Source organism: Actinomycetes bacterium (assembly GCA_036510875.1).
GTDB lineage: Bacteria > Actinomycetota > Actinomycetes > Prado026 > Prado026 > DATCDE01.
Map to the genome: position 1 here is coordinate 1 of DATCDE010000110.1, position 48802 is coordinate 48802.

The window sequence follows — 48802 nt, forward strand, 5'->3', positions numbered from 1 at the left end:
CGAGCGGGCCGCCAAGGCGATGCTGGAGACCGGTATCCGCGACGTGCGTAACCAGGGCGTGCTCATGCGGGGGGTCAACGACACGCCCGCGCAGCTGCTGGACCTGTGCTTCAGCCTGCTCGACGGCGCCGCGATCATGCCCTACTACTTCTACATGTGCGACATGATCCCGTTCAGCGAGCACTGGCGGGTGTCGGTCAAGGAGGCGCAGCGGCTGCAGCACGCGATCATGGGCTACCTGCCCGGGTTCGCCACGCCGCGGATCGTCTGCGACGTCCCCTATGTCGGCAAGCGCTGGGTGCACCAGCTGGAGTCGTACGACGAGACGCTGGGCATCTCGTACTGGACCAAGAACTACCGCAACGGCATCGAGCTCACCGACCCGGACGCGCTGTCTCGGCGGTACGAGTACTACGACCCGATCCACACCCTGCCGGCCGGTGGCCAGGAGTGGTGGGGCGAGCACGGCGGCAGCATGCAGGACGTGCACGACGCGGCCACCGCGGCGGCCCAGGCCTCCCGCGAGGCCTCCCTCTCCAGCTGAGCCCGACTTGTCAGGGTGAGGACGACGTATGGGCCGTCCTCACCCTGACACCTCAGAGGGCGAGGGGGCGCGACTCGTACGGCGTGGAGAGCACCACGGTGGTGTGCGTGCTCACGTTGGCCACGGCGCGGATCTCGGCGAGGAGCGTCTCCAGTTCCAGCGGCGAGGGCACCCGCACCTTGAGGATGTAGGACTCCTGCCCAGCGACGGAGTGGCAGGCCTCGATCTGCTTGAGACCGGCGAGCCGCTGCGGAGCGTCGTCCGGCTGGGACGGATCCAGCGGCGTGATCGCGACGAACGCCGTCATCGGCAGGCCGACTGCGCTCGGGTCGATCACCGCGGCGTAGCCGCGGATCACGCCGCGCTCCTCCAGCCGGCGCACCCGCTGGTGCACCGCTGAGGTGGACAGCCCGGTGGCCCGGCCCAGGTCGGTGTAGCTCATCCGTCCGTCCGCGGCCAGCTGCCGGACGATTTCACGGTCCAGGTCCTCCACACCGCAGAACCTACCGGTGGCCGGCCGCTGGCGCGTTCGAGTTGGGCCGTGTGTGCGTCACAGTCGTGCCCTGGGTGGCCGGCGCGATCCCGGTGCGCTGGGCTACGCCAGCGCCCGGGCCACCGAGCGGTGCGGCTCACCGAAGCGCAGCTGCATCGCGATCAACCCGGCGGTGACCGCCGCCGACGCGCACCGCAGAGAGGCGAACCCGCTGACCTCCAGCTGGGCGAGGACGGCGACCGCCACCAGGGTTGACGACTCCGAACCGGGCGAGATGGCGGTAGCCCGAGAACACCAGGGACCCGCAGGTGACGACCACGTAGGCGGCGATGACCAGTGGTCCTGCGCGCAGCCCGGTGCCGTAGCTGACGTGGTATTGACCGAGCTCCGCCATGACCGGGCCGCGCAGCATCGCGGCCAGCAGCACGACGGACACCACGAACGCCCGGATCGCCGCACGGCGACGCCCGGTTGGCTCGAGCGCCAGGACAGCCATCGGGACGTAGACAGGAAGCACGACGAACGCGAACAGCGGGTACACCCAGGTGGCGACGCGTCCGACCTCGGCGCTCAGCTGGCCCTGCAGCCCCCACCACACGAAGGCCTCGTCCACCTGGTGGGCCGTCAGCAGCAGCGGGAGGACGGCCAGGGCGAGATGGTCGTAGCGAGGGTGGACAGGTCGGGCGGCGCCGAACCCGATCATTGCCAGCACGGCTCCGCCTACCCTGTCGGCTTCGGCGGAGAAGCACACCTTGCGACCCTAGCCCCCCAGATCTGGTCCCCCGGGCACCCGGGGAACGGTGGGTCAGCGTCCGGACAGGCTCCGGCCGATCACCAGCCGCTGCACCTGGTTGGTCCCCTCGACGATCTGCAGCACCTTCGCCTCGCGCATGTACCGCTCGACCGGGTAGTCCTCCACGTAGCCGTAGCCGCCGAGCACCTGGACGGCATCCGTGGTGACCTTCATGGCCACGTCGGTGGCGAACAGCTTGGCCATGGCCGCCCGGACGCCGAACGGCCGCCCGGCGTCGCGCAGCCGCGCGGCGTCCAGGTACAGCGCCCGGGCCGCGGAGATCCCGGTGGCCATGTCCGCGAGCATGAACGACAGGCCCTGGAAGTCGATGATCGACCGGCCGAACTGCTTGCGGTCCTTGGCGTAGTCGACGGCGGCGTCCAACGCGGCCTGGGCCAGCCCGACGGCGCAGGCGGCGATGCCGAGCCGGCCGCTGTCCAGGGCCGCCATGGCGATCTCGAAGCCCTGCCCCTCGGCGCCGATTCGGCGCTCGGCGGGCACCCGGGCGCCGTCCAGCAGGATCTGCGCGGTCGTCGAGGCGTTTGCGCCCATCTTGCGCTCCGGCGGCGCGGCCGACAGCCCCGGCGTGTCCGACGGCGCCAGCAGGCAGGTCACCCCGCGGGCCTCGGTGTCCGCCGTGCGCACCATCAGGTTGTAGAAGTCGGCCTCGCCACCGTGGGTGATCCAGGCCTTGGTGCCGGTGACCACGTAGTCGTGGCCCTGGAGCACCGCCTTGGTCTGCAGCGCCGCGGCGTCCGAGCCGGACTGCGGCTCGGACAGGCAGTAGGCGCCCAGCAGGTCCCCGCCGAGCATCTCCGGCAGCCAGCGCTGCTGCTGCTCCGGCGTCCCGTACCGGGCCAGCGGGTAGCAGGCCAGGGTGTGCACGCTCATCCCGATGCCCACGGACAGCCAGGCCGTCGCGACCTCCTCGAGGACCTGCAGGTACACCTCGTAGGGCTGGCCGCCGCCGCCCTGCTCCTCGGGGTAGGCCAGCCCGAGCAGGCCGGCCCGGCCGAGCGTGCGGTAGACGTCGCGGGGGAACCGCTGGTCGTGCTCGTCCTGCCCGGCTCGCGGCGCCAGCTCGGCCGCGCTGATCTCGCGGGTGAGGCCGAGCAGCGCCTCGGCCTCCTCGGTCGGCAGCGTCCGCTGGACAGCGGTGGCCATCGCTCAGCCCTCCAAGATGACGAGGTCGCGGGGCCGCAGGTTGAGCCGCTCGACGCCGTCGTCGGTGACCACGACGATGTCCTCGATGCGGGCGCCGTGCCGGCCCGGTTGGTAGATCCCCGGTTCGATGGAGAACGCCATGCCGGACTCGAGCAGCTGGGTGTTGCCGGACACGATGTACGGGTCCTCGTGGGTCTCCAGGCCGATGCCGTGCCCCGTGCGGTGGATGAACAGCTCGCCGTAGCCGGCGTCGGCGATCACCTCGCGGGCCGCGTTGTCCACGCTCTCGGCGCTGACCCCGGGCTGGACGTGGTCGCAGGCGGCGGCCTGGGCCCGCTGCAGCACCTCGTAGTAGGCGAGGAAGCCGCCGTCCGGTTCCCCCATGGCGTACGTGCGGGTCTCGTCCGAGCAGAAGCCGCTGGGCATGGTGCCGCCGATGTCAACGACGACCGGCTCGCCCGGCTGGATCACCCGGTCGGACACCTCGTGGTGCGGGCTGGCGCCGTTCGGGCCGCTGCCGACGATGACGAAGTCGACGGTGACGTGGCCGACCAGCCGGATCGCCGCGGCGATGTCCTCACCCACCTCCCGCTCGGTGCGGCCCGGCTTGAGCCACTCCCCCACGAGCGAGTGGACGGCGTCGATGGCGGCGGCGGCCTCGCGCAGCGCCTGGACCTCGGCGGGGGTCTTGCGCATCCGCAGCTCGCGGATCACCGGACCGGCGAGCACCTGCTCGGCGTCCGGGAGCGCGGCCCGCAGGCCGAGCACCTTGGCCGCGGCCATGTGGTCGTCGAGGGCGACCCGGTCGGTGCTGCGGGGCAGCAGCGAGGCGACCAGCGCGTACGGGTCGTCGGTCTCCGCCCAGGTGACGATCTCGATGTCCTGGCCACCGATCGGGCTGGCCTGGGCGGCGGCCCGCTCCAGCAGCGGGACGACGATGCGCGGCTGGCCGTCGGCGGGCAGCACCAGGCAGGTCAGCCGCTCCAGCGGGAGGGCGTCGTAGCCGGTGAGGTAGCGCAGGTCCGGGCCGGGCGTGACCAGCAGCGCATCCATGCCGGCGGCGGCGGCGCGGTTTTGGGCATCGGCCAGCCGTCCGGGCGGGACAAGGTCGGGTTTCACGGTCCCACGCTAGCCGCAGTGACCGCCGCTGCTCTCGTGACCGCCCCGGATCGCGGGCGGGCATGCCCGCCGTAGCCTTCCGCTGTGACCGACGAACGCGAGAAGCTGCTCTTGGTCGACTCCGCCTCGCTGTACTTCCGCGCGTTCCACGGGGTGCCCGACTCGGTCAGGGCGCCGGACGGGACCCCCGTGAACGCCGTGCGCGGATTCCTCGACATGGTCGCCCAGCTGGTGACCAGGTTCCGGCCCACCCGGCTGGTGGCCTGCTGGGATGACGACTGGCGCCCCGACTTCCGGGTCGCGCTGATCCCGTCGTACAAGGCGCACCGGGTCGCCGACACGCAGACCGACGCCGAGACGGTGCCCGAGGCGCTGCAGGTGCAGGTCCCGGTGATCGTGGCCGTGCTGGCCGCGCTGGGGATCGCCCGGGTCGGCTCCCCCGGCTTCGAGGCGGACGACGTCATCGGCACCCTGGCACACGTGGCCGACGTCTCGGTCGACGTCGTCAGCGGGGACCGCGACCTGCTCCAGCTGGTCGACGACGCGCGCGGCGTCCGGGTGCTCTACACCGGCCGCGGCGTGGCCAAGCTCGAGGTCATGGACGAGGCTGCGGTCAGCGCCCGCTACGGCATCCCGGGACGCTCCTACGCCGACTTCGCGGCGCTGCGCGGGGACCCCTCGGACGGACTGCCCGGCGTGCCCGGGGTGGGCGAGAAGACGGCGGCCGGCCTGGTGGCGCGCTGGGGCACCGTCGGTGCGATGCTCGCCGCCCTGGACGCCGACGACCCGGCGCTGGCCCAGCGGGCCAAGCTGGCGGCCGCCCGGGAGTACCTGGCGGTCGCCCCGGAGGTCACCCGGGTGCGCACCGACTGCCCGCTGCCGGCGTACGACGACCGGCTGCCGACCGTGCCGGCTGACCCGGAGCGGCTGGTCGCGGTGAGCGCCCGCTGGGGCCTGGACGGCAGCGTCAACCGGGTGCTGGCCGCCGTCGGCGCCGCATCCATGCCCACGGATGCCTAGCGGGACGTCCTCTCAGCGAGCGGCGCGGGCGGCCCGTGCGGCCCGCCGCTCCTCGAACCGGGAGGCCGCTTGCTCCAGCCCCTCGAGGAACACGTCGAGCTCGGCGCGGGCCTGCTCGCCGTCGGCGTCCAGGCCCTCGACGTCCCACACCTTCCACTGACGCAGCACCGGGGTGACCACGGCGTCCCTGTGCTGGCGCAGGTCGTAGATGCCGGCGTTAGCGATCTGCACCGACTTGCGGGTGAACCCCTCGATCGAGTGGCCGGGCATCTGGAATGCCTGGACGACGTCCGAGATGGCTCGCATGGTCGCGCTCGGGGCCACCTCCAGGGCCGCGCCCAAGAGGTTGCGGTAGAAGATCATGTGCAGGTTCTCGTCGGTCGCGATGCGCGCCAGCAGCTGCTCGCAGGCCGGGTCGCCGGACGCCGCGCCGGTGTTGCGGTGCGAGATGCGGGTGGCCAGCTCCTGGAAGGACACGTAGGCCAGCGCGTGCAGCATCGAGTCGCCGTAGTCACTGCCGAAGCCGGTGGACATGTGCACCATCCGGGCCCGCTCCAGGGCGACCGGGTCGACCGCCCTGGTCACCGCGAGGTAGTCGCGGATCGCGGTGCCGTGGCGGCCCTCCTCCGCGGTCCAGCGGTGCACCCAGGTGCCCCACGCGCCGTCCCGGCCGAACAGCCGGGCGATCTCCATGTGGTAGCTCGGCAGGTTGTCCTCGGTGAGCAGGTTGACGATCAGCGCGGTACGGGCGGCTTCGGGCATCGGTGACTGGTCCGCAGCCCACGCCTCGCCGCCCAGGACGCCGTCGTAGGTGCGGCCCTCGCTCCACGGCACGTACTGGTGCGGGAACCACTCCTTCGCCACGTCGAGGTGCCGGTTGAGCTCGGCCTCGGCGACCGGCTGCAGCTCCGTCAGCAGCGCGACGGTGCTGGTCTGGACGTCGGTCAGGCTCATCGTGGCTCCCAGATCCTCGAGGTTACGGTGGCGTAACCTACGCCGCCGTAGGGAGGGAGCCTACCCTGAGGCTCAGCCGACCGAGGAGTAGGAGACCACGCCGCGCCGCAGGGCGTCGACGGCAGCGTCGGCGGTGGCCCGCAGGGCCGGGTCCTGTCCGCCGGCTGCCTGCGCGATCTGCCCGAGCAGGTCGATGAGCTGCTTCGTCCAGCGCACGAAGTCACCCGCGGGCAGGTCCGCCTCCCCCAGCACCGCCTCCAGCCGGGCCCCGGAGGCCCACCGGTGCGCGGGCCACGCGAAGCCGAGGTCCGGCTCCCGCAGGAACGCGAGCCCGTGGTCCTTCTCGGCCAGGTCCAGGGCGGCCCACAGCCGCACCGTCTCGGCCAGCGCGTCGCGCACCCGCCCGGACGGCACCTGCGGCGCCACCGCGTCGTCCCGCTGCCGCGACTCGTAGGCCAGCGCGGAGACCGCGGCGGCCAGCTCGGCCGGCTCCAGCTCGGACCACACCCCGGTCCGCACGCACTCGGCGGCCAGCAGGTCCAGCTCGGTGTACAGCCGGCCCAGCTGGGCGCCGGCCGGCGTCACCTGGTCGCCGTCCAGGTAGCCGAGCGACTCCAGCAGCCCGCAGACCCGGTCGAAGGTGCGCGCGATGGTGTTGGTGCGCGCCTCCACCCGTCGCTCCAGCCCCTCGGTCTCGCGCAGCAGCCGGTAGTACCGCTCGGCCCAGCGGGCGTGGTCCTCCCGCTGGTCGCAGCCGTGGCAGGGGTGCCGACGGATGTCGGCGCGCAGCTGGGCTAGGGCCGCGTCGTCGGCGGCCTCCGAGCGGGACCGGGGTGGCCGCCGACCCCCGTCGTCCGGCACCTTCGCGCGCAGCGTCGAGGCCAGGTCGCGGCGGGACTGCGGCGAGCGGGGGTTGAACGTCTTCGGGATCCGCAGCCGGGCCAGCGGCTCCACCGCGCTGGTGAAGTCGACCAGCGAGAGCCGGGCCACCTGCCGGTCGGCCGTCAGCACGGTCGGCCGGGGGCCCTCGGCCCCCGACGTGAGCCCCGGGTCGAGGACGACGGCCAGCCCGGCCCGGCGCCCGGTCGGGACCCGGATCACGTCCCCGATCCGCAGCGCTTCGAGCGCCCCGGTCGCGGCCGCCCGGCGCTGCGCGGCACCCTGTCGGGACAGCTCGGCTTCGCGGTCCTTCAGCGACCGGCGCAGCCCCGCGTACTCCTCGAAGTCGCCCAGGTGACAGGTCATCGCCTCGCGGTAGCCGTCCAGGGTTTCCTCGTTGCGGCGCACCTGTCGGGCCAGCCCGACCACGGCCCGGTCGGCCTGGAACTGGGCGAACGACGACTCCAGGATCTCCCGCGCCACGTGCCGGCCGACCTGCCCCACCAGGTTGACGGCCATGTTGTACGAGGGCCGGAACGACGAGCGCAGCGGGTAGGTGCGGGTCGAGGCCAGCCCGGCCACCGATCCCGGGTCCAGCCCCTGCTGCCAGAGCACGACCGCATGGCCCTCGACGTCGATGCCGCGACGTCCGGCCCGTCCGGTCAGCTGGGTGTACTCCCCCGGCGTGACGTCCGCGTGGGTCTCCCCGTTCCACTTGGTCAGCTTCTCGAGCACCACCGAGCGGGCCGGCATGTTGATGCCGAGGGCCAGCGTCTCGGTGGCGAAGACGACCTTGACCAGGCCGCGCTGGAAGAGCTCCTCCACGACCTCCTTGAAGGTCGGCAGCATGCCGGCGTGGTGCGCCGCGATGCCGCGGCCCAGCCCGTCCGCCCACTCGTGGTAGCCGAGGATGCCGAGGTCCTCGTCCGGCAGGTCGATGCACCGCTCCTCGACGTAGGACCGGATCTCGTCCCGCTCCGAAGGCGTGGTCAGCCGCAGCCCGGAACGCAGGCACTGGGCGACCGCCGCCTCGCACCCGGCCCGGCTGAACACGAACACGATCGAGGGCAGCAGTCCCTCGCGGTCCAGCCGCTCCACGACGTCCACCCGGGACGGGGTGTCACGGCTGCGCGGGCGCTTGCCGCCCCGGCCCGGCCGCCGGTCCCCCATCCGGGTGAACCGCTGCTCGTCCCTGGCGATCCGCACCAGCTCGGGGTTCACCAGCCGCTGCTCGTCGTCCACGAACAGGTCGTACAGCCGGTTGCCGACCATCACGTGCTGCCACAGCGGCACCGGCCGGTGCTCCTCGACGACCACGCTGGTGTCCCCGCGGACGGTGACCAGCCAGTCGCCGAACTCCTCCGCGTTGCTCACGGTCGCGGACAGCGACACCAGGCTGACCGACTCGGGCAGGTGGATGATCACCTCTTCCCAGACCGCGCCACGGAACCGGTCGGACAGGTAGTGCACCTCGTCCATGACCACGTAGCCCAGCCCCACCAGGGTGTGCGACCCGGCGTAGAGCATGTTGCGCAGCACCTCGGTCGTCATGACGACGACGTCGGCCTCGCCGTTGATGGTGTTGTCGCCGGTGAGCAGGCCGACCCGGTCGGCACCGTAGCGGCGGACCAGGTCGGCGTACTTCTGGTTCGACAGCGCCTTGATCGGAGTCGTGTAGAAGCACTTGTGGCCCTCGGCCAGGGCCAGGTGGACGGCGAACTCCCCCACGACCGTCTTGCCGCTGCCGGTCGGGGCGGCCACCAGGACGCCGCGGCCGTCCTCCAGCGCCCGGCAGGCCTGCACCTGGAACGGGTCGAGCGGGAAGTCGTACTCGGCGCGGAACCGGGTCAGCTGGGTGACCGACTCCGTCTGCCGGTCCCGCGCAGCCCGGTACCGCTCAGCCGGCGAGGACATACCACCAATCTACGTGGTCGAGGGCGTCCGCTCAGGGCACCAGCACGTGCAACGCCCCCGGTACGCACTCGATCGTGACCGGCAGCGGCGTCACGTACTCGCCGTCGGCGTAGGCGACCACGCCGGGCGCCTCGAGCCGCACCACCTTGGCCGCGTGCACCGACACCGAGGGATGCTCGACGTGCCGGCCCGAGTACACCTTGGGGAACACCCGCAGGAACTCGGGCTTGGACAGCCGGCCGAGCACGGTGACGGACAGCAGGCCGTCGTCCACCTCGGCCCCGGGACAGACCCGCATCCCCCCGCCGTACGAGGTGCCGTTGCCGACGGCCACGAGCATGGCCTCGCGCTCCAGCAGATCGCCGTCCAGGGTGATCCGAAACGGCAGCGGCCGGAACACCCGCAGCTCGGCCAGGATCGCCAGGTTGTAGCGCATCGCGCCCTTGGGCCAGGTCATCCGGTTGGCCCGGTCGTTGACCATCGAGTCGAACCCGCTGGACAGCACCCCGGCGTAGTTGGTGCCGTTCGCCAGCGCGGCGTCGACGACGCGGACCCGGCCGGCGAGGACGGCGTCCACGGCCCCGTCCACGTCGTGCGGCTCGAGGCCGACCAGCCGGGCGAAGTCGTTCCCGCTGCCGGCCGGCACGATGCCGAGCGGTATGCCGGAGCCGACCAGGGCCTGCACCACCTGGTGCACGGTGCCGTCGCCGCCGACCGCCACGAGGGCGTCGTAGCCGTCCTGCGCGGCCTGCCCGGCCAGCGCGACGGTCTCCGCTCCGTCGGCACCGACGAAGACCCGCACGTCGAGCCCCGCGGCGCGCAGCCGCGCGGCGGCCCGGGCGCCGGCGCGACCGCCCCGGCCCTTGCCCGAGGCCGGGTTCACCAGGACGGCGATGCGGCGGCTCACGGGCGGGACGCTAGCGCCCCGCGGGCAGTTGGCGGGATCAGTCCGAGAACTCGCGCGTGTCGGACGGCAGGTCGTCGACTGGGTCCGGGGTCAGGTCGAGCGGGGATATCTCGTCGTCGCCGAGCGCCGCGAGCGCGCTGGCCTCGCTGCGGGCCCGCCGCCGGTCGTTGACCCAGCAGATCACGAAGGCGATCAGCATGAGGGCCGCGATCGGGGTGGCGAACAGCAGCATGTTGAACGGGTCGCCGGTCGGGGTCGCGATGGCGGCGAACACCAGGATGATGATGAGCACCCAGCGCCACCACGAGGCGAACCGGCGCGCGGACAGGATCCCGACCAGGTTGAGCACCACCACGACCACGGGCGCCACGCAGCCGATGCCGAAGACGACCATCAGCTGGAGCAGGAAGCCCATGTAGTGGTCGACGCTGATGATGTTGGTGACGCCGTGCGGGGTGAACCCCAGCAGCGCGCCCAGCACGTTCGGGAGCACGAAGTAGGCCGTCGCGGCGCCGGCCAGGAACAGCGGCAGCGCGAACGCCACGAAGGTGAGCGCCCAGCGCCGTTCGTGCCGGTGCAGCCCGGGGGTGACGAACCGGAACACCTGGTAGAGCCAGATCGGCGAGGCGAGCACCATGCCCACGGACAGCGCGACCTGCAGCTGGATGTTGAACGCGTCGGCCACCCCGGTCAACGCGAGCGTGGTCGGGGACCCGCTCTCGGTGAGCTTGCGCGCGGCCTCCTCGAACGGGCGGTCCAGCCAGGTGAAGATCTGGTCGTAGAAGAACCAGCCCACGACCGAGCCGGCGAGGATGGCCAGGATCGAGCGGAACAGCCGGGTGCGGAACTCACGCAGGTGCTCGACGAGGGTCATCCGACCGTCGGTGGGGTGCCTCGGCTCGCGTGCGGCGCGACGCCAACGGCTCGCGTCGGCCATACCAGCAGGTCTCCGACGCCGGTTCAGCTACCGGCGGGGCGGTCCTGCGGCTGCTGCGAAACGGCCTCGGCCGCCGGCGCCGGGGCCTGCACGGGGGCTGGCTGCGCGATTGGCTGGGCCACCGGCTGGGCCACCGGCTGGGCCACCGGCTGGGCCACCGGCTGGGCGACCGGCACCTGCTGGGGCACCGCGTCGACCACCTGCTGGGGGGCAGCGACGATCTGCTGCGGCTGCGCCGGGGGCACCGACTGCCCCTCGTTGTCGCTCATCAGGCCCTGGGTCTCGGCCTTGAAGATGCGCAGCGAGCGGCCAAGCCCACGGGCTGCGTCCGGCAGCTTGCGGGAACCGAAGAGCAACAGGACGGCGAGGATGAGCAGCAGCCCCGCCGGGCTGTCAAACAGTCGACCCATCGGGTTGGCCTCTCTGTGGGACGTTCTGAGCATCATACGCGGCGATTTGTCCCAATGGGTCAGCCGAACGCATGGCGGCGTCCCGTCGACTGGTCAGCCGCGGCGGACCCCGTTCAAGTCAGCGGTGACCTGGTCGTGCTCGTCCAGCCACAGCGCGAAGTCGAGCAGGTCGTCGTAGGACAGCTGGGGCCCGTCGTGCCGCTCGAGCGCCTCGGCCGGGATGTGCCACTGCTGGGCGCGGACGCCCCCGGACATCAGCAGCGCCACGACCTCCTCGTCGGCCGGCTTCTTGACCTCACCGTGGCAGCGCGGGCAGTCGAAGGCGTACGTGGACCACTCCGGCATCGAACAGACGGTCAGTCGCAGCTCGGCCGGCTTCAGCTCGACGTCCCCGCAGGTTGAGCAGGTCGCCCTGATGGTGGTCATCGTGTGGTCCTTTCGCCCCCTCGAGGTCCCCCCGAGGTCTGTCGTTGTGGGCATCGGCACCCTGACCACGCACCTTGAACCGGCCGAACGGCCATGTCAGCGCGACACACCGTACACCGCCAGCGCCGCTGCGGCGTCCGCAGCGACCTCGGCCGCGAGCTCGGCGGGCTGGACGACGGTCGCCGCCCCGCCCAGCCGCAGCACCAGCCGCCGCACCAGCCGGGGGTCGGCGGTGCGCAGGACCACCTGCGCGGCGCCGTCGGGCCGCTCCTGCACCGACTCGCACGGGTAGTACTCGCTGACCCAGCGGGCCCGCGGCGCGAGCTCGAGGGTGACCACGACGTCGTCCGGCGACGGGTGGAAGGTGCCCGAGTCGGCCGGCAGGGCGGCCTCGGGGGGCGGCGTGGACGGCGTGTCGAGGACCTCGGCGGCCAGCACTCGGTCCAGTCGGAAGGTCCGGACCGCCTCGCTGGAGTGGCACCAGCCCTCCAGGTAGCCCACGCCGTCCACGGTCACGGCCCGCATCGGGTCGACGTCCCGCTCGGTCACCTCGTCGCGAGCCGGTACCCAGTACTGCAGCCGCAGCCGGCGGCGCTCCGACAGAGCCCTGGCGACGACCCCGGCGACCACCTCTCCCGCGAAGCCGGCACCGGCCGCCGGCGGCTCGGCCGGCCCGCTCGGCAGCCGCAGGTCCCCGGCCAGGTCCTCGAGCTTGGCGAGCACGCTGTCGACGGCGTCCCGGTCGGTCAGCCCCGGCGTGGCCGCGAGGGTCCGCAGGCCCACCACCAGGGCGACGATCTCGTCCGGCCGCAGCCGCAGCGGGCGTCCGATCACCTGCGGGTCGAGCACCGTGATCCGGTCGGAGTCCAGGTAGTCGATGTCGATGAAGACCTCGGGCTGGCCGGGCAGCTCGCAGGTGAAGGCCAGCTGCAGGTCCTTGTCCAGCTGGTCCACCGTGATCCCGAACGCGGCCGCGGCCTCGGCCTTGGTGACCCCGGGCCGGGCCTGCAGCCAGGGGACCAGCGCCAGCAGCCGGGCCAGCTGGGCCGCCGCGGCCGCCATCAGGCCGCCCCGCCGGCCACGGCCCGCAGCCGCTCGATGACGGCGTCGCGCAGCTCGATCGGTTCCTCGACCACCACCGCGGAGCCGTACGAGGCGATGTCCTCGGCCAGCCGCTCGAGGTCGGTGAACCCGATCTGCAGCCGGTCGTACCCGGTTGCCGGGTCGGCGTCCGAGGCGGCCGACTCGGCCTGGCGGCGCAGCCCGTAGCCGGCGTCCGGGCGGACCAGCACCCGCGCCCGACCGCTGACCAGGACCGGGTCGGTGGCGGTGACCCGCTCGCGAGGGTCCACGTCCGCAGGCACCGGGTACGCGCCGTCCGGGCCGTCGCTCCCGACCGCCCCCACGATCCGCGACAGCCGGAACACCCGCTCGTCCTGCCGGTCCCGGTCGAACCCGACGACGTACCAGCGGCCCTGCTGCGACACCACGCCCCAGGGCTCGAGGTGCCGTTCGGCGGTCTCGGCGCTGCCGGGGTTCCGGTAGCCGAACCGGACCGGACGGCGGGCCGCCACGGCCGCGGTGAGGGGGCCGAAGGCGGCCTCTCCCCCGGACATCCGGGGCTGCACCGCTGGCAGGGCGTCCGGGTCCACGTCGACGCCGTCCGCCTCGAGTTTGCGCAGCGCTCGGGCCGCGGCCTCTGCCTGGCCCTCCTCCCGCCAGACCCGGGCGGCCACCGCCACAGCGGTCATCTCCGGTGCGGTCAGGTGCAGCTCGGGCAGCGCGTACGCGGCCGGCTCGATCCGGTAGCCCGGCTCGTCGTAGCCGGGACCGAGCTCGGCGGTCTCGAGCGGCACCCCCATCTCGCGCAGCTCGTTCTTGTCCCGCTCGAACATCCGTTCGAACGCCTCGACGGTCGGGCACGCCGCGTAGTCGGGGATCGCCGCGCGCAGCCGGTCCTTGACCACCGGGCGCTGCGCGCTGGCCAAGCACAGCACCAGCTGCAGCAGCCGTTCGGTCTTGGACTCGGACATCGTGGACTCGGCTGACTGCGGGGTGCTATCGCACGCCGAGCAGGTCGATCACGAACACCAGCGTCCGGCCGGACAGCCGGTGCCCGCCGCTGGCCGTGCCGTACGCCTGCTCCGGGGGGATCACCAGCTGACGGCGACCGCCGACCTTCATGCCTGGGATGCCGTCCTGCCAGCCCTTGATCAGCCCGCGCAGCGGGAACTCGATCGGCTCGCCCCGGTTCCACGACGAGTCGAACTCCTCGCCCGTGTCGAACTCGACGCCGACGTAGTGGACCAGCACGGTCGCCCCGGCCACGGCCTCGGCGCCATCCCCGACGGTCACGTCGGTGATCTGCAGCGTCGTCGGCGGCTCGCCCCCTGGGAAGTCGACCTCGGGCTTCTCGCTCACGCGTCCGGTCCTCTCGCTTTGGTGGGCTCACTACGGTGCGGCGAGCTGGTCGGCCCACCCTAAGGCAAGCGGCGGGCCGCCTCGTGGCGGCGCCGCCGGGTCACATCGACGCGATCAGCTTCTCCACCCGCTCGTCGACGGACCGGAACGGGTCCTTGCACAGCACGGTGCGCTGCGCCTGGTCGTTCAGCTTCAGGTGCACCCAGTCCACGGTGAAGTCGCGGCGCCGCTCCTGCGCCCGGCGGATGAACTCCCCGCGCAGCCGGGCCCGGGTGGTCTGCGGCGGGATGCTCTTGGCTTCGAACACGTCGAGGTCCCGGACCACCCGCTCCACCAGGCCGCGGCGCTCGAGCAGGTAGTACAGCCCCCGTCGGCGGCTGATGTCGTGGTAGGCGAGGTCCAGCTGCGCCACCCGGGGGTGCGCCAGCGAGATGTCGTGCTTGTCCTGGTAGCGCTCGATCAGCCGGCGCTTGATCACCCAGTCGATCTCGCGCTCCACGAGCGCCAGGTTGTCGCTCTCGACCGCCTCGAGGGTGCGGCCCCACAGGTCCAGCACCCGCTTCGCCACGACGTCCTCGGTGCCGCGACGCTCGACGAAGTCCCTGGCCTTGGTGAAGTACTCGGTCTGGATGTCCAGGGCGCTGACCTCGCGGCCGTTGGCCAGCCGCACCGTGCGGCGCCCGGTCATGTCGTGGCTGATCTCCCGGATCGCCCGGATCGGGTTCTCCAGGCTGAGGTCGCGGAGCACGACGCCGGCCTCGATCATGCGCAGCACCAGGTCGGCGGAGCCCACCTTGAGCAGGGTGGTCGGCTCGGCCATGTTCGAGTCGCCCACGATGACGTGCAGCCGGCGGTACTTCTCGGCGTCCGCGTGCGGCTCGTCCCGGGTGTTGATGATCGGGCGGCTGCGGGTGGTGGCGCTGGAGACGCCCTCCCAGATGTGCTCGGCCCGCTGGGACAGGCAGTACACGGCGCCGCGCGGGGTCTGCAGCACCTTCCCGGCCCCGGCGATGAGCTGCCGGCTGACCAGGAACGGGATGAGGACGTCGGACAGCCGGCCGAAGTCGCCGCCGCGTCCGACCAGGTAGTTCTCGTGGCAGCCGTAGGAGTTGCCGGCCGAGTCGGTGTTGTTCTTGAACAGGTAGACGTCCCCGGGGATGCCCTCCTCGTGCAGCCGCCGCTCGGCGTCCACGAGCAGCCCCTCGAGGATCCGCTCCCCCGCCTTGTCGTGCGCGACCAGCTCGGTCAGGTCGTCGCACTCCGGGCTCGCGTACTCCGGGTGGCTGCCGACGTCCAGGTACAGCCGGGCGCCGTTGCGCAGGAACACGTTGCTGCTGCGGCCCCACGAGACCACCCGGCGGAACAGGTACCGGGCGACCTCGTCCGGGGAGAGCCGACGCTGCCCGCGGAAGGTGCAGGTGACGCCGTACTCGGTCTCGATGCCGAAGATGCGGCGGTCCATCGAACCAGCCTAGGCCTGGCGCTCAGCCGCCGCTGAGCAGCGCGCCGAGCTGGTCGCCCGCGATGCGGCGGAACTTGCGGGCCAGCGGCCGGTTCCGGTCCAGCACGGCCACCTCCAGATGGTCGGGGCCGAGCTCCCGCGGCTCGCCGCCGCCGTGTTCCGCCAGGGTGCGCACCGCGAGCTGCAGGGCCGGGGCGAGCGGCTGGCCCTCCTCGTAGCTCTCGGCGAGCGCATCGGTGATCTGGGCGGCCTGCCCGCCCATGGCGACGAAGCCGTGCTCGTCGGCCACCGAGCCGTCGAAGGTCAGCCGGTACATCTGGTCCTCGGCCGCCGAGTCGCCCACCTCGGCCACCACGATCTCCACCTCGTACGGCTTGTTCGTCTCGGTGAAGATCGTGCCGAGGGTCTGCGCGTACGCGTTGGCCAGGCTGCGCCCGCTCACGTCCCGCCGGTCGTAGGAGTAGCCGCGCATGTCGGCGTGCCGCACACCGGCCACCCGCAGGTTCTCGAACTCGTTGTACTTGCCCACCGCCGCAAACGCGATCCGGTCGTAGATCTCGCTCACCTTGTGCAAGGCCCGCGAGGGGTTCTCGGCCGCGAACGCGATGCCATCGGCGTACTGGACGACGACCACGCTGCGCCCGCGGGCGATGCCCTTGCGGGCGTAGTCCGCCTTGTCCTTGATGATCTGCTCGGGCGAGACGTAGAAGGGCATGGACACCGGGAGACGTCCTTAGCGGGTCGGGTCGGGTGGGTTCGGGTCGGGTGGCCGGGCTAGGGCAGCGGGGCGTTGGGTCCGTCGGGGCGGGCCATCCGGGCCGCGACGACACGGTCGACGACCGCGCCGACCTCGTCGTCCGGCAGTCGCCGGAAGCCGGCCTCGGTGACGACCGTGACGACCGGGAAGATCCGTCGGGCGAGGTCCGGTCCGCCGGTGGCGGAGTCCTCGTCGGCGGCGTCGTACAGCGCCTCGACGCAGGCCGCGACCGCCTGGTCCTCGCGTAGCTCCGGGCCGTAGAGCTTCTTCAGCGCCCCGCGGGCGAACAGCGATCCGGAGCCGACCGAGTGGAACGAGTGCTCCTCGTACCGCCCGCCGGTCACGTCGTAGGAGAAGATCCGGCCGATTTGGCGCTCGAGGTCCCAGCCGGCGAACAGCGGGACGACGGCCAGCCCCTGCATGGCCATCCCGAGGTTGCCGCGCACCAGCGCGGACAGCCGGTTGGCCTTGCCGTCCAGCGACAGCGAGGTGCCCTCAATCTTCTCGTAGTGCTCGAGCTCGACCTGGAACAGCCGCACGACCTCGATCGCCAGGCCGGCCGCGCCGGCGATCCCCACGCAGGAGAACTCGTCGGCCGGGAACACCTTCTCGATGTCCCGCTGGGCGATGACGTTGCCCATTGTCGCCCGTCGGTCCCCGGCCATGACGACGCCGCCCGGGTAGGTGGCGGACACGATCGTGGTGCCGTGCGGGACGTCCACCGGCCCACCCGGCAGCGGACGGCGGCTGGGCAGCAGCTCCGGTGCCTGCTCGGACAGGAACTCGGTGAACGAGGCGCTGCCGGGGGCGAAGTAGGGCGGGGGCAGCCGGCCGTCGATGCGAGAGTCCCCCACCGTCACTGACCGCCCTTCTGCACGAAGCCGCGAACGAACTCCTCGGAGTTGGTCTCGAGCACCTCGTCGATCTCGTCCAGCAGCGAGTCCACGTCATCGTCCAGCGCGGCCTTACGTTCGGCCACCTCGGCGGCGGTCTGCTCGGCCTGGACCGTCTCCTCGGCCTCGTCGGCCCGGCGCTGAGCGCGGTCCTGCCCGCCCACGTCCTTGCTGCTCATGGCACCCTCCTTCGCTCGTTCGACTCTAGTCGTCGGCACGGCGGGTCTGCCCGATGAGCGGCTCAAGACGGGCGGCCGCGCGCGCCGATCTTCTTAGCCGGGGGTTATCCAGCGGCTCGCGGCCGCTTAGCACGCGAGAAGGGACCGTCGTTCCATGAAGTCCACCCCTCGCCGTCGCGACCATGCGGTTCACGTCGTCGACGCCCTGACTGCGAGCTTCGTCGCCGGATCCATCGTGGCCACCGGGGCGGTCGCCGCCGCCTTCGCCGGACCGACCTCTGCGGCGGCCCCCATAGCAGTCACCGCTGACCAGGCCGCCGCGGCCGCGCCAGCCGCCCAGGGTGGCGCGCCGGGCGCGCTCGCCCCCGCCGCTGTGCGCCCCACCGGCGCCACCACGGCCAAGGCCCCGGCTGCCGGGACGGCCGCGGCAGCCACCGCAGCGGCGCAGGCGGCCGCTCGGACGACCACCCAGACCACCAAGGTGACCGCGGGCTCGACGCCGGCGGCCAGGACGGCCAGCCAGCCGGCCGCGAAGGCGGGCACCCCGACAACCGCGCCGGCGCCTCCGACCAAATCCGCCGCAGCGCCGGGCACCCAGGCCCCGCAGCCGGTGACCCAGCCGGCCGCTCCGCCGCCGGCTCCCACCCCGAAGCCGGTGGCCACCACACCGCCGCCTGCCCCCGCCCCGAGCGCCTCGACGAAGCCATCGGGAGGGTGAATAGTGGCCACGGTGGTTGAGCTCACCACTGACTGGCCGTTGTGGAGCGGGACCGCACGGGTCGTCGTCCGTGCGGAGTCCGACGATTCCGACGTGCTGGCCGCGGCCCGCGCGATCACCGAGGCCGAGGTCGCCGCGATCGACGGGGCGGCCAGTCGGTTTCGTACCGACTCCGAGGTCGCCGCGCTGGCCGCGGCCGGAGGCCGGGCCGTCCCCGTCTCCCCCGTGCTCCTGCAGGCGCTGCAGGTGGCGCTGCGGGCCTCGGCGCTGACCGACGGCGCGGTCGACTCCACCCTGGGCGGGGCGCTCGTGGCGGTCGGCTTCGACCGGGACTTCGCCGCCGTACCGGCCGACCGTGCCGCCGCGATCGCGCCGGTGCGGCGCACCGTCTCCTGGCGCGACGTGGAGGTCGATGCCGCAGCTGGGACGGTGCGGGTGCCCCCGGGCGTGCTGCTCGACCTGGGTGCGACCGCGAAGGCGCTGGCCGCCGACCGGGCCGCCGACGCGGTGCAGCGCCGGTTCGGGGTCCCGGTGCTCGTGGAGCTGCTCGGCGACCTCGCCGTCCGGGGCACCGTCCCCGGTCAGCCGTGGGTGGTCGAGGTGAGCGAGGGGGGCGACTCGGCGGCTCAGCTGGTGCAGATCGAGGATGGCGGCCTGGCCACGTCGTCCACCCGGGTCCGGCACTGGCGGATGGCCGGCCAACCGGTCCACCACCTGCTCGACCCGGTCACCGGCCTGCCGGTCCGGGAGTCCTGGCGGACCGTGTCCGTGAGCGCCGCCACCTGCGTGGACGCCAACATCGCCTCGACCGCCACCATCGTCAAGGGCGCGGCCGGGCTGGCCTGGCTGCGGTCCACCGGGCTGCCGGCCCGGCTGGTCGCCGTCGACGGCTCGGTGCTGGAGATCGGCGGCTGGCCAGCCGAAGGAACAGGATGAGATCCGGCCTGGTCGGCGTCCAGACCGACCCGCAGCTGGCCTGGTTCGTGCTGCGCGCGAGCGGGCTGGTGCTGCTCGTCGTCTACACGATCTCGACCGCGCTGGGCATCGCCAGCCGGGCCGGGCAGGCCGGCCGCTGGGTGCCCCGGTTCGTCTCCAACGACCTGCACCGGCGGATCAGCCTGTTCTCGATGGCGCTGCTGTTCGCGCATGTCGCCACTGCGGTGCTCGACAACTACGTGGTGATCACCTGGACCGATGCGGTGGTCCCCTTCGTGGGCACCTACCGGCCGCGGTGGCTCGGGCTGGGCACCCTGGCGCTCGACATCCTGCTGGCGGTCGTCATCACCAGCCTGCTGCGGCACCGGATCGGCCACCGGACCTGGCTGGTCATCCACTACGGCGTCTACGCCGCGTGGCCGCTCATGGTCCTGCACGCGCTGGGCACCGGCACCGACGCCCGCCGGCCGAGTGTGCTCATCGTGACGCTCGGCTGCGTGGTCGCGGTCCTGCTGGCCGTCGTGGCGCGGCTGCTGGACGCCCCCGGCCGGCTCGGGGCGGCCCGGCTGGCCGCCATGGTCTCACTGCCCCTGCTGCTCATCGGGCTGGTGCTGTGGACCCGCCAGGGGCCACTCGCGGCGGGCTGGTCGCACCGGGCCGGCACCCCTCTCCCGTCGTCCAGCACGGGATCGGCTAAGTGACGGTGACGGCCACCTCCGCCGGGCCGGCGACGGGGACGTTCACCGCCCGGCTGCTGGCCGGCCTGCCGGCCGACGGTCGGGTCCTGGACATCGGCGGCCACCTGCGGGTGCACGGGCTGTTGCCCGAGCCCCGGGCGCACCGCCGCGGCGAGCCGTCCGTCATCGCCGAGCTGGAGGCGGCCGGGCTCACCGGGCGCGGTGGTGGCGGGTACCCCCTGGCTGCCAAGATTCGCGCCGTCCGCTCGGCATCCGGCCTGACCCGCCGTCCGGTGCTCGTGGTCAACGGTGCGGAGAGCGAGCCGGCGTCCCGCAAGGACTCGGTGCTGCTGGCCAAGGCGCCGCACCTGGTACTGGACGGCGCCCAGGTGGTGGCCGACGCCGTGCGGGCCCGCGAGATCATCGTGTGGCTGCACCGCGGGCACGGCGGCGGGCCCAGCGGGTCGCGGACCGCCGTCGAACGGGCCGTCGCGGAGCGGGACGACCGCGGGATGGTGCGGCAGCCCGTTCGAGTCGTCGTGGGCCCGGCACGCTACGTGGCCGGCGAGGCCTCGGCTCTGGCCCGACACCTTTCCGGTGGCGAGGCGCGGCCGCAGACGACGCCCCCGCGGGTGTCTGAGCGCGGCGTGAGCGGGCGCCCCACCCTGGTCTCCAACGCCGAGACGCTGGCCCATGCCGCGCTCATCGCCCGGCACGGCGCCGACTGGTTCCACCAGGTGGGCACCCCGGAGGAGCCGGGCACCCTGCTGATCACCGTGTTTGGGGCGGTCCGCTCTCCCGGCGTCCTCGAGGCCGCAGCCGGGACCACCCTCGGGGCCCTGGTGCACGCCGTCGGCGCGCTCACCGCGCCGCCCGCGGCCGTGCTGGTCGGCGGCTACGCCGGCGGCTGGCTGCGGCCGACCGAGGCCTGGCCGGTGCCCTACTCGCGGGCCGGGCTGCGCTCGGTGGGGCTGGCCCCCGGGGTGGGGCTGGTGGGCGTGCTGCCCGCGGACCGCTGCGTCGTCGTCGAGACGGCCCGGCTGGTCGGCTGGCTGGCCGGGGAGAGTGCGGGGCAGTGCGGGCCGTGCCTGAACGGGCTCCCGGCGCTGTCGGCCGGGCTGCGCCAGCTGGCCGGCGAGGTCGGCCGGGCGGTCCGGGCGACCGAGCTGCCGGCCCGGCTGGCCCGGTGGGCCGGCATGGTCGACGGCCGTGGCGCCTGCCACCACCCGGACGGGGTGGCCGCGCTGGTGCGCTCGCTGCTCACCCACTTCGCCGACGACGTGGCCGCGCACGCCGACGGCCGGCCCTGCGAGGCGGCGCGCACGGTGCCCTACCTGGGCTACCTGCCGCTGCCTGCTCCGGACTCGGTCGCGCGGCTGGACGGCGCGCTGTGGCGCTGAACGCCGACGCGAAGGGCCAGTGGTCCGGGCCGGCCGGGCCCCAGCTGGTCGTCGACTGGATCAAGTGCGAGGCGCACGGGCTGTGCGCCGAGCTGCTGCCGGAGGTGGTCAGCCTGGACGACTGGGGCTACCCGATCATCAGGGGCCCGGTCCCGCCGCACCTGGAGTTCCTGGCCAACCGGGCCAAGGCGGCCTGCCCGGTACTGGCTCTGCGCCTCACCCGGACCCGGTGAGCGTGCGCAGCAGGTCAGCGGCCGTCGGGCTGGCGTCGAGCAGCGCCCCCACGTGGGCACGAGTGCCGCGCAGCGGCTCCAGCGTGGGTACCCGCTGCAGCGAGTTGACGCCGGGCAGGTCGAAGATGACCGAGTCCCAGGACGCCGCCGCGACATCGCCCGCATAGCGGCGCAGGCACTCCCCGCGGAAGTAGGCCCGGGTGTCCTCAGGGGCCCGGTCCACGGCTGCCACCACCAATTCCTCGGGGTGCAGCCGCTGCATGCGCCCGCGGGCGAGCAGCCGGTGGTACAGCCCCTTGTCCGGACGCACGTCGCTGTACTGCAGGTCCACGGCCTGCAGCCGGGCGCTGTCCCACCCCAGCCCGTCCCGGTCGCGGTAGGCCTCGAGCAGCTGCAGCTTGGCCACCCAGTCCAGCTCGGTGGCCAGTGTGGACGGGTCGGTGGCCAGCCGGGTGAGCACCGACTCCCACCGCTCCAGGACGTCGACGGTGTCGTCGTCGGCGTCGGCGCCGTACCGGTCCTCGACGTACTTGCGGGCCTGGTCCAGGTACTCCAGCTGCAGCTGGAGACCGGTGAGCTTGCGGCCGTCGCGCAGGGTCACCAGGTGGCGCAGGGTCGGGTCGTGGGAGACGGCGTGCAGCTCCGCCACCGGACGGGCCGGGGTGAGGTCCGCGCCGTCCAGCCAGCGGTCCTCGATCATGGACAGCACCAGCGCGGTGGTGCCCAACTTGAGGTAGGTGGACAGCTCGGACAGGTTCGCGTCGCCGATGATCACGTGCAGTCGGCGGTACTTGTCGGCGTCGGCGTGCGGCTCGTCGCGGGTGTTGATGATCGGCCGCTTGAGCGTGGTCTCCAGGCCGACCTCCACCTCGAAGTAGTCGGCCCGCTGGCTGAGCTGGAACCCGTGCTCGGCGCCGTCCTGGCCGATCCCGACCCGGCCGGAGCCGCAGACCACCTGGCGGGACACGAAGAACGGGGTCAGGTGCCGGACGATCTCCGGGAACGGGGTCTGCCGGGACATCAGGTAGTTCTCGTGCGTGCCGTAGGAGGCGCCCTTGTTGTCGGTGTTGTTCTTGTACAGGACCAGCGGCTGGCCGCCGGGCAACTGGGCCGCCAAGGTGGCCGCCTTGGCCATGATGACCTCGCCGGCCTTGTCCCAGCGGACGGCGTCGCGCGGGTTGGTCACCTCGGGCGAGGAGTACTCGGGGTGGGCGTGGTCGACGTACAGCCGAGCGCCGTTGGTGAGGATGACGTTGGCCAGGCCGAGGTCCTCGTCGGTCAGCTGGCTGGCGTCGGCGGCCTCGCGGGCCAGGTCGAACCCGCGCGCGTCGCGCAGCGGGTTCTCCTCCTCGAAGTCCCACCGGGCCCGGCGGGTCCGGCCGGCGTCCAGCGCGTAGGCGTTGACGACCTGCGACGAGGTGAGCATCGGGTTGGCCCCGCTCTGCCCCGGCGCCGAGATGCCGTACTCGGTCTCGATCCCCATGACCCGCCGCGACGTCATTCCCCGAGGGTAGGCCGAGGTTGACCCTGTTTGGTGCCGTCCGCACGCCTCACACGGTCAACTTGCGCCCTACAGGTACTGGCCGGTGTTGGCCACGGTGTCGATGGAGCGGCCGGCCTCGGGGCCCTTCTTGCCCTGGACGAGGGTGCGGATGAACACGATCCGCTCGCCCTTCTTGCCCGAGATGCGGGCCCAGTCGTCTGGGTTGGTGGTGTTCGGCAGGTCCTCGTTCTCCTTGAACTCGTCGATGCAGGCCTCGAGCAGGTGCTGCACCCGGATGCCCCGCTGGTTGCGGTCCAGGAAGTCCTTGATCGCCATCTTCTTGGCCCGCATGACGATGTTCTCGATCATGGCGCCGGAGTTGAAGTCCTTGAAGTACAGGGTCTCCTTGTCGCCCCCGGCGTAGGTGACCTCGAGGAACTGGTTCTCCTCCGCCTCGTCGTAGATCTTCTCGATCGCGCGCTGGATCATCCCGGCCACCGTGGCGTCCCGCGATCCCTCGTGCTCGGCCAGGTCGTCAGCGTGCAGGGGCAGGTCCGGGGTCAGGTACTTGCTGAAGATGTCCCGGGCCGCCTCGGCGTCCGGCCGCTCGATCTTGATCTTCACGTCCAACCGGCCGGGCCGCAGGATGGCCGGGTCGATCATGTCTTCGCGGTTGGACGCGCCGATGACGATGACGTTCTCCAGGCTCTCCACGCCGTCGATCTCGGACAGCAGCTGGGGCACGATGGTGTTCTCGACGTCGGAGGACACCCCCGAGCCACGGGTCCGGAACAGCGAGTCCATCTCGTCGAAGAAGACGATGACCGGCGTGCCCTCGCTGGCCTTCTCCCTGGCCCGCTGGAAGACCAGCCGGATGTGCCGCTCGGTCTCCCCCACGTACTTGTTCAGCAGCTCGGGGCCCTTGATGTTGAGGAAGTACGACTTCCCCTCGGCCCGGCCGGTTCGCTCGGCGACCTTCTTGGCCAGCGAGTTGGCGACCGCCTTGGCGATCAGCGTCTTGCCGCAGCCGGGCGGGCCGTACAGCAGGATGCCCTTGGGCGGGCGCAGCTGGTGCTCGCGGAACAGGTCGGGGTGCAGGTAGGGCAGCTCGACGGCGTCCCGGATGGCCTCGATCTGCTCGGCCAGCCCACCGATGCCGCTGTAGTCGATGTCCGGGACCTCTTCGAGGACGAGCTCCTCGACCTCGGACTTCGGCACCCGCTCGTACACGTACCCCGACCGCGGTTCCAGCAGCAGCGAGTCGCCGGCCCGCAGCGGCTGGTCGGCAAGGGTGTCGGCCAGCTGGACGACGCGCTCCTCGTCGGCCCGCCCGATGACCAGCGCCCGCTCGCCGTCCGGGAGCAGCTCCTTGAGCATGACGACCTCGCCGAGCCTCTCGAACTCCATCGCCCGGACGACGTTCATGGCCTCGTTGAGCATGAGCTCCTGGCCGCGGCGCAGCGCCCCGGCGTCGACCTCGGGGCTCACGGCGACTCGCAGCTTGCGCCCGCCGGTGAAGATGTCGAGGGTGCCGTCGTCGTGCCGGGCGAGGAACACCCCGAACCCGGACGGCGGCTGGGCCAGCCGGTCGATCTCCTCCTTGAGGGCGACGATCTGGTCGCGCGCCTCGCGCAAGGTGGCAGTCAGCCGCTGGTTCTGGGCGCCGGCCTGCGCGAGCTCGGCCTCTCGTGCGGTCAGTCGCTCTTCCAGGGCACGCAGTCGCGAGGCCCGAGCGTCATCGTCGTAGGTCGACATCGTGCTCACCTCCCGCCGTTGCGGTCGGCTCGACCCTATCGGGCTTCCACCCGGTCGATCGCCGCTCCGGTCAGCATGTCGTGCGCTTCGATCCTGCCGCAGGTCGGTCGCGTGGCGGCCAGGTGTCAGCCGTCGACCGCACCGTCCCAGCATGGTCCTTGGCGGCTTTCATCGGCAGGTGTGCCGGCACACCAAAGCGCGTGAGTACGCGATCCAGGGTCGAGACCGAGCCGGATCAGCCTGCGAGCCGCCAGGCGACCAGACCGAACAGCACGCCCAGCGCGTTGGTCGCCCAGTGCATGCCGGCGCTGGCCAGCAGGTGGCCGCTGCGGCGCCTCAGCTCACCGGCGGCCACCCCGCCCAGCGCGGTGAAGGCCACGGTGCCCGCGACGACCAGCAGGGTCGCCGATGCGCCCGCTCCATGGACGGCGTCGGACATGCCCTGGTTGGCCGAGGCGAGGTGCAGCGACGGGAGGATGTGCCACAGCCCGAACAGCGCCGACGTCGTGACCAGCACGCGCCACGTCGTCATGTGCCGTCCCAGCATCCCCCACAGCACGGACCGGAAGGCGATCTCCTCCATCAGGACCGTGCCGAGCGGGATGACCACGAACGCGGACATCAGGGCGCCCGTGACGGCGAGGTGGTACCGCGCGTCCAGGAAGGCCGTCCGGGTCTGCGGCAGCAGCACCCCGACCAGGTAGGCGGCGCCCACGATGCTGATGGCGGTGAGGGCCCAGCGGACCCCCGAGCCGACCCGGTCCCGGCCCAACCCCAGCTGCGACCAGCTCAGGCCGGTCCGGCGGGCGAAGCCGACGAGCACGACGGCGACGAGCGGCCCGAGCCACAACGAGCCCCACCCGAGGTGAACAGCTACGTTCACCCCCAGCATCACCAGCAGCACGGCCACAGTGGCGGCAGCCGCCGGCCTGTGACGAAGGGGGGTTGGGGGCTGCGCGAGGGGACGCTCGAGCTCAGCCAGCACCTCTCAAGTGTGCCAGCCCCCCTCATGGCGGGACCAATCGTCGGCGTGGCGGGACCGCTCCGGACGACCGCAGCGGTTCGCCCTTAGCCGGCGGGCGTGAGCCGGCCGGCTAAGGCCACCGCCCAGCTGCGCGCATAGGGCCGGTCGGGGCAGCACAGCGGCACTGCGTGCGAGGAGTACGTCCGGCCCCGCACGCGCAGCACGTCCCGCTGCACGCTCACCCCGGTGACCAGGACCTCCTGGGCCGGGTCCACGAGCACCGAGCGCACAGTGGGACCGGCCGGCGAGGGCAGCACGGCGTACACCCCGGACGGCGGGTTCCCGGCCGGCGCGTCGCAGTGCCCGGTGACCACCGCACCGGCCGTCGGCCCGGCGCCCAGGGGTACCTCGCTGTCGATCACCACGCCCACGTAGGCAGGGCAGTCCAGGTCCTTGCGCAGCTGGTCGACCGGTACCGCGATCAGCCCGCTGGCCCGCGCGGCGGCCACGGTCCCGCCGGTGCTGCCCCGCGCACTGGCGGCGACCCGGCCCGGGTGGAAGAAGCCGATCGAGCCGATGGCGGCGGCGGCCGCGACCGTAGCCACGGCGGCGGCCAGGGGGACGGTGCGGCGGCGACCAGTGCTCATGGGACCAATCGGGCGTATGGGAGAAATCCGGCATGCCGACGGTACCCGCCACCCGTAGACGTCCGAAGCCACCGGCGTGCCGTCCGGGCGTGTCGGGCGCTATTCCTGCACTTGGGCCGCCGCTTGGGCCGCCGCCTTGGCCGGACGCCGGCGGACGGCGGGCGGCGTCACGCCGTCGGCCAGCCGCCGGGTCTGCACCAGGAACCCGGTGTGCCCGATCATCCGGTGGTCCGGCCGCACGGCCAGCCCCTCCACGTGCCAGGTGCGCACGAGCGACTCCCAGGACGCCGGCTCGGTGAACCGGCCGTCGGCCCGCAGCGCCTCCACGAGGGTCGACAGCTGGGTCACGGTGGCGACGTAGCCGATGAGCACGCCGCCGGGGACCAGCGCGGTCGCCACGGCGTCCAGGCACTCCCAGGGTGCGAGCATGTCGAGCACCGCCCGGTCGACCTCCCGGTCGGCGAGCGCGTCCTGCAGGTCCCCCACCGTGAGCGTCCAGGCCGGGTGCGGCTGGCCGAAGAACGTCTCCACGTTGCGGCGCGCGATCGCCGCGAAGTCCTCGCGCCGCTCGTACGAGGACACCAGGCCGGTGTCCCCCACGGCACGCAGCAGCGCGCAGGTCAGCGCGCCGGAGCCGACCCCGGCCTCGACCACCCGCGCGCCGGGGAACACGTCGGCCAGGGTGACGATCTGGGCGGCGTCCTTGGGGTAGACCACCGCCGCCCCGCGCGGCATGGCCAGCACGAAGTCGGCGTACAGCGGCCGCAGCGCCAGGTACTCCACCCCGCCGGTGGACCGGACCACGGTGGCGGACGGCGCGCCGATGAGCTCGTCGTGCGCGATCGCGCCCTTGTGGGTGTGGAACTCCCGGCCCGGCTCCAGCACGACGGTGTGCTTGCGGCCCTTCGGGTCGGTCAGCTGGACCCGGTCCCCGGCCTGGAACGGTCCGCGCTGCGCGGCTCCGGTGGGCTGGGTCACGGGCGCCAAGGCTACCGACCCCCGGCCGCCGTCCCGACCAGTGGCTAGACCCCGCTGAACGCGCGCTGCACGTCGGCGGCGGACAGCACGCCCTGGACCCGGCCGTCCGGGTCCTGCACGAGGTACTCGGTCGCGGGGGTGTGCTGCAGCGCGGTGATCACGTCTTCCCCGCTCAGATCGGTCCGCAGCACCAGGCCCGGCTCGAGCCGTCGGGCCACCGTTCCGACGTTCACCCAGGGGCGCCGCTCCTGCGGGGTGGCCGCGACCGCGGCCTCGCTGACCAGGCCCGTGGGCCGCTGCTCGCTGTCGGTCACGACGAGGGCGGCCGCCCCGGACTCCGCGAGCCGGCGCAGCGCCTCCGCGAGCGGCATGTCAGCGGTCACCGGGAGCGCGGAGCGCACCAGCCCCCGCACGGTGAGCGCGGGCAGCCGGGCCCTGACCTTGGCCGCCCGCAGCGACTGCGTGGACCCGGTCCACAGGAACACCGCGATCACCGCGGCCCAGACCAAGAGGAACGTGTCCGGCGCGGTGCCGGACAGCCAGGCCAGCAGGAACGGCAGCAGGGCCGTGAGCAGCGCCACCACGCGACCGGCCCAGCTGGCCACGATGCTGCCGGTGAGCTCCCGGCCGGAGATCTTCCAGACGACGGCGGCCAGCATGCTGCCGCCGTCCAGGGGCAGGCCAGGCAGCAGGTTGTACACCCCGACGAACAGGTTGGCCGCGGTCAGCTGGAACAGCAGCAGGTGGGCCAGCTGCCCCGACGAGGTCACGGTCAGCCCGACCATCCCGAACCCGGCCAGCAGCAGGGTGGCGGCCGGTCCGGCCCCCGAGATGGCGAAGTCCCGGCCCGGGGTCGGGGCCTTGCGGTCCAGCGCCGTGACGCCGCCCAGCATGTACAGCGTGATCGAGCTGACCGGCAGGCCGAAAGCCCTGGCCACCGCCGCGTGGGCCACCTCGTGGATGAGGATGGACAGGTAGAGCAGCGCGGCGAACATGATCGCGACCAGGTACTTGGTCGACCCGATGCTCGGGTCGTAGTTCTGGATGCTGGGCAGGAACGCCAACGCCAGCAGCCCGGCGGTGACGAACAGCGACACGTTCGCGTAGATGGGGATGCCCAGGAAGGACCCCACCTTGACGCCCTGGGCCCGCTGCGGCGCCTGCGGTGTCCCGCTCCCGCCGTCGGTGCTCATCTCTTGATGTTAGTCGGACCTGTCGGTGGGGTCGCCTACGCTCGCCGCATGACCTCGACCGACGTCCTGGGGCTGGCCCCGGTGGCGCTGTCCCCGTCCCGGACGGCGGACTTCCTGACCTGCCCCCTGCTCTACCGGTTCCGGGTGGTCGACCGGTTGCCGGAGCCGCCGAGCGCGGCGGCCACCCGCGGCACCGTGGTGCACGCCGTCCTGGAGCGGTTGTTCGACCTGCCCGCGGTGGAGCGCACCCTCGAGCAGGCCAGCGCCATGCTCGGTCCGCAGTGGCAGCGGCTGCTCGAGTCCGAGCCCGAGCTCGGCGCGCTGTTCGACGGCGCCGACGCGGACCCCGCGCTGGCCGAGTTCCTGGCCGGCGCCGAGCGGCTGCTGGGCAGCTACTTCGAGCTGGAGGACCCGAGCCGGCTGGAGCCCGCCGAGCGCGAGCTGTACGTCGAGGCGACACTGCCGTCGGGGCTGACTCTGCGCGGCTATGTGGACCGGCTCGACGTCGCGCCGAGCGGTGACCTGCGGGTGGTCGACTACAAGACCGGGAAGGCCCCGAAGGCCGGCTTCGAGGCCAAGGCCCTGTTCCAGATGCGCTTCTACGCGCTGGTGCTGTGGCGCACCCGCGGGGTGGTGCCGCGGCTGCTGCAGCTGCTGTACCTGGGCAGCGGCGAGGTGCTGCGCTACGAGCCGGACGAGGGCAACCTGATGGCCACCGAGCGCAAACTGCACGCGGTGTGGGCCGCCATCAGCAAGGCGGCCGAGACCGGCGACTGGCGCCCCAGCCCGTCCCGGCTGTGCGACTGGTGCGCCCACCGGGCCCTGTGCCCGGAGTTCGGGGGCACCCCGCCGCCGCTGCCGGTGCCGGACACCCCCGTGGACTCCGACGCCGAGCTGCCCTCGCCGCGGACCCCGGTCGACGAAGTCTGACCGGATCAGGGTCCAGTCCGGAATATCCCTGAGGAGCTGGACCGTCCCACGGCCCTAGGCTCGGCATCGTGACTGACCAGACGAACCAGCCGCAGCCCCTGTCCGCCGCGACCGCCGCGACCGCCACCAGTGCGGCCCGGGCGGAGCACCTCAGCAAGGTGTACGGCGAGGGTGACACCCGCGTCGTCGCCCTGGACGACGTCAGCGTGGCCCTCGAGCGGTCCCGCTACACCGCCATCATGGGGCCGTCCGGCTCCGGCAAGTCCACCCTCATGCACTGCCTGGCCGGCCTCGACTCGGCGTCCAGCGGCCAGGTGTTCATCGGGGACGCCGACCTCACCACGCTGGGCGACGACGACCTCACCAAGCTGCGCCGGGACAAGGTTGGCTTCGTCTTCCAGAGCTTCAACCTGCTGCCGACCCTCACGGCGCTGGAGAACATCACGCTGCCGATGGACATCGCCGGGCACAAGCCGGACCAGGCCTGGCTGGACCAGGTCATCGACACGGTGAGCCTGCGGGACCGGCTGCGGCACAAGCCCACCCAGCTGTCCGGCGGGCAGCAGCAGCGGGTGGCCGTGGCCCGCGCGCTGGCCTCCCGCCCGGACGTCATCTTCGCCGACGAGCCGACCGGGAACCTCGACTCGCACTCCGGCGCCGAGGTGCTCGGCTTCCTGCGCTCCTCGGTCGACGACCTCGGCCAGACCGTGGTCATGGTCACGCACGACCCGAACGCCGCCGCCTACGCGGACCGGGTGCTGTTCCTGGCCGACGGCCGAATCGTCGAGGAGATGCTCGACCCGACCGCCGACCGTGTGCTGAGCCGGATGCGCCGCTTCGACGGTGGTCAGCCGGCCGCCTCGGCGGCCCCCCCACCGGGGGTCTGACGTGCTCCGCGCCACTTTGCGCACGTTGTGGTCGCACAAGCTGCGGCTGCTGCTGTCCGGGGCCGCCGTCGTCCTGGGCGTCGCGTTCGTGTCCGGCACGCTGGTGTTCACCGACACCCTGCAGAAGACCTTCAACGACCTGTTCACCCAGGTCTCCACCGACGTGACGGTCACCCCGAAGACGGAGTTCACCACCGCCGAGAGCTTCGGGGCGGGCACGACCGCCTCGTTGCCCGCCAGCATGCTGGACACCGTCCGCGGGGTGGACGGTGTGGCCAAGGCCGAGGGCTCGGTCTTCACCGCGGGCGTGGTCATCGTCGGCAGCAACGGCAAGGCGATCGGCACGCCGGGCGCGCCCTCGTTCGGCGTGAACTGGAGCGACGACCCCGAGCTGTCCCCGCTGCGACTGGTGTCCGGACGCGGTCCGGTGAAGTCCGGCGAGGTGGCCATCGACTCGCAGAGTGCCGACAAGGGCCTCCTCAAGGTCGGCGACACGGCCACCCTGCTCACGTCGGGCCCGCGGGTCCAGGCGACCGTGGTGGGGATCTTCCGCTACGGCAGCACCGGGAACCTGGCCGGTGCCTCGATCGCCGCCTTCGACGCGGTCACCGCTCAGCAGCTGCTGCTGCAGCCGGGCCACTTCACGTCGATCGACGTGAAGGCCAAGCCCGGCGTCTCCCAGGACACCCTCGCCGCCCAGATCCGGGCGGTCCTCCCGGCCACCGAGACGGTGGTCAAGACCGGCCAACAGGTCACCGACGAGAGCGCCAAGTCGATCAGCGACGGGCTGCGCTTCATCAACATCTTCCTGCTGGTGTTCGCCCTGGTCGCCCTGTTCGTGGGCACCTTCATCATCTTGAACACCTTCTCGATGCTGGTCGCGCAGCGCTCCCGTGAGCTGGCCCTGCTGCGGGCGGTCGGCGCGACCCGCCGCCAGGTGCGCCGCTCGGTGCTCGGTGAGGCCGCCGTCGTGGGCACCCTGGGCGGGGTCACCGGGCTGCTGCTGGGCGTGCTGCTGGCCCTCGGGCTGCGCGCGCTGTTCAAGGTGATCGGCCTGGACATCCCCGGCGGTGGGCTCGAGCTGAAGCCCCGCACGGTGGTCGTGTCCATCCTGCTGGGACTGGTCGTCACCTTGGTGGCCGCGTACCTGCCGGCCCGGCGGGCCTCCCGGGTGCCCCCGGTGGCCGCGCTGCGCGATGACGTGACCGTGCTCGGCGGCTCACTGCGGATCCGGCTGGTGGCCGGCATCCCGATGGCGGTCATCGGGCTGGCTGCCCTGGTGGCGAGCGGCCCGGCGTCCGGCTCCCTGGCGGCCTCCTTGGTGGGGCTGGGCGCCCTGCTCACCCTGGTGGCCGCCATCACGCTGAGCCCGGCGCTGAGCTCCCCCGTGATCGGCGCCCTGGGGGCGCCCTGGCGGCGCTCGGCCACCGGACGGCTGGCCGTGCTCAACGCCCAGCGCAACCCGCGACGCACCGCGTCCACGGCGTCCGCGCTGATGATCGGCCTGGCCCTGGTCAGCGCGTTCGGTATCCTCGGCGCGTCGACGACGGCGTCCACCGACGCCATCCTGGGCCAGGTGCTCAAGGCGGACTACGTGGTGACCGGTACCGGCTTCCAGCCGTTCAGCCCGGACGTCGCCAAGGCGCTGGCCGGCGTCCAGGGCGTGGGGACGGTCTCCCGAGTGCAGACCGTGCCCGCCATGGTCGACGGCCAGCGGGTCAACGGCACCGCGGTCGACCCCCATACCGTGCTCACGGTGGTCAACCTGTCCATGGCCGAGGGCTCGATCGGGGCGTTGAGCACCGGCGGCCTGGCGGTCGACACCAACCTGGCGAAGGCCAAGGGGTACCGGCTCGGCCAGGCCATCGAGGTGACCTTCCAGGGCGGCGTCAAGTCGCTGCCCCTCGTCGCGATCTACCACGCCGAGACCGGCTTCGGCGGCTACGCCATGTCGCTGCAGACCGCCCACGACGCCGGGGGGCCGGACGTCGACACGACGGTGTACGCCCTGGCCGCCCCGGGGGTCGACGGGGCCTCGCTGCGGCCGGCGATCGACGCCGCACTCGCGGCGTACCCGAACGTGCAGGTGCAGGACCAAACCGAGTTCAAGGCGCAGGTGCGTGGCCAGATCAACCAGCTGCTCTCGCTGATCTACGCGCTGCTGGCGCTGGCGATCTTCATCGCGGTGCTGGGCATCATCAACACCCTGGTGCTGTCGGTGGTCGAGCGGACCCGCGAGATCGGGCTGCTGCGGGCGATCGGCACCACACGCCGCCAGCTGCGGCGGATGATCCGGGTCGAGTCGGTCGTGATCGCAGTGTTCGGGGCGCTGCTCGGCATCGTCCTCGGCCTGGTCTTCGGGGTGGCCCTGCAGCGGGCCATCGCCGACCAGGGCATCAACGTGCTGAGCGTTCCGTGGGTCCTGCTGGTGGCGTTCCTCGGGGTCGCCGGGCTGGTCGGGGTGCTGGCGGCGCTGTGGCCGGCCCGCCGCGCGGCCCGGCTGGACGTGTTGCGGGCGGTCACCACCGAGTAGCCGGGCCACGGGCGGGCTCAGTCGCCGGCGACCAGGGTCCGCAGCCGGACGGCGTCCAGCTCGGTGAGCGAGCCGACGACGTGCCGGCGCGGTCCCGGCTCGATCGGCACGACGAACGGGACGGCGACGACAACGCAACCGGCCGCCTCGGCCGCGGCGATGCCGACCGGGCTGTCCTCGAGGACCACGCAGCGGCTGGGCTGCACGCCGAGGTGCCGGGCCGCCTGCAGGTAAGGGTCCGGGTTCGGCTTGGTGCGCGGCACCTCGTCCCCCGCGATGGTCGTGGTGAAGTGGTCCCCGCCCACCGACGCGAGCACCGCGTCGACCAGTCGGCGCGGGGACGACGACACCAGCGCGCAGGGCACCCCGGCCGCCACCAGGTCGTCGAGCAGCGCCTGAGCGCCGGGGCGGTGGTCGGCGCCGTGCACCAACAGGTCGGCCATCGCGTCGATCAGCCGCCCGGCGACCGCCTGCCAGGGCAGGTCGCTGCCGGCCTTCTCGGCCATGTACCGCGTGGCCCGCTCCATGGGCCCGCCCACGGTGTGCGCCTGGTCCGCTTCGTCCCAGTCCGCCCCAAGCTCGGCCATCACGGTGCGCTCGGCCACGAACCAGGTGTGCTCGGTGTCGACGAGCAGCCCGTCCATGTCGAACAGCACCGCCTGCAGCCCGCTCATCGGGCGTTGAAGTACTTGGCCTCAGGGTGATGGACGACCAGTGCCGACGTGGACTGCTCGGGCGCCAGCTGGAACTCCTCGGACAGGGTCACCCCGATCCGCTCCGGCTGGAGCAGGTCGACCACCTTGGCCTGCTCCTCCAGGTCGGGGCAGGCCGGGTAGCCGAAGGAGTACCGGGAGCCGCGGTAGCCCTGGTCCAGGATCGCGCCGAGGTCGCCGGCGTCCTCGGCGGCGAAGCCCAGCTCGGCCCGGATCCTCGCGTGCCAGTACTCGGCCAGCGCCTCGGCCAGCTGCACCGACAGCCCGTGCAGCTCGACGTAGTCGCGGTAGGCGTTCTTGGCGAACAGCTCACCCGTGGCCTCCGAGATCCGCCGGCCCATGGTGACCACGGTGAAGCCGACCACGTCGGTCTCCCCCGACTCCCGGTGCCGGAAGAAGTCGGACAGGCACAGGTGCCGGTCCCGCCGCTGCCGCGGGAAGGCGAACCGGTGGCGCTCGGCGCCGCCGTCGTCAGACAGCACGACCAGGTCGTCGCCCTCGCTGACACAGCGGAAGTACCCGTACGCCACTGCGGCCTCGAGCAGGCCCTCGGTCTGCAGCCGGTCCAGCCACATCCGCAGCCGGGGCCGGCCCTGCGTCTCCACCAGCTCCTCGTAGCTGGCGCCGCCCTCGCCACGGCCGGGCTTGAGGCCCCACTGGCCCAGGAACAGCGCCCGCTCGTCGAGGTAGGCGGCGTACTCGGCCAGCGCGATCCCCTTGACCACCTGGCTGCCGAGGAACGGCGGGGTCGGCACGGGGACGTCGGTGGCGACGTCGGAGCGGGCGGGCAGCTGGTCGGTCGGGGTCTCGTCCGGCCGGGCCACCGACCGGACGACGCGCTCGCGCCGCGGCGGCAGGGCGTCAGTGAGCCCGCGTCGGTGCGCCATGAACGCCTCCATCAGCCGCAGCCCCTCGAAGGCGTCCCGCGCGTAGCGGACCTCACCGTCGAACTGCTCGGCCAGGTCCTGCTCCACGTAGGCCCTGGTGAGCGCCGCGCCGCCGAGCAGTACCGGCCACCGGGAGGCCAGGCCGCGCTGGGTCAGCTCCGACAGGTTCTCCTTCATGACCACGGTCGACTTCACGAGCAGGCCGGACATGCCGATCAGGTCGGCGTCCGCCTCCTCGGCAGCGGCGATGATCGCACTGGCCGGCTGCTTGATGCCTAGGTTGACCACCCGGAAGCCGTTGTTGCTCAGGATGATGTCCACCAGGTTCTTGCCGATGTCGTGGACGTCGCCCTTGACGGTGGCCAGCACGATGGTGCCCTTGCCGCTCTCGTCGGTTCGGTCCATGTGCGGCTCGAGGTAGCCGACCGCGGTCTTCATCACCTCAGCCGACTGCAGCACGAACGGCAGCTGCATCTGGCCGGAGCCGAACAGCTCGCCGACCGTCTTCATCCCGGCCAGCAGGGTGTCGTTGACGAGGTCGAGGGCGGAGTGCGACTCCAGCGCGGCGTCGAGGTCCGCCTCGAGACCGGTGCGCTCGCCGTCGACGATGCGCCGCTGCAGCCGCTCGAACAGCGGCAGCGCGGCCAGCTCCTCGGCCCGGGACTGGCGCAGCGCGGTGGCGTCCACCCCCTCGAACAGCTCCAAGAAGCGCTGCAGCGGGTCGTAGCCCTCCCGCCTGCGGTCGTGCACGAGGTCGAGGGCGACCTGCAGCTGCTCCTGCGGGATGCGAGCCGTCGGCAGGATCTTCGAGGCGTGCACGATCGCGGAGTCCAGGCCCGCCTCGACGGCCTCGGCGAGGAACACCGAGTTGAGCACCTGCCGGGCGGCCGGGTTGAGCCCGAACGAGACGTTCGACAGCCCCAGCGTGGTGCGCACCCCGGGCCAGCGGCGCTTGACCTCCCGGATCGCTGCGAGGGTCTCGACGGCGTCCCGACGGGTCTCCTCCTGGCCGGTGGCGATGGGGAAGGTGAGGCAGTCGACGATGATGTCCTCGACGGCCATCCCCCAGGTGGTGGTCAGGTCGACGATCAGCCGGTCGGCCACCGCGACCTTCCAGTCCGCGGTGCGGGCCTGGCCCTGCTCGTCGATGGTCAGCGCCACGACGGCCGCGCCGTGCTCCCGGACCAGCGGCATGATCCGGCGGATCCGCGAGTCCGGGCCGTCGCCGTCCTCGTAGTTCACCGAGTTGACCACCGCGCGGCCGCCGATCATCTCCAGCCCCGCCTCCAGCACGGCCGGTTCGGTGGAGTCCAGGACGAGCGGCAGGGTGGACGCCGTGGCCAGCCGTCCGGCCAGCGCCCGCATGTCGGCCACGCCGTCCCGGCCGACGTAGTCGATGCACAGGTCCAGCAGGTGGGCACCGTCGCGGTTCTGCTCGCGGGCGATCTCGACGCAGTCCTGCCACCGGCCCTCAAGCATCGCGTCGCGGAACGCCCTGGAGCCATTGGCGTTGGTGCGCTCGCCGATCGAGAGGTAGGAGGTGTCCTGGGCGAACGGCACCGCCTGGTACAGCGAGGCAACCCCGGCCTCCGGTCGCGGATCCCGAGGGGTCAGCGGGCGGCCGTGCACCCGCTCGACGACGGCGCGCAGGTGCTCGGGGGTCGTGCCGCAGCAGCCGCCGACGAGGGACAGCCCGTACTCGCGGGTGAACGTGTCGTGGGCGTCGGCCAGCTGCTCCGGCGTCAACGGGTAGTGCGCGCCGTCGGCGGTCAGCACCGGCAGGCCGGCGTTTGGCATGCAGCTGATCAGCGGGCGGCCGTACTTGGACAGGTGCCGCAGGTGCTCACTCATCTCGGCCGGGCCGGTGGCGCAGTTCAGGCCGATCGCGTCGATCCCGAGCGGCTCCAGCGCGGTGAGCGCCGCGCCGATCTCGGTGCCGAGCAGCATGGTGCCGGTGGTCTCGACGGTCACCTGCACGAGCACCGGGACGTCGTGGCCGGCGGCGGCGATGGCCCGCTTGGCCCCGATGACCGCGGCCTTCGCCTGCAGCAGGTCCTGGGCGGTCTCGATGAGCACCGCGTCCACGCCGCCGTCCAACAGCCCGGCCACCTGGTCGGCGTACGAGTCGCGCAGCTCGGCGAAGGTGATGTGCCCCAGAGTCGGCAGCTTGGTGCCGGGGCCCACCGAGCCCAGCACGTAGCGGGGCTGCCCGGGCGTGGACCAGGCGTCCGCGGCCTCCCGGGCGATGCGGGCGCCGGCCTCGGCCAGCTCCCGGATCCGCTCGGGGATGCCGTACTCGGACAGGTTGGCCAGGTTCGCACCGAAGGTGTTGGACTCGACGCAGTCGACCCCGACCTCAAGGAACGCGTCGTGCACCGACCGGACGACGTCCGGCCGGGTCACGTTGAGGATCTCGTTGCAGCCCTCGAGCCCCGCGAAGTCCTCCAAGCTCAGCGCGTGCGCCTGGAGCATGGTCCCCATCGCCCCGTCGGCGACCACGACCCGCTCGGCCAGTGCTCGGCGCAGCCCGCTCGGGCCAGCGGCAAGCCCCCGCGCGGTCTCGGTCATGATGTCGATGAGGGTACCTGGGCGACCACGTAGGCTGACTGCGTACGGCCGGTCCACGACGAGAGCCACCGGGAGGTCTGGGGTGATCGAGCTAGACGAGCTGCCCGAGCTCACCGACCCGGTGCTGATTGCCGCGTTCGAGGGCTGGAACGACGCAGGGGACGCCGCGACGGCGGCGGTCGAGCACCTCGAGGACGTCTGGTCGGCCGAGGTCATCGCCGAGCTGGACCCCGAGGACTACTACGACTTCCAGGTGAACCGGCCGCACATCGAGCTGGACACCGACGGCGTCCGGCGGATCAGCTGGCCGGGCACCCGGATCTCGGTCGCCCGGCTGCCGAACCAGACGCGCGACGTCGTGCTCGTCCGTGGTGTCGAGCCGAGCATGCGCTGGCGCTCGTACTGCGACGAGCTGCTCGCCGTCGCTGCGGACCTCGGCGTCGAGATGGTGGTGACGCTCGGCGCGCTGCTGGCGGACACCCCGCACACCCGTCCGGTCCCGGTGACCGGCACGGTCACCGACCCCGGGTTGGCCCGCGCCCTCGACCTGGAGGAGTCCAGCTACGAGGGGCCCACCGGGATCGTCGGTGTGCTGCAGGCCGCTGGGGCGCGGGCCGGGCTGCCGGCCGTGTCGCTGTGGGCAGCGGTGCCGCACTACGTGGGGCAGCCGCCCTGCCCCAAGGCGGAGATGGCGCTGCTGCGGCGGGTCGAGGACCTCCTGGACGTACCGGTCCCCCTCGGTGACCTGCCCGAGGAGTCGGTGGCGTGGGAGCGCGGTGTCGACGAGCTGGCCGCGGAGGACGACGAGGTCGCCGAGTACGTGCGCACCCTCGAGGAGGCCCGAGACACCGCCGAGCTGCCCGAGGCCAGCGGCGACGCGATCGCCTTGGAGTTCGAGCGGTACCTCAAGCGCCGGGCCAGTGAGGGCCCGGACAAAGGCTTCGATCGGGGCTGACCGTTGCTGGCCGTCGGCTACCTGCTGATGATGGCGCTGACGCTGCGGGCGGTCCTACGTGGCGTACCACGCGCCGAGTGGGTGCTGCTCGTGCTGTCACTGGTCTGGGCCAGGGTGCCGGTGGCGCGCGAGGGCCCCACGCTGGTCCCGTTCTCGCACAGCAACGGGTTGACCGTGAGCGACCTGCCCGGGGTGGCCGGCCTGGTGTTCGCGCTCGTGCTGCTGTGGCGGGAGCGGCAGGCCGTGCTGGGCGCCGCGGACGCCGAGGCGGCTCAGGCCGGCGGGTCGGTGGACAGCGCGTCCAGGGCGTCCACGCCGCCCTCGCGGTAGACCGCCCAGTTCGAGTCCGGGTCGTCCGCCGTCCGCCGGGCCAGGTCCTTCGCCCAGCCGCCCCGCACCCGGGCCAGCACCTCGGCCGGGTGCTCGGGGTCGCCGGACAGCGCCCGCCGCAGCTCGCGCAGGGCGGCCACCTGGCCCTCCGGGTACTTCACCCCGGGGTGGCCGCGGCCGGACCGGCCGATCGAGCACAGCGTCGAGTCCCCCGCGGCGGCGGCGAGCACGGCGGTCGCCGCGGCCAGCCGCTCCTCGAGCAGCTGCGACAGCGCCGAGCCATGGGTCACAGCGCGACCCCGAGCAGGGCGTCGACCGCCCGCCGGATCTCCTCGGGGGCGGCCGCGGCGCTGCCCTGTGCGAGCCGCACCTGCTCGACCCAACGGTCCACCGCCCGCAGCGCCCGCGGGGCGTCCAGGTCGTCGGCCAGCGCCTCGCGCAGCGCGGCCACGACCGGTCCGGCGTCCGGGCCGGACGTCGTGGCCACGGCGGCGCGCCACCGCTCCAGCCGCGCGGTCCCCTCGGTGAGGGCCTCGGGGTGCCACTCCCAGTCGGTTCGGTAGTGGTGCGCCAGCAGGGCCAGCCGGATCGCCATCGGGTCCGCACCGTCACGGCGCAGCTGGGAGACGAACACCAGGTTGCCCCGGGACTTGGACATCTTCTCGCCGTCCAGCCCCACCATGCCCGCGTGCACGAAGCTGCGCGCGAACGGCCACTCCCCCGTGACCGCGTGCGCCTCGGCGGCGCACATCTCGTGGTGCGGGAACACCAGGTCGCTGCCGCCGCCCTGCAGGTCGAACCCGTTGCCCAGGTGGTGCAAGGCGATCGCGGTGCACTCGATGTGCCACCCCGGTCGGCCGTGCCCGAGCGAGGAGTCCCAGGCCGGCTCGTCCGGTCGGGCCGCCTGCCACAACAGGCAGTCCAGCGGGTGCTTCTTGCCCGGTCGGTCCGGGTCGCCGCCGCGCTGGGCGAACAGCGACACCATCGTCGCGTCGTCCAGCCCGCTGACCCCGCCGAACCGCGGGTCGGCGTGCACGGGGAAGTACAGGTCGCCGCCGACGTCGTAGACGTGGCCCTGCTCGCGCAGCCGCTCGATCAGCCGGACGACCAGCGGGATCGCCTCGACCGCGCCGATGTACTCCCGCGGCGGGATGACCCGCAGCGCGGTCATGTCCCCGCGGAACACCTCGGTCTCGCGGGCGGCGACGTCACGCCAGTCCTGGCCGGTCTCCAGCGCGCGGACGAGCAGCGGGTCGTCGACGTCGGTGACGTTCTGCACGTAGTGGACCTCGTGGCCGGCGTCCAGCCACACCCGCTGGACCAGGTCGAAGGCCAGGTAGGTGGCGGCGTGGCCCAGGTGGGTCGCGTCGTAGGGGGTGATCCCGCAGACGTACATCCGGGCGGTCGCCCCGGGCGCGATGGGGCGCAGCTCGCCGGTGGCGGTGTCGTGCAGGCGCAGCGGCGGGCCCTGCCCGGGCAGCGAGGGGACGGCGGGCGCGCTCCAGGACTCCACGAGGGGTGAGCCTACGGTGGGCCGATCAGAACGGGGGCCACGGGACGGCCGGCCAGTCGCTGCCGGGCTGTGGGTACCGGCCGGTGCTGAGCAGCCGGTCCACCCGCCGCCGGGTGGCCTGGAGCTCCTTGCGGGTGAGCAGCTCCCCCAGCCGAGCGCCCAGCTGTCGATCCAGGTCGGCCCGCAGCCGGCGCAGCACCTCCACCGCCTCGGCCGGCAGCCGGTCGTTGCTCCACTGCCACAGCAGGGTGCGCAGCTTGTTGTCGGCGGCGAAGCAGACCCCGTGGTCCACGCCGTACACCCGGCCGTCCGGGGTGGGCAGCAGGTGCCCGCCCTTGCGGTCGGCGTTGTTGATCACCGCGTCGAGGACGGCCAGCCGACGCAGGTCGCGCCGGTCGCTGCGGGCCAGCTGCACCAGGTCGACGGTCTCGTCGACGTCCACCCACAGCTGGCACATGCCCGGCCCGAACGGGCCGTCTCGGTGCACGGTCGGGGGGACCAGGTCCCAGCCGGTGGCGACCGAGACCTCGTAGGCGGCGACCTCCCGCGCGGCGAGGGTGCCGTCGGGAAAGTCCCACAGCGGCCGCTCCCCCGCGACCGGCTTGTGCACACAGGTCGCGGTCTCGCCGTCCAGGGTCACGGTGCAGTACAGAGTGGCGTTGGACGCCTCCACCAGGCGCCCCTGCACCTCGAGCTCACCGTCGCGCAGCAGCCGCAAGGTCTGCTCGACCGAGGGGACCAGCGCGCTCATGGGCCCCAGTCTGACGGCTGTCGTGGCGTCGTGCCCGCTAGCGGCGCCGGTGACCGTTCTGCCGCGGGCACAGGTGGCCGGCCGGGTCCAGCGGCAGCTCGCAGAACGGGCACGGCGGCCGTCCCGCGCCCACCACGGCCTGGCCGCGCTGGGCGAAGGCGCGGGCTGCCGATCCGGTGAGGTGCACCCGCAGCACGTCGGTCCGCGGCGGGGTCGGGATGCCCTCCCCCTCGTCCTCGGTGCCCTCGGCATCGGTGCCCTCGGCATCGGCGTCCTCGACCGCGAACGCCTCGATCACCAGCCGCTCGGTGTCGCCGTCCCACGCCAGGGTCAAGGTGCCGACCCGGAACTCCTCGCTGATCGGGGTGTCCAGCGGCGCCCGGTCGTCCAGCTCGGGCGGGGCGGACGGCGGCACGGCAGTGATCCCGGCGCCGCGCACCTGGTCGAGCAGCTCGTTGGTGCGCTCCACGAGCAGGGCCACCTGCTGCTTCTCCAGGGCCACGCTGGTCACCCGCCCGGCGCCGCTGGCCTGCAAGTAGAACGTGCGCTGGCCGGGCTCCCCCACGGTGCCCACGACGAACCGGTCCGGTGGGTCGAAGTCGAAGACCTGCGGCATGCCTCAACCCTAACGGCGGGTCGCTGCCTCAGCCGCTGCCGCCGCCCACCGCGGCGTCGCTGCTGGCGCGGCGGCGACGCTTGGGCTTGGGCACGAACGGCTCGAGCGGGCCACCGGTGTCGTTGACCCGGACGACGAACGGCCGCAGCGGCGCGTAGCTGATCACCGTGACCGAGCACGGGTCGACGACGATGCGCTGGAACTGGTCCAGGTGCAGCCCCAGAGCGTCGGCCACGACGGCCTTGATCACATCACCGTGGCTGACGGCCGCCCACACGGCGTCCGGCCCGAGCCGTGCGTTGTGCTCGCGGACCGCGTCGACGGCCCTGGCCTGCATGGCGCGCAGCGACTCTCCGCCGGGGAAGGTCACCGAGGAGGGATGGGCCTGGACCGCGGCCCACAGCGGGTCCTTGGCCAGCAGCTTGAGCTCGCGGCCGGTCCAGTCGCCGTAGCGCACCTCGCCCAGCCGGGCATCCACCTCGGCCGCCGGGGACGGGCGACCATCCAGCAGAGCGGCGGCGGTCTGCCGGCAGCGCTCGAGCGGGCTGGTGACCAGCGCGGCGAGCGGGACCGGGCGCAGCCGCTCGGCCAGCGCCGCGGCCTGGGCGCGGCCGGTGTCGTCCAGGTCGACGCCCGGGGTCCAGCCGGCCAGCACGCCCGAGGCGTTCGCCGCGGTGCGGCCGTGGCGGACGAGCAGCAGCGTGGTCACCCGTGCAACTTAGTGAGTCGGGGACCGGCACGGACCGGCGGCGGCAGAATGCACGGGTGATCGTCGACTGCGCGCTGTACCGGGAGGGCTCCCGCGCAGAGGAGACGCGCAACGTGCTGCGGCTGGCCTCGGAGGCCCGCCACGACCCGTCCGCGTTCGTCTGGATGGGTCTGCTCGAGCCCACCGAGACCGACCTGCTCGGCGTCTCGCGGGTGTTCGGGCTGCACGAGCTGGCCGTCGAGGACGCCGTCCAGGCCCACCAGCGGCCCAAGGTGGACACCTACCGCGACCACCTGTTCGTCGTGCTGCGGACCCTGACCTACGACGATGCCACGTCCGCCGTGGAGACCGGCGAGGTCGCGCTGTTCGTCGGGACCGACTTCGTGGTGACCGTCCGGCACGGGGTGGGCCAGGAGCTAAGCGCCGTCCGGCAGCGGCTGGAGGCCGATCCGGAGGTGCTCGCGCACGGGCCGGCCGCCGTTCTCTACGGCGTGGCCGACGCGGTGGTCGACACCTATCTCGACGTCGCCAAGGCGCTGCAGACCGACCTCGACGGGCTGGAGACGGCGGTCTTCTCACAGCACTTCTCCGACGCGTTCGAGCAGATCTACACGCTCAAGCGGGAGCTGCTGGAGCTGCGGCGCGCTGCCAGCCCGCTGGCCCAGGCGCTGCAGCAGGTGCAAGGCTCCCGGCTGGCGTTCGTGCCCGAGGAGGTGCGCCCGTTCTTCCGGGACGTGACCGACCACCTGGCGAGGGTCGCCGAGCAGATCGAGTCCATGGACCTGCTGCTGTCCAGCATCCTGCAGGCGCACCTGGCCCAGGTCGGGCTGCGGCAGAACTCGGACATGCGCAAGATCACCTCGTGGGCGGCCATCCTCGCCGTCCCCACCGCGATCGCCGGCATCTACGGGATGAACTTCTCGCACATGCCCGAGCTGCACTGGGCGTTCGGCTACCCGCTGGTCATGGCGGTCATGGTCGCGATCTGCCTGGGCCTGTACCGCGCCTTCAAGCGCAGCGGCTGGCTCTGACTGTCTGTCAGGGTGAGGACGACGTATGCGTCGTCCTCACCCTGGCAAGTCAGGCGGTGATGGTGCCGGTGCCGAGCAGGACGAAGACCAGCACGCCCACGCCGATCCGGTAGATGACGAACGGCAGGAACGAGTTGGTGGCGACGTAGCGGATCAGCCAGGCGATGACCGCGTAGCCCACCGCGAACGCGATCACCGTGGCCAGCAGGGTCGGGCCCCACGCCGTCGCGCTCGTGCCGCCGATCTTCAGTGCCTCGAAGAGACCGGACGCGAGCACGGCGGGGACGGCGAGCAGGAACGCGTAGCGGGTGGCCGCCGGCCGCGTGTACCCGAGGAACAGTCCGGCCGAGATCGTGCCGCCCGAGCGGGAGACGCCGGGGATCAGGGCGCAGGTCTGGGCCAGCCCGAAGACCACGCCGTCACGGGCACCGAGGTCGGCCAGCGTCTTGGCCCGGCGACCCACCCGGTCCGCCACGAACAGCACCACGCCGACGACGATCATCATGGCGGCGATCAGCCGCAGGTCACGCGCCACCGTCTCGATCTGGTCGCGGAACAAGAAGCCGAGGATCGCGATCGGCAGGGTGCCGATGATGACGTACCAGCCGGTGCGGGCGTCGATGTCGCCGCGCAGCTGCGGGCGGACCAGCGAGCGCGCCCAGGTCGAGACGATCCGGACCAGGTCCTTGCGGAAGTAGATGAGCACGGCGGTCTCGGTGCCGATCTGGGTCACCGCGGTGAACGCCGCCCCCGGGTCGGCCCAGCCAGCCAGCTCGGCGACGATGCGCAGGTGCGCGGTCGACGAGATCGGCAGGAACTCGGTGAGTCCCTGGACCAGCCCCAGGACGACGGCTTGCAGCCAGCTCACTCCGCGAGCCCGGCCAGCTCGAGTGCCTCCAGCACGGTGCGCAGGGTGGCCTTGCGCTCGTCGAGCGTCCCGGCGTAGGAGGCCACCGACAAGTTGGTGACCCCGGCGGCCGCGTAGGCGACCAGCCGCTCGGCGATGCGCCCCTTGGGCCCGATCAGCGCCGTCTGGTCGATGAACTCGAACGGGACGGCGGCCGCGGCTGCGGCGTACTCGCGCCGCAGGTACAGGTCCTGGACCTGCGCGGCGGCCTCGCCGAAGCCCATCCGGACGGCCAGCTGGTTGTAGAAGTTCTTCTCCCGGCTGCCCATGCCCCCGACGTACAGCGCGGAGTAGGCACGCACCGGCTCGGCGCAGGCCATCAGGTCCTCGCCGACGACGACCGGGACGGTCGGGACGACGTCGAAGTCGCTGAGGTCCTTGCCCGCCTTGGCCCGTCCGGCCCGCAGGTGGTCCAGCGCCTCAGCCGCGTGCTCCGGGCTGAAGAAGATGGCCAGCCAGCCGTCAGCGATCTCACCGGCCAGCTCGAGGTTCTTCGGGCCCACCGCGGCCAGATAGACGGGCAGGTGCTCGCGCACCGGGTGCACGGTCAACCGCAGCGCCTTGCCCGGGCCGTCCGGCAGCGGCAGCGTGAAGAACTCCCCGTCGTACCGCACCACCTTGCGGCCCAGCGCCATCCGCACGATCTCGACGTACTCGCGGGTGCGCGCCAGCGGCTTGTCGAACCGGACGCCGTGCCAGCCCTCGGAGACCTGGGGGCCGGACACACCCAGCCCGAGCCGGAACCGCCCGCCGGACAGCGTGTCCAGGGTAGCCGCGGTCATCGCGGTGAGGGCCGGAGTCCGGCCGGGGATCTGGAAGATCGCCGAGCCGACGTCGATCCGCTCGGTCTGCGCGGCGACCCAGCTGAGCACGGTCGCTGCGTCGCTGCCGTAGGCCTCCGCAGCCCACACGACCGAGTACCCGAGGCGATCGGCCTCGCGGGCCAGCTCGAGGTTCTCGGCGTCGTTGCCGGCCCCCCAGTAGCCCAGGTTCAGCCCCAGCTTCATGACGGCTCCCGCCTGCCGTTCGGTGGTCGGCCACGACTCTATCGGGGTGGGCTGGGTAGCCTTCGGCACCATGGAGCAGCGAAGGCTCGGGACCAGTGGGCTGCTGGTGTCACGGCTCGGTCTCGGCACGATGACCTGGGGCCGCGACACCGACGAGCACGAGGCGCGCGACCAGCTGGCCGCCTTCGTCGAGGCCGGCGGGACGCTCGTGGACACCGCCGTGGGCTACGGGGACGGCGCCAGCGAGACGGTGCTGGGCACCCTCGTCGGCGACGTCGTCCCCCGGAACCAGCTGGTCTTGGCGACGAAGGCGGGCATCACCTTCCCCGAGGGCACCCGTCGGGTGGACACGTCCCGCCGTGGCCTGCTGCGGGACCTGGAGACGTCGCTGCGCCGGCTGGGCACCGACTTCATCGACCTGTGGCAGGTGCACACCTGGTCCGCCTCCGCGCCGCTGGAGGAGACCCTTGCTGCGATGGACGAAGCGGTGGCCTCCGGCAAGGTCCGCTACCTGGGCATCTCGAACTACAGCGGCTGGCAGACGGCGCGGGCCGCGACCTGGCAGACCGCCTGGCCGGGGCGCACCCCGCTGGTCGCGACCCAGATGGAGTACTCCCTGCTGCAGCGCGGCATCGAGCGCGAGGTGCTTCCGGCGGCCACCGCGCTGGGCCTGGGCGTGCTGCCCTGGTCGCCGCTGGGTCGGGGCGTGCTCACCGGCAAGTACCGCACCGGCACCCCCGCCGACTCCCGGGCCGCCTCGCCGCACTTCGCCGCGTTCGTCGAGCCGTACCTGGAGGTCGACGCGGCCCGCGTGGTCACGGCGGTCGCGACCGCGGCGGAGGGCCTCGGGCTGGCGCCGCTCGAGGTGGCCTTGGCCTGGGTGCGAGACCGGCCCGGCGTGGTGGCGCCCATCGTGGGAGCCCGCACCGCGGCTCAGCTGCGCGGCTCGCTGCAGGTCGAAGACCTGGTGCTGCCGCAGGAGATCCGCGACGTGCTCGACGAGGTGTCCGAGCCCACCTTGGCCTACCCGGACGACGCGGGGACCGGGCGCTGAGCGCCGACGACCTGGTGCGGCTGCTCGAGCGGGCCGCGCTGGACGGGCACACTGCCGTGCGCACCGACGTGGTGCTGGCTGCGCTCGACCAGGGCTCGGTGGACGACGCGCTGTCCGCCGGCCGGGTGGTGGACGCCGGCGGGCTGCTGGCCCTCGAGGGCCTGGCCAGCGCAGAGGAGGGCGTCGCCGTCGAGCTGCAGGGCCTGGCCGCGGAGGGGCGGGTGGCCGTCGTCCTGGGCGACGTCCCGGACAGCGCGGAGGCGTTCGTGGTGGACCGGGTGGACCGACGGCCACTCGACGAGCTCGCCGGGCTGCTGCAGTCAGTGCCGGGGGACGTCCCGGTACTGCTGGCCGGTGACCCCGATCGGCTGCCCGGACCGCATCCGGGCGCGGTGCTGCGCGACCTGCTGGCATGGGGCGAGGTCCAGGTGCGCGACCTCCGCCCGGCCACGACCGGCCCGGGAACGCTCGGGCGACTCGCCGCGGCGGTGCGGGCCGGGCAGCTGCCGCCGGCCGACCCGGCGGACCGCTCGCTCGTGGTGGTCCCCTGCGCCGACGACGCGACCGTGCTCCGGCGGGCGCGGCAGCTGGTCAGCGACTCGATCCCCGGGTCGTTCGGGGTCGCGGCCGCGGACATCGCCGTCCTCGCGCCGCTGCACCGGGGGGACGCCGGAACCCGGGCGCTCGCCGAGGCGCTGGACGGGACCGGAGCTTCGGTGTTCGGGCTGCACGAGGCGGCCTGGGCGGCGCAGCGGTGGGCGGCCATCGTCGGCTGCTTCGGGGCGGAGACCGCGGGGGTGGTCTCCCGGGCGATGGTCTACGAGCTGGCGCTGCTCGCGACGACGCACCTGTCGGTGGTGACGGCGGTCGGTCCGGCCCTGCCGCAAGCGGTCGCGACCGCGGTCACCCCGCAGCGGGTCACCCTGCTGGCCGGGATGTTGGCCGAGGCCTGAGGCTCACAGCTCGGTGAGCGGGTCCTCCTCCTCGCCCTCGTCCTCGACGATGCTCATGGGCACGACCTCGTCGTGGACGTCGTACAGCGCCTCCTCGTACGCGAGGAAGGCGTCGTGGACCTCGTCGAACGCGGCGGCGACACCGGGGTCGTTCTCACCCGTGCTGCCCTCCACCGCGTCCAGGTGCGCCTCGAGTGCCTCGGTGAGGTGAGCCAGTAGCTCTCGGACGTCCTGCGCGTTGGTCATGCCCCGGACGGTACCCGGTGCGGCACCATGGGTGCGATGAAAGGGACCACAGCGTGACCGAGTACGAGCTGCGTGAGGTCACCCTGCCGCGCGGCACGTCCCGCAATACTGCCCGGGCGCTGCTGACGGAGGAGGCCGAGTATGGCGGCTGGGAGCTGGCCCGGCTGCGGCTGTACCCGGACGGCCGCCGGCGGGTCTGGCTGCGCCGGCGCATCATCCGGGTCCGGCGCACCGCCTGAATCGCCGCGCGGCGCGGGGTCAAGCCAGGTCGAGGAACCGATCGAGGACCCGCACCCCGAACTTCAGCGCGTCCACCGGCACCCGCTCGTCCACGCCGTGGAACAGGGCCGCGAAGTCGAGTGTCGGTGGCAGCTGCAGCGGTGCGAAGCCGTACCCCTTGATTCCCAGCCGTGCGAAGGCCTTCGCGTCCGTGCCGCCGGAGAGCATGTACGGCACCAGGCGGCCGGCCGGGTCCTCGGCCGTGAGCGAGGCCCGCATCGCGTCGATCAGCGACCCCTCGAACGCGGTCTCCAGCGCCACGTCATGCACCACGAACTCGCGTGTGACGCCCGGGCCGAGCAGCTCGTCGACCGTGGCGAAGAACTCCTCCTCGTACCCCGGCAGGAACCGGCCGTCGACCTGCGCCTGTGCCTGCCCGGGGATGACGTTCACCTTGTAGCCGGCGTCCAGCATGGTCGGGTTGACGGTGTTGCGCAGGGTGGCGCCGATCAGCGTGGCGAGCGGGCCGAGCTTGCTGACGACGGCCTCGAGGTCCCCCTCGTCCTCGCCCAGGTCAATCTGCAGGGCGTCGGACAGCTCGGCGACAAGCCGGCGCACGGTGTCGGTCATCCGCACCGGGAAGTCGTGCCGGCCGAGCCTCGCCACGGCCTCGGCCAGCAGGGTGACCGCGTTGTCGTCGTTGATCATCGACCCGTGACCGGCCCGACCCTTGGCGGTCAGCCGCATCCAGGCCAGGCCCTTCTCGGCGGTCTCCACGAGGTAGAGCCGGCGTCCCTCGCCGACGGTGAGCGAGAAGCCGCCGACCTCCCCCACCGCCTCGGTGACGCCGTCGAAGGTGTCCGCGTGCGTCTCGACCAGCCGGTGCGCGCCGGCCCGGCCACCCGCTTCCTCGTCGGCCAGGAAGGTGAGGACGACGTCTCGGGACGGCCGGCGTCCCTCGCGCATCCGCTGCCGTACGACGGCCAGAATCATCGCGTCCATGTCCTTCATGTCCACCGCGCCGCGGCCCCAGACGTAGCCGTCCCGGACTTCCCCGCTGAACGGGTGCACCGCCCAGTCGGCGGCGTCCGCGGGAACCACGTCGAGGTGGCCGTGCATGAGCAGCGCCGGCCGGGAGGGGTCGCTGCCCTCCATCCGGGCCAGCACGTTGGCCCGGCCGGGCCCGCTCTCGACGATCGTGGTGTCCAGGCCGACCTCGGCCAGCCGCTCGGCGACGTACTCGGCGGCCGGGCGCTCCCCCGGCCCGGTGCCATCGCCGAAGTTCGTGCTGTCGATGCGGATCAGCTCGCTGCAGAGGTCGACGACCTCGTCCTCGGCGGTGCGGTGCGGGGTGGGGTCGGTCACGGGGACATCCTTGCTTGAGGGGATGTGTCAGGGGCAAGCGGCCCGACCAAGGGTTCGGCGGGACGGCCCGGCTTTGGTAACCTCTGCTGGCCGCACGAGCGGTTCATGGCCCTTGTCCGGGTGGCGGAATAGGCAGACGCGCTAGCTTGAGGTGCTAGTGCCCTTCATCGGGCGTGGGGGTTCAAGTCCCCCCTCGGACACCCTCTTTAGGCCTCTGACCTGCGACGATGCAGGCGCAGACCGGTTTCATCTACCGTCCATCTACCGCTTTTTTCGGCTCTTGTGACTCATCCGTGGGCGGTTCTTCCTGGCAATGAGGGTCGGTAACCTCCCAGAGCGAGCATCGCGAGGGCGATCAGGGCTTCGGGTGAC

At 72.8% G+C, this 48802-nt stretch carries 50 protein-coding genes, 1 tRNA gene and 1 pseudogene; 16 read left to right on the forward strand and 36 right to left on the reverse strand.

All coding sequences use genetic code 11. The features are described 5' to 3' along the window. A partial coding sequence (locus tag VIM19_06235) for a lysine 2,3-aminomutase (protein ID HEY5184495.1) occupies window positions 1–544 on the forward strand: 544 nt, incomplete at its 5' end. Between the two features lie 52 nt (window positions 545–596). Here VIM19_06235 and VIM19_06240 read toward each other — a convergent pair. The 4 genes from VIM19_06240 to VIM19_06255 form a co-directional block, all read right to left on the reverse strand. After that, window positions 597–1037, reverse strand: coding sequence for an Lrp/AsnC family transcriptional regulator (locus tag VIM19_06240; protein HEY5184496.1), 441 nt, complete (start codon window positions 1035–1037; stop codon window positions 597–599). 136 nt (window positions 1038–1173) lie between these two features. Further along, the gene (locus VIM19_06245) at window positions 1174–1788 is read right to left on the reverse strand and encodes a DUF6629 family protein (GenBank protein HEY5184497.1); all 615 of its coding nucleotides are present in this window, start codon (window positions 1786–1788) and stop codon (window positions 1174–1176) included. A gap of 54 nt (window positions 1789–1842) precedes the next feature. After that, the gene (locus VIM19_06250) at window positions 1843–2994 is read right to left on the reverse strand and encodes an acyl-CoA dehydrogenase family protein (GenBank protein ID HEY5184498.1); all 1152 of its coding nucleotides are present in this window, start codon (window positions 2992–2994) and stop codon (window positions 1843–1845) included. 3 nt (window positions 2995–2997) lie between these two features. Continuing rightward, window positions 2998–4113 carry a Xaa-Pro peptidase family protein gene (locus VIM19_06255; protein HEY5184499.1) on the reverse strand — a complete coding sequence of 372 codons (1116 nt, stop codon included), beginning with the start codon at window positions 4111–4113 and terminating at the stop codon, window positions 2998–3000. Window positions 4114–4197: 84 nt separating this feature from the next. On the opposite strand from VIM19_06255, the gene VIM19_06260 reads away from it, so the two are divergent. Beyond that, the gene (locus tag VIM19_06260; protein HEY5184500.1) at window positions 4198–5133 is read left to right on the forward strand and encodes a 5'-3' exonuclease; all 936 of its coding nucleotides are present in this window, start codon (window positions 4198–4200) and stop codon (window positions 5131–5133) included. A 12-nt stretch (window positions 5134–5145) separates the two neighbouring features. Here the strand turns inward: VIM19_06260 and VIM19_06265 are convergent, their stop codons facing one another. The 14 genes from VIM19_06265 to VIM19_06330 all read right to left on the reverse strand — a co-directional run bounded on the left by VIM19_06265 (window position 5146) and on the right by VIM19_06330 (window position 18001). Continuing rightward, window positions 5146–6087 carry an acyl-ACP desaturase gene (locus VIM19_06265; protein HEY5184501.1) on the reverse strand — a complete coding sequence of 314 codons (942 nt, stop codon included), beginning with the start codon at window positions 6085–6087 and terminating at the stop codon, window positions 5146–5148. Window positions 6088–6159: 72 nt separating this feature from the next. Continuing rightward, entirely contained in the window at window positions 6160–8880 is a 2721-nt protein-coding gene (locus VIM19_06270; GenBank protein HEY5184502.1) for a DEAD/DEAH box helicase, read from the reverse strand. A 31-nt stretch (window positions 8881–8911) separates the two neighbouring features. After that, entirely contained in the window at window positions 8912–9787 is an 876-nt protein-coding gene (locus VIM19_06275; GenBank protein HEY5184503.1) for a diacylglycerol kinase, read from the reverse strand. Window positions 9788–9824: 37 nt separating this feature from the next. After that, window positions 9825–10661 (reverse strand): twin-arginine translocase subunit TatC, encoded by an 837-nt coding sequence (tatC, locus tag VIM19_06280; GenBank protein ID HEY5184504.1) that lies wholly within the window; start codon window positions 10659–10661, stop codon window positions 9825–9827. A gap of 86 nt (window positions 10662–10747) precedes the next feature. Further along, entirely contained in the window at window positions 10748–11134 is a 387-nt protein-coding gene (gene tatA, locus VIM19_06285) for a Sec-independent protein translocase subunit TatA (protein ID HEY5184505.1), read from the reverse strand. A gap of 93 nt (window positions 11135–11227) precedes the next feature. After that, window positions 11228–11560 carry a hypothetical protein gene (locus tag VIM19_06290; GenBank protein HEY5184506.1) on the reverse strand — a complete coding sequence of 111 codons (333 nt, stop codon included), beginning with the start codon at window positions 11558–11560 and terminating at the stop codon, window positions 11228–11230. A 96-nt stretch (window positions 11561–11656) separates the two neighbouring features. After that, window positions 11657–12622 carry a WYL domain-containing protein gene (locus VIM19_06295; protein HEY5184507.1) on the reverse strand — a complete coding sequence of 322 codons (966 nt, stop codon included), beginning with the start codon at window positions 12620–12622 and terminating at the stop codon, window positions 11657–11659. Next, window positions 12622–13593, reverse strand: coding sequence for a WYL domain-containing protein (locus tag VIM19_06300; protein ID HEY5184508.1), 972 nt, complete (start codon window positions 13591–13593; stop codon window positions 12622–12624). The genes VIM19_06295 and VIM19_06300 overlap by 1 nt, the downstream gene beginning before the upstream one ends. A gap of 25 nt (window positions 13594–13618) precedes the next feature. Then, window positions 13619–13981 carry an FKBP-type peptidyl-prolyl cis-trans isomerase gene (locus VIM19_06305; protein ID HEY5184509.1) on the reverse strand — a complete coding sequence of 121 codons (363 nt, stop codon included), beginning with the start codon at window positions 13979–13981 and terminating at the stop codon, window positions 13619–13621. A 100-nt stretch (window positions 13982–14081) separates the two neighbouring features. Continuing rightward, window positions 14082–15443, reverse strand: coding sequence for a Pup--protein ligase (gene pafA, locus VIM19_06310; protein ID HEY5184510.1), 1362 nt, complete (start codon window positions 15441–15443; stop codon window positions 14082–14084). 22 nt (window positions 15444–15465) lie between these two features. Then, the gene (gene prcA, locus VIM19_06315; protein ID HEY5184511.1) at window positions 15466–16164 is read right to left on the reverse strand and encodes a proteasome subunit alpha; all 699 of its coding nucleotides are present in this window, start codon (window positions 16162–16164) and stop codon (window positions 15466–15468) included. A 53-nt stretch (window positions 16165–16217) separates the two neighbouring features. Further along, entirely contained in the window at window positions 16218–17054 is an 837-nt protein-coding gene (gene prcB, locus VIM19_06320; protein HEY5184512.1) for a proteasome subunit beta, read from the reverse strand. A gap of 2 nt (window positions 17055–17056) precedes the next feature. After that, the gene (locus VIM19_06325) at window positions 17057–17272 is read right to left on the reverse strand and encodes a ubiquitin-like protein Pup (GenBank protein ID HEY5184513.1); all 216 of its coding nucleotides are present in this window, start codon (window positions 17270–17272) and stop codon (window positions 17057–17059) included. Window positions 17273–17461: 189 nt separating this feature from the next. Next, a complete protein-coding gene (locus VIM19_06330) occupies window positions 17462–18001 on the reverse strand; it encodes a hypothetical protein (protein ID HEY5184514.1) in 540 nt (179 codons plus the stop codon). On the opposite strand from VIM19_06330, the gene VIM19_06335 reads away from it, so the two are divergent. Genes VIM19_06335 through VIM19_06350 form a run of 4 tightly spaced genes read left to right on the forward strand, consistent with a single transcriptional unit; the run spans window position 17994 to window position 21236 of the window. Continuing rightward, window positions 17994–18926, forward strand: coding sequence for an FAD:protein FMN transferase (locus tag VIM19_06335; protein ID HEY5184515.1), 933 nt, complete (start codon window positions 17994–17996; stop codon window positions 18924–18926). The two genes, VIM19_06330 and VIM19_06335, sit on opposite strands and share 8 nt — an antisense overlap. After that, the gene (locus VIM19_06340; GenBank protein ID HEY5184516.1) at window positions 18923–19627 is read left to right on the forward strand and encodes a ferric reductase-like transmembrane domain-containing protein; all 705 of its coding nucleotides are present in this window, start codon (window positions 18923–18925) and stop codon (window positions 19625–19627) included. The genes VIM19_06335 and VIM19_06340 overlap by 4 nt, the downstream gene beginning before the upstream one ends. A 2-nt stretch (window positions 19628–19629) precedes the next feature. Continuing rightward, window positions 19630–21003 (forward strand): NADH-ubiquinone oxidoreductase-F iron-sulfur binding region domain-containing protein, encoded by a 1374-nt coding sequence (locus VIM19_06345; protein ID HEY5184517.1) that lies wholly within the window; start codon window positions 19630–19632, stop codon window positions 21001–21003. Further along, on the forward strand, window positions 20994–21236 hold the full coding sequence (locus VIM19_06350) for a ferredoxin (GenBank protein HEY5184518.1): 243 nt from the start codon (window positions 20994–20996) through the stop codon (window positions 21234–21236). The genes VIM19_06345 and VIM19_06350 overlap by 10 nt, the downstream gene beginning before the upstream one ends. Here the strand turns inward: VIM19_06350 and dop are convergent. The 6 genes and pseudogenes from dop to VIM19_06380 all read right to left on the reverse strand — a co-directional run bounded on the left by dop (window position 21220) and on the right by VIM19_06380 (window position 28256). Next, complete coding sequence (gene dop, locus VIM19_06355; GenBank protein HEY5184519.1) at window positions 21220–22737, reverse strand: depupylase/deamidase Dop; 1518 nt, start codon at window positions 22735–22737, stop codon at window positions 21220–21222. The two genes, VIM19_06350 and dop, sit on opposite strands and share 17 nt — an antisense overlap. Window positions 22738–22806: 69 nt before the next feature. Further along, window positions 22807–24450: pseudogene (gene arc, locus VIM19_06360) on the reverse strand (proteasome ATPase). Between the two features lie 259 nt (window positions 24451–24709). Continuing rightward, the gene (locus tag VIM19_06365) at window positions 24710–25378 is read right to left on the reverse strand and encodes a CPBP family intramembrane glutamic endopeptidase (protein ID HEY5184520.1); all 669 of its coding nucleotides are present in this window, start codon (window positions 25376–25378) and stop codon (window positions 24710–24712) included. Window positions 25379–25542: 164 nt separating this feature from the next. Next, on the reverse strand, window positions 25543–26085 hold the full coding sequence (locus VIM19_06370) for a hypothetical protein (protein HEY5184521.1): 543 nt from the start codon (window positions 26083–26085) through the stop codon (window positions 25543–25545). A gap of 99 nt (window positions 26086–26184) precedes the next feature. Beyond that, window positions 26185–27063 (reverse strand): tRNA (adenine-N1)-methyltransferase, encoded by an 879-nt coding sequence (locus tag VIM19_06375; protein ID HEY5184522.1) that lies wholly within the window; start codon window positions 27061–27063, stop codon window positions 26185–26187. Window positions 27064–27107: 44 nt separating this feature from the next. Next, window positions 27108–28256 (reverse strand): site-2 protease family protein, encoded by a 1149-nt coding sequence (locus VIM19_06380; protein ID HEY5184523.1) that lies wholly within the window; start codon window positions 28254–28256, stop codon window positions 27108–27110. A 48-nt stretch (window positions 28257–28304) separates the two neighbouring features. Between VIM19_06380 and VIM19_06385 the strand changes: the two genes are divergently transcribed. The 3 genes from VIM19_06385 to VIM19_06395 all read left to right on the forward strand — a co-directional run bounded on the left by VIM19_06385 (window position 28305) and on the right by VIM19_06395 (window position 32606). Beyond that, a complete protein-coding gene (locus tag VIM19_06385; GenBank protein HEY5184524.1) occupies window positions 28305–29186 on the forward strand; it encodes a PD-(D/E)XK nuclease family protein in 882 nt (293 codons plus the stop codon). A 98-nt stretch (window positions 29187–29284) separates the two neighbouring features. Continuing rightward, window positions 29285–30073 carry an ABC transporter ATP-binding protein gene (locus tag VIM19_06390; protein HEY5184525.1) on the forward strand — a complete coding sequence of 263 codons (789 nt, stop codon included), beginning with the start codon at window positions 29285–29287 and terminating at the stop codon, window positions 30071–30073. Between the two features lies 1 nt (window position 30074). Next, entirely contained in the window at window positions 30075–32606 is a 2532-nt protein-coding gene (locus VIM19_06395) for an FtsX-like permease family protein (protein ID HEY5184526.1), read from the forward strand. A gap of 17 nt (window positions 32607–32623) precedes the next feature. Here VIM19_06395 and VIM19_06400 read toward each other — a convergent pair whose 3' ends face one another. Then, window positions 32624–33280, reverse strand: coding sequence for an HAD family phosphatase (locus tag VIM19_06400; protein ID HEY5184527.1), 657 nt, complete (start codon window positions 33278–33280; stop codon window positions 32624–32626). Next, the gene (metH, locus tag VIM19_06405; protein ID HEY5184528.1) at window positions 33277–36774 is read right to left on the reverse strand and encodes a methionine synthase; all 3498 of its coding nucleotides are present in this window, start codon (window positions 36772–36774) and stop codon (window positions 33277–33279) included. The genes VIM19_06400 and metH overlap by 4 nt, the downstream gene beginning before the upstream one ends. An 82-nt stretch (window positions 36775–36856) precedes the next feature. Here metH and VIM19_06410 point away from each other — a divergent pair, with 82 nt between their 5' ends. Both VIM19_06410 and VIM19_06415 read left to right on the forward strand, forming a co-directional pair. Then, a complete protein-coding gene (locus VIM19_06410; GenBank protein HEY5184529.1) occupies window positions 36857–37729 on the forward strand; it encodes a PAC2 family protein in 873 nt (290 codons plus the stop codon). 3 nt (window positions 37730–37732) lie between these two features. After that, the gene (locus VIM19_06415; protein HEY5184530.1) at window positions 37733–38059 is read left to right on the forward strand and encodes a hypothetical protein; all 327 of its coding nucleotides are present in this window, start codon (window positions 37733–37735) and stop codon (window positions 38057–38059) included. Here VIM19_06415 and VIM19_06420 read toward each other — a convergent pair. From VIM19_06420 to VIM19_06440, 5 genes are read right to left on the reverse strand one after another with little or no spacing between them, the layout of a single operon-like run. Beyond that, a complete protein-coding gene (locus tag VIM19_06420; protein ID HEY5184531.1) occupies window positions 38002–38349 on the reverse strand; it encodes a hypothetical protein in 348 nt (115 codons plus the stop codon). The two genes, VIM19_06415 and VIM19_06420, sit on opposite strands and share 58 nt — an antisense overlap. Next, window positions 38346–39572: a cysteine--1-D-myo-inosityl 2-amino-2-deoxy-alpha-D-glucopyranoside ligase gene (gene mshC, locus VIM19_06425; GenBank protein HEY5184532.1), complete on the reverse strand. Its 1227-nt coding sequence runs from the start codon at window positions 39570–39572 to the stop codon at window positions 38346–38348. The genes VIM19_06420 and mshC overlap by 4 nt, the downstream gene beginning before the upstream one ends. Window positions 39573–39597: 25 nt before the next feature. Further along, window positions 39598–40323, reverse strand: a complete 726-nt coding sequence (locus VIM19_06430; GenBank protein ID HEY5184533.1) for an SCO1664 family protein — start codon at window positions 40321–40323, stop codon at window positions 39598–39600. A 37-nt stretch (window positions 40324–40360) separates the two neighbouring features. Beyond that, window positions 40361–40939, reverse strand: coding sequence for a DUF3090 domain-containing protein (locus VIM19_06435; protein ID HEY5184534.1), 579 nt, complete (start codon window positions 40937–40939; stop codon window positions 40361–40363). A gap of 28 nt (window positions 40940–40967) precedes the next feature. Then, window positions 40968–41648 (reverse strand): histidine phosphatase family protein, encoded by a 681-nt coding sequence (locus tag VIM19_06440; protein HEY5184535.1) that lies wholly within the window; start codon window positions 41646–41648, stop codon window positions 40968–40970. A 56-nt stretch (window positions 41649–41704) separates the two neighbouring features. Here VIM19_06440 and corA point away from each other — a divergent pair, with 56 nt between their 5' ends. Continuing rightward, window positions 41705–42679 carry a magnesium/cobalt transporter CorA gene (gene corA / locus VIM19_06445; protein HEY5184536.1) on the forward strand — a complete coding sequence of 325 codons (975 nt, stop codon included), beginning with the start codon at window positions 41705–41707 and terminating at the stop codon, window positions 42677–42679. Window positions 42680–42728: 49 nt separating this feature from the next. On the opposite strand, the gene VIM19_06450 is transcribed toward corA, so the two are convergent. Next, window positions 42729–43547 (reverse strand): undecaprenyl-diphosphate phosphatase, encoded by an 819-nt coding sequence (locus VIM19_06450; protein HEY5184537.1) that lies wholly within the window; start codon window positions 43545–43547, stop codon window positions 42729–42731. Beyond that, complete coding sequence (locus VIM19_06455; GenBank protein ID HEY5184538.1) at window positions 43544–44593, reverse strand: LLM class F420-dependent oxidoreductase; 1050 nt, start codon at window positions 44591–44593, stop codon at window positions 43544–43546. Before VIM19_06455 ends, VIM19_06450 begins: the two co-directional genes overlap by 4 nt. Before the next feature lie 70 nt (window positions 44594–44663). On the opposite strand from VIM19_06455, the gene VIM19_06460 reads away from it, so the two are divergent. Then, entirely contained in the window at window positions 44664–45647 is a 984-nt protein-coding gene (locus tag VIM19_06460) for an aldo/keto reductase (GenBank protein ID HEY5184539.1), read from the forward strand. A 14-nt stretch (window positions 45648–45661) separates the two neighbouring features. Further along, window positions 45662–46600: a hypothetical protein gene (locus tag VIM19_06465; GenBank protein ID HEY5184540.1), complete on the forward strand. Its 939-nt coding sequence runs from the start codon at window positions 45662–45664 to the stop codon at window positions 46598–46600. A 3-nt stretch (window positions 46601–46603) separates the two neighbouring features. Here the strand turns inward: VIM19_06465 and VIM19_06470 are convergent, their stop codons facing one another. Continuing rightward, on the reverse strand, window positions 46604–46846 hold the full coding sequence (locus VIM19_06470) for a hypothetical protein (protein HEY5184541.1): 243 nt from the start codon (window positions 46844–46846) through the stop codon (window positions 46604–46606). Window positions 46847–46899: 53 nt separating this feature from the next. On the opposite strand from VIM19_06470, the gene VIM19_06475 reads away from it, so the two are divergent. Beyond that, window positions 46900–47085, forward strand: coding sequence for a DUF5703 family protein (locus VIM19_06475; GenBank protein ID HEY5184542.1), 186 nt, complete (start codon window positions 46900–46902; stop codon window positions 47083–47085). A 19-nt stretch (window positions 47086–47104) separates the two neighbouring features. Here VIM19_06475 and VIM19_06480 read toward each other — a convergent pair whose 3' ends face one another. Then, a complete protein-coding gene (locus VIM19_06480; GenBank protein HEY5184543.1) occupies window positions 47105–48430 on the reverse strand; it encodes a M20/M25/M40 family metallo-hydrolase in 1326 nt (441 codons plus the stop codon). Window positions 48431–48544: 114 nt separating this feature from the next. On the opposite strand from VIM19_06480, the gene VIM19_06485 reads away from it, so the two are divergent. Next, a tRNA-Leu gene (locus tag VIM19_06485) sits at window positions 48545–48630 on the forward strand. Between the two features lie 87 nt (window positions 48631–48717). Here VIM19_06485 and VIM19_06490 read toward each other — a convergent pair. Further along, on the reverse strand, window positions 48718–48802 hold an 85-nt coding region (locus VIM19_06490; protein HEY5184544.1), incomplete at its 5' end, for a hypothetical protein.

Bases quoted from the DNA above. Each gene is read 5' to 3' on its own strand.
- VIM19_06400 (HEY5184527.1), bottom strand. From the start codon at position 33,280: ATGAGCGGGCTGCAGGCGGTGCTGTTCGACATGGACGGGCTGCTCGTC.
- metH (HEY5184528.1), bottom strand. From the start codon at position 36,774: ATGACCGAGACCGCGCGGGGGCTTGCCGCTGGCCCGAGCGGGCTGCGC.
- VIM19_06370 (HEY5184521.1), bottom strand. From the start codon at position 26,085: ATGAGCACTGGTCGCCGCCGCACCGTCCCCCTGGCCGCCGCCGTGGCT.
- VIM19_06250 (HEY5184498.1), bottom strand. From the start codon at position 2,994: ATGGCCACCGCTGTCCAGCGGACGCTGCCGACCGAGGAGGCCGAGGCG.
- VIM19_06470 (HEY5184541.1), bottom strand. From the start codon at position 46,846: ATGACCAACGCGCAGGACGTCCGAGAGCTACTGGCTCACCTCACCGAG.
- pafA (HEY5184510.1), bottom strand. From the start codon at position 15,443: ATGGACCGCCGCATCTTCGGCATCGAGACCGAGTACGGCGTCACCTGC.
- tatA (HEY5184505.1), bottom strand. From the start codon at position 11,134: ATGGGTCGACTGTTTGACAGCCCGGCGGGGCTGCTGCTCATCCTCGCC.
- VIM19_06435 (HEY5184534.1), bottom strand. From the start codon at position 40,939: ATGCCGCAGGTCTTCGACTTCGACCCACCGGACCGGTTCGTCGTGGGC.
- dop (HEY5184519.1), bottom strand. From the start codon at position 22,737: ATGACGTCGCGGCGGGTCATGGGGATCGAGACCGAGTACGGCATCTCG.
- VIM19_06295 (HEY5184507.1), bottom strand. From the start codon at position 12,622: ATGGCGGCCGCGGCGGCCCAGCTGGCCCGGCTGCTGGCGCTGGTCCCC.
- tatC (HEY5184504.1), bottom strand. From the start codon at position 10,661: ATGACCCTCGTCGAGCACCTGCGTGAGTTCCGCACCCGGCTGTTCCGC.
- VIM19_06265 (HEY5184501.1), bottom strand. From the start codon at position 6,087: ATGAGCCTGACCGACGTCCAGACCAGCACCGTCGCGCTGCTGACGGAG.
- VIM19_06290 (HEY5184506.1), bottom strand. From the start codon at position 11,560: ATGACCACCATCAGGGCGACCTGCTCAACCTGCGGGGACGTCGAGCTG.
- VIM19_06460 (HEY5184539.1), top strand. From the start codon at position 44,664: ATGGAGCAGCGAAGGCTCGGGACCAGTGGGCTGCTGGTGTCACGGCTC.
- VIM19_06455 (HEY5184538.1), bottom strand. From the start codon at position 44,593: ATGAAGCTGGGGCTGAACCTGGGCTACTGGGGGGCCGGCAACGACGCC.
- VIM19_06430 (HEY5184533.1), bottom strand. From the start codon at position 40,323: ATGAGCGCGCTGGTCCCCTCGGTCGAGCAGACCTTGCGGCTGCTGCGC.
- VIM19_06340 (HEY5184516.1), top strand. From the start codon at position 18,923: ATGAGATCCGGCCTGGTCGGCGTCCAGACCGACCCGCAGCTGGCCTGG.
- VIM19_06385 (HEY5184524.1), top strand. From the start codon at position 28,305: ATGACCTCGACCGACGTCCTGGGGCTGGCCCCGGTGGCGCTGTCCCCG.
- VIM19_06325 (HEY5184513.1), bottom strand. From the start codon at position 17,272: ATGAGCAGCAAGGACGTGGGCGGGCAGGACCGCGCTCAGCGCCGGGCC.
- VIM19_06380 (HEY5184523.1), bottom strand. From the start codon at position 28,256: ATGAGCACCGACGGCGGGAGCGGGACACCGCAGGCGCCGCAGCGGGCC.
- VIM19_06270 (HEY5184502.1), bottom strand. From the start codon at position 8,880: ATGTCCTCGCCGGCTGAGCGGTACCGGGCTGCGCGGGACCGGCAGACG.
- VIM19_06300 (HEY5184508.1), bottom strand. From the start codon at position 13,593: ATGTCCGAGTCCAAGACCGAACGGCTGCTGCAGCTGGTGCTGTGCTTG.